The 57,671-nt window shown below is 37.3% G+C and carries 52 protein-coding genes (1 of these 52 cut by a window edge); 5 read left to right on the forward strand and 47 right to left on the reverse strand.

Annotated features, from left to right (window positions below; translation table 11 throughout):
- The 26 genes from AC4BC3_RS07565 to AC4BC3_RS07690 all read right to left on the reverse strand — a co-directional run.
- Nucleotides 1-1,534, reverse strand: partial view of a pyruvate carboxylase gene (locus tag AC4BC3_RS07565; RefSeq protein ID WP_206909289.1) — the 5' end (the start) only. Its footprint begins 1,895 nt before the window's first position; the window shows 1,534 of its 3,429 coding nt (coding positions 1-1,534); its start codon is at nucleotides 1,532-1,534; its stop codon lies off the left edge, out of view.
- Between the two features lie 21 nt (nucleotides 1,535-1,555).
- On the reverse strand, nucleotides 1,556-2,722 hold the full coding sequence (locus AC4BC3_RS07570) for an FtsW/RodA/SpoVE family cell cycle protein (protein ID WP_206909288.1): 1,167 nt from the start codon (nucleotides 2,720-2,722) through the stop codon (nucleotides 1,556-1,558).
- A 2-nt stretch (nucleotides 2,723-2,724) separates the two neighbouring features.
- Nucleotides 2,725-3,027 (reverse strand): Fpa/YlaN family protein, encoded by a 303-nt coding sequence (locus tag AC4BC3_RS07575; protein WP_206899276.1) that lies wholly within the window; start codon nucleotides 3,025-3,027, stop codon nucleotides 2,725-2,727.
- Between the two features lie 200 nt (nucleotides 3,028-3,227).
- Entirely contained in the window at nucleotides 3,228-4,976 is a 1,749-nt protein-coding gene (recQ, locus tag AC4BC3_RS07580) for a DNA helicase RecQ (RefSeq protein WP_490466187.1), read from the reverse strand.
- 242 nt (nucleotides 4,977-5,218) lie between these two features.
- On the reverse strand, nucleotides 5,219-7,048 hold the full coding sequence (gene typA, locus AC4BC3_RS07585; protein WP_206909286.1) for a translational GTPase TypA: 1,830 nt from the start codon (nucleotides 7,046-7,048) through the stop codon (nucleotides 5,219-5,221).
- 205 nt (nucleotides 7,049-7,253) lie between these two features.
- A complete protein-coding gene (locus tag AC4BC3_RS07590) occupies nucleotides 7,254-8,018 on the reverse strand; it encodes an inositol monophosphatase family protein (protein ID WP_206909284.1) in 765 nt (254 codons plus the stop codon).
- A 5-nt stretch (nucleotides 8,019-8,023) separates the two neighbouring features.
- Nucleotides 8,024-8,299, reverse strand: a complete 276-nt coding sequence (locus tag AC4BC3_RS07595; RefSeq protein WP_206909282.1) for a UPF0223 family protein — start codon at nucleotides 8,297-8,299, stop codon at nucleotides 8,024-8,026.
- 142 nt (nucleotides 8,300-8,441) lie between these two features.
- Complete coding sequence (locus AC4BC3_RS07600) at nucleotides 8,442-10,586, reverse strand: pectate lyase-like adhesive domain-containing protein (protein WP_490466188.1); 2,145 nt, start codon at nucleotides 10,584-10,586, stop codon at nucleotides 8,442-8,444.
- A gap of 320 nt (nucleotides 10,587-10,906) precedes the next feature.
- A complete protein-coding gene (locus AC4BC3_RS07605; protein WP_490466189.1) occupies nucleotides 10,907-11,227 on the reverse strand; it encodes a hypothetical protein in 321 nt (106 codons plus the stop codon).
- A 9-nt stretch (nucleotides 11,228-11,236) separates the two neighbouring features.
- On the reverse strand, nucleotides 11,237-12,004 hold the full coding sequence (locus AC4BC3_RS07610) for a class A sortase (protein WP_490466190.1): 768 nt from the start codon (nucleotides 12,002-12,004) through the stop codon (nucleotides 11,237-11,239).
- Nucleotides 11,991-12,320: a hypothetical protein gene (locus tag AC4BC3_RS07615; protein WP_206909275.1), complete on the reverse strand. Its 330-nt coding sequence runs from the start codon at nucleotides 12,318-12,320 to the stop codon at nucleotides 11,991-11,993. The genes AC4BC3_RS07610 and AC4BC3_RS07615 overlap by 14 nt, the downstream gene beginning before the upstream one ends.
- Nucleotides 12,317-13,738, reverse strand: coding sequence for a hypothetical protein (locus AC4BC3_RS07620; RefSeq protein WP_490466191.1), 1,422 nt, complete (start codon nucleotides 13,736-13,738; stop codon nucleotides 12,317-12,319). Before AC4BC3_RS07620 ends, AC4BC3_RS07615 begins: the two co-directional genes overlap by 4 nt.
- A gap of 27 nt (nucleotides 13,739-13,765) precedes the next feature.
- On the reverse strand, nucleotides 13,766-14,833 hold the full coding sequence (locus AC4BC3_RS07625; protein WP_490466192.1) for a WxLIP family cell surface protein: 1,068 nt from the start codon (nucleotides 14,831-14,833) through the stop codon (nucleotides 13,766-13,768).
- A gap of 69 nt (nucleotides 14,834-14,902) precedes the next feature.
- Entirely contained in the window at nucleotides 14,903-15,487 is a 585-nt protein-coding gene (locus AC4BC3_RS07630; protein ID WP_490466193.1) for a WxL domain-containing protein, read from the reverse strand.
- 1 nt (nucleotide 15,488) lies between these two features.
- Nucleotides 15,489-15,869, reverse strand: coding sequence for an LPXTG cell wall anchor domain-containing protein (locus AC4BC3_RS07635; protein WP_490466194.1), 381 nt, complete (start codon nucleotides 15,867-15,869; stop codon nucleotides 15,489-15,491).
- Nucleotides 15,870-15,883: 14 nt separating this feature from the next.
- Nucleotides 15,884-18,052 (reverse strand): MucBP domain-containing protein, encoded by a 2,169-nt coding sequence (locus AC4BC3_RS07640; protein ID WP_490466195.1) that lies wholly within the window; start codon nucleotides 18,050-18,052, stop codon nucleotides 15,884-15,886.
- A 183-nt stretch (nucleotides 18,053-18,235) separates the two neighbouring features.
- A complete protein-coding gene (locus AC4BC3_RS07645) occupies nucleotides 18,236-18,382 on the reverse strand; it encodes a hypothetical protein (RefSeq protein WP_206909266.1) in 147 nt (48 codons plus the stop codon).
- Entirely contained in the window at nucleotides 18,366-19,694 is a 1,329-nt protein-coding gene (locus tag AC4BC3_RS07650; RefSeq protein ID WP_206909265.1) for a glycosyltransferase family 2 protein, read from the reverse strand. The genes AC4BC3_RS07645 and AC4BC3_RS07650 overlap by 17 nt, the downstream gene beginning before the upstream one ends.
- A 234-nt stretch (nucleotides 19,695-19,928) precedes the next feature.
- Complete coding sequence (locus tag AC4BC3_RS07655; protein ID WP_490466196.1) at nucleotides 19,929-21,395, reverse strand: hypothetical protein; 1,467 nt, start codon at nucleotides 21,393-21,395, stop codon at nucleotides 19,929-19,931.
- A 416-nt stretch (nucleotides 21,396-21,811) separates the two neighbouring features.
- Nucleotides 21,812-23,734, reverse strand: coding sequence for a BglG family transcription antiterminator (locus AC4BC3_RS07660; protein WP_490466197.1), 1,923 nt, complete (start codon nucleotides 23,732-23,734; stop codon nucleotides 21,812-21,814).
- Between the two features lie 86 nt (nucleotides 23,735-23,820).
- Nucleotides 23,821-25,764, reverse strand: coding sequence for a PTS fructose transporter subunit IIABC (locus AC4BC3_RS07665; protein WP_206909262.1), 1,944 nt, complete (start codon nucleotides 25,762-25,764; stop codon nucleotides 23,821-23,823).
- A gap of 201 nt (nucleotides 25,765-25,965) precedes the next feature.
- Complete coding sequence (gene lacD, locus AC4BC3_RS07670) at nucleotides 25,966-26,940, reverse strand: tagatose-bisphosphate aldolase (RefSeq protein WP_490467304.1); 975 nt, start codon at nucleotides 26,938-26,940, stop codon at nucleotides 25,966-25,968.
- 74 nt (nucleotides 26,941-27,014) lie between these two features.
- Nucleotides 27,015-27,947, reverse strand: coding sequence for a tagatose-6-phosphate kinase (gene lacC, locus AC4BC3_RS07675; protein ID WP_490466198.1), 933 nt, complete (start codon nucleotides 27,945-27,947; stop codon nucleotides 27,015-27,017).
- Nucleotides 27,948-27,962: 15 nt separating this feature from the next.
- Nucleotides 27,963-28,478, reverse strand: a complete 516-nt coding sequence (lacB, locus tag AC4BC3_RS07680; RefSeq protein WP_206909260.1) for a galactose-6-phosphate isomerase subunit LacB — start codon at nucleotides 28,476-28,478, stop codon at nucleotides 27,963-27,965.
- Nucleotides 28,479-28,501: 23 nt separating this feature from the next.
- Nucleotides 28,502-28,930, reverse strand: a complete 429-nt coding sequence (gene lacA, locus AC4BC3_RS07685; protein ID WP_206909258.1) for a galactose-6-phosphate isomerase subunit LacA — start codon at nucleotides 28,928-28,930, stop codon at nucleotides 28,502-28,504.
- 17 nt (nucleotides 28,931-28,947) lie between these two features.
- Entirely contained in the window at nucleotides 28,948-29,733 is a 786-nt protein-coding gene (locus tag AC4BC3_RS07690) for a DeoR/GlpR family DNA-binding transcription regulator (protein WP_490466199.1), read from the reverse strand.
- Nucleotides 29,734-29,903: 170 nt separating this feature from the next.
- Between AC4BC3_RS07690 and AC4BC3_RS07695 the strand changes: the two genes are divergently transcribed.
- Genes AC4BC3_RS07695 through AC4BC3_RS07710 form a run of 4 tightly spaced genes read left to right on the forward strand, consistent with a single transcriptional unit; the run spans nucleotide 29,904 to nucleotide 32,479 of the window.
- A complete protein-coding gene (locus AC4BC3_RS07695) occupies nucleotides 29,904-30,389 on the forward strand; it encodes a PTS sugar transporter subunit IIA (protein ID WP_206909254.1) in 486 nt (161 codons plus the stop codon).
- Between the two features lie 14 nt (nucleotides 30,390-30,403).
- Nucleotides 30,404-30,706 (forward strand): PTS sugar transporter subunit IIB, encoded by a 303-nt coding sequence (locus AC4BC3_RS07700; protein WP_206909252.1) that lies wholly within the window; start codon nucleotides 30,404-30,406, stop codon nucleotides 30,704-30,706.
- A 17-nt stretch (nucleotides 30,707-30,723) separates the two neighbouring features.
- The gene (locus AC4BC3_RS07705) at nucleotides 30,724-31,026 is read left to right on the forward strand and encodes a PTS sugar transporter subunit IIB (protein ID WP_490466200.1); all 303 of its coding nucleotides are present in this window, start codon (nucleotides 30,724-30,726) and stop codon (nucleotides 31,024-31,026) included.
- 43 nt (nucleotides 31,027-31,069) lie between these two features.
- Nucleotides 31,070-32,479 carry a PTS galactitol transporter subunit IIC gene (locus AC4BC3_RS07710; protein ID WP_206909247.1) on the forward strand — a complete coding sequence of 470 codons (1,410 nt, stop codon included), beginning with the start codon at nucleotides 31,070-31,072 and terminating at the stop codon, nucleotides 32,477-32,479.
- 121 nt (nucleotides 32,480-32,600) lie between these two features.
- Here AC4BC3_RS07710 and AC4BC3_RS07715 read toward each other — a convergent pair whose 3' ends face one another.
- The 18 genes from AC4BC3_RS07715 to purC form a co-directional block, all read right to left on the reverse strand.
- A complete protein-coding gene (locus AC4BC3_RS07715; protein ID WP_206909245.1) occupies nucleotides 32,601-33,353 on the reverse strand; it encodes a DeoR/GlpR family DNA-binding transcription regulator in 753 nt (250 codons plus the stop codon).
- Nucleotides 33,354-33,498: 145 nt separating this feature from the next.
- A complete protein-coding gene (lpdA, locus tag AC4BC3_RS07720) occupies nucleotides 33,499-34,905 on the reverse strand; it encodes a dihydrolipoyl dehydrogenase (RefSeq protein WP_490466201.1) in 1,407 nt (468 codons plus the stop codon).
- 7 nt (nucleotides 34,906-34,912) lie between these two features.
- Nucleotides 34,913-36,538, reverse strand: a complete 1,626-nt coding sequence (locus AC4BC3_RS07725) for a dihydrolipoyllysine-residue acetyltransferase (RefSeq protein WP_490466202.1) — start codon at nucleotides 36,536-36,538, stop codon at nucleotides 34,913-34,915.
- Between the two features lie 19 nt (nucleotides 36,539-36,557).
- A complete protein-coding gene (locus AC4BC3_RS07730) occupies nucleotides 36,558-37,535 on the reverse strand; it encodes an alpha-ketoacid dehydrogenase subunit beta (protein WP_206909239.1) in 978 nt (325 codons plus the stop codon).
- Between the two features lie 2 nt (nucleotides 37,536-37,537).
- Nucleotides 37,538-38,647 (reverse strand): pyruvate dehydrogenase (acetyl-transferring) E1 component subunit alpha, encoded by a 1,110-nt coding sequence (gene pdhA, locus AC4BC3_RS07735; protein ID WP_206899257.1) that lies wholly within the window; start codon nucleotides 38,645-38,647, stop codon nucleotides 37,538-37,540.
- 443 nt (nucleotides 38,648-39,090) lie between these two features.
- On the reverse strand, nucleotides 39,091-40,515 hold the full coding sequence (locus AC4BC3_RS07740; protein ID WP_206909237.1) for an aminotransferase-like domain-containing protein: 1,425 nt from the start codon (nucleotides 40,513-40,515) through the stop codon (nucleotides 39,091-39,093).
- A gap of 61 nt (nucleotides 40,516-40,576) precedes the next feature.
- Nucleotides 40,577-41,713, reverse strand: coding sequence for a non-hydrolyzing UDP-N-acetylglucosamine 2-epimerase (gene wecB, locus AC4BC3_RS07745; protein WP_490466203.1), 1,137 nt, complete (start codon nucleotides 41,711-41,713; stop codon nucleotides 40,577-40,579).
- Between the two features lie 176 nt (nucleotides 41,714-41,889).
- Complete coding sequence (gene guaC, locus AC4BC3_RS07750; protein WP_067481199.1) at nucleotides 41,890-42,867, reverse strand: GMP reductase; 978 nt, start codon at nucleotides 42,865-42,867, stop codon at nucleotides 41,890-41,892.
- A 276-nt stretch (nucleotides 42,868-43,143) separates the two neighbouring features.
- Nucleotides 43,144-44,058 carry an aldo/keto reductase gene (locus AC4BC3_RS07755; protein WP_490466204.1) on the reverse strand — a complete coding sequence of 305 codons (915 nt, stop codon included), beginning with the start codon at nucleotides 44,056-44,058 and terminating at the stop codon, nucleotides 43,144-43,146.
- Nucleotides 44,059-44,136: 78 nt separating this feature from the next.
- Nucleotides 44,137-45,426: a phosphoribosylamine--glycine ligase gene (gene purD / locus AC4BC3_RS07760; RefSeq protein WP_490466205.1), complete on the reverse strand. Its 1,290-nt coding sequence runs from the start codon at nucleotides 45,424-45,426 to the stop codon at nucleotides 44,137-44,139.
- A gap of 24 nt (nucleotides 45,427-45,450) precedes the next feature.
- Entirely contained in the window at nucleotides 45,451-46,986 is a 1,536-nt protein-coding gene (gene purH, locus AC4BC3_RS07765) for a bifunctional phosphoribosylaminoimidazolecarboxamide formyltransferase/IMP cyclohydrolase (protein ID WP_490466206.1), read from the reverse strand.
- Nucleotides 46,983-47,561 carry a phosphoribosylglycinamide formyltransferase gene (purN, locus tag AC4BC3_RS07770; protein ID WP_206909227.1) on the reverse strand — a complete coding sequence of 193 codons (579 nt, stop codon included), beginning with the start codon at nucleotides 47,559-47,561 and terminating at the stop codon, nucleotides 46,983-46,985. The genes purH and purN overlap by 4 nt, the downstream gene beginning before the upstream one ends.
- Nucleotides 47,558-48,601, reverse strand: a complete 1,044-nt coding sequence (gene purM, locus AC4BC3_RS07775) for a phosphoribosylformylglycinamidine cyclo-ligase (RefSeq protein WP_490466207.1) — start codon at nucleotides 48,599-48,601, stop codon at nucleotides 47,558-47,560. Before purM ends, purN begins: the two co-directional genes overlap by 4 nt.
- A 22-nt stretch (nucleotides 48,602-48,623) precedes the next feature.
- Nucleotides 48,624-50,063, reverse strand: coding sequence for an amidophosphoribosyltransferase (gene purF / locus AC4BC3_RS07780; RefSeq protein WP_490466208.1), 1,440 nt, complete (start codon nucleotides 50,061-50,063; stop codon nucleotides 48,624-48,626).
- Nucleotides 50,048-52,270: a phosphoribosylformylglycinamidine synthase subunit PurL gene (gene purL / locus AC4BC3_RS07785; protein ID WP_206909224.1), complete on the reverse strand. Its 2,223-nt coding sequence runs from the start codon at nucleotides 52,268-52,270 to the stop codon at nucleotides 50,048-50,050. Before purL ends, purF begins: the two co-directional genes overlap by 16 nt.
- Nucleotides 52,271-52,948: a phosphoribosylformylglycinamidine synthase subunit PurQ gene (gene purQ / locus AC4BC3_RS07790; protein ID WP_206909223.1), complete on the reverse strand. Its 678-nt coding sequence runs from the start codon at nucleotides 52,946-52,948 to the stop codon at nucleotides 52,271-52,273.
- A gap of 1 nt (nucleotide 52,949) precedes the next feature.
- Nucleotides 52,950-53,204: a phosphoribosylformylglycinamidine synthase subunit PurS gene (gene purS / locus AC4BC3_RS07795; protein ID WP_490466209.1), complete on the reverse strand. Its 255-nt coding sequence runs from the start codon at nucleotides 53,202-53,204 to the stop codon at nucleotides 52,950-52,952.
- Nucleotides 53,205-53,249: 45 nt separating this feature from the next.
- Nucleotides 53,250-53,966 (reverse strand): phosphoribosylaminoimidazolesuccinocarboxamide synthase, encoded by a 717-nt coding sequence (gene purC / locus AC4BC3_RS07800; protein ID WP_206909221.1) that lies wholly within the window; start codon nucleotides 53,964-53,966, stop codon nucleotides 53,250-53,252.
- Between the two features lie 257 nt (nucleotides 53,967-54,223).
- Here purC and AC4BC3_RS07805 point away from each other — a divergent pair, with 257 nt between their 5' ends.
- On the forward strand, nucleotides 54,224-54,595 hold the full coding sequence (locus AC4BC3_RS07805; RefSeq protein WP_206909220.1) for a hypothetical protein: 372 nt from the start codon (nucleotides 54,224-54,226) through the stop codon (nucleotides 54,593-54,595).
- Nucleotides 54,596-54,716: 121 nt separating this feature from the next.
- Here AC4BC3_RS07805 and purB read toward each other — a convergent pair whose 3' ends face one another.
- From purB to purE, 3 genes are read right to left on the reverse strand one after another with little or no spacing between them, the layout of a single operon-like run.
- A complete protein-coding gene (purB, locus tag AC4BC3_RS07810) occupies nucleotides 54,717-56,012 on the reverse strand; it encodes an adenylosuccinate lyase (RefSeq protein WP_490466210.1) in 1,296 nt (431 codons plus the stop codon).
- 13 nt (nucleotides 56,013-56,025) lie between these two features.
- Nucleotides 56,026-57,147, reverse strand: coding sequence for a 5-(carboxyamino)imidazole ribonucleotide synthase (gene purK / locus AC4BC3_RS07815; protein ID WP_206909216.1), 1,122 nt, complete (start codon nucleotides 57,145-57,147; stop codon nucleotides 56,026-56,028).
- Nucleotides 57,140-57,604, reverse strand: a complete 465-nt coding sequence (gene purE, locus AC4BC3_RS07820) for a 5-(carboxyamino)imidazole ribonucleotide mutase (RefSeq protein WP_490467305.1) — start codon at nucleotides 57,602-57,604, stop codon at nucleotides 57,140-57,142. The genes purK and purE overlap by 8 nt, the downstream gene beginning before the upstream one ends.
- Nucleotides 57,605-57,671: the final 67 nt, after the last annotated feature.

Below are 57,671 nucleotides of genomic sequence, written 5' to 3' on the forward strand. Positions count from 1 at the left end.
CATCTAAAACATTTTTGGCTGTCACATAGTCTTCACGTAGGTCCAATGACGTTGGTATTCTTGGCTCATCATAAAATGGTTTTTCCAGTTTTTCGATTCCAGGGAATCCATTAACGGTGATTTCACCAATATATTTCATGGTTTTATTTCCTCTGTCACGCAAACGTGGAAATTCAAATAACTGAGGCGTATTATCAATGAACGTCGTTTTGGCATGCCCTGATTGAAATTCAGGATGAGTAATCACATTAAGCATAAATGGAATATTCGTTTTAACCCCGCGAATTCTAAATTCTTTCAAACAACGTTCCATTTTTTGGATTGCTGTATCAAAATCTGCCGCGTGGGTACACACTTTTACTAGCAATGAATCGAAGTAAGGTGTCACCACATAACCAGCATAAGCATTGCCGACATCTAAACGAACACCAAACCCACCCGGTGAGCGATAAGTATCGATTTTTCCTGTATCTGGTAAAAAGTGGTTTAACGGATCTTCTGTTGTGATTCGGCATTGGATAGCTGAGCCATTCAATTGAAGATCATTTTGTTGTGGCAGTCCAATTTCTTTATGGAGGTCTTTTCCTTGTGCAATCAACAACTGGGTGGTCACAATATCTACGTCAGTAATCATTTCGGTAATCGTGTGTTCAACTTGGACACGTGGGTTGACTTCAATAAAGTAGAAGTTATCTCCCTCTACTAAAAATTCAACAGTTCCTGCATTCACATACCCAACATGTTTCATTAACTGAACGGCTGCTTCACAAATTTTTTGGCGCTGTTCTTCACTTAAAGATACACATGGAGCAACTTCGACGACTTTTTGATGGCGGCGTTGCACAGAGCAATCACGTTCAAAAAGATGAATCACATTTCCGTGAGTATCCCCTAAAATTTGGACTTCAATATGTTTGGGATTACCAATATATTTTTCTGCGTAGACCTCATCACTACCAAAAGCAGCTTTTGCTTCACTTTTAGCACGCTCATAACCTTCACGAGCACTTTTTTCATCATAAGCCACACGCATTCCACGTCCGCCACCGCCAAGAGCAGCTTTGATCATGATTGGATAACCATAAGTGTCTGCAAATTGTAACGCCTCTTCAACCGTTGCGACTGGTCCATCAGTACCAGGGATTGAAGCAATTCCTGCTTCGATTGCGGCCGTCTTTGCTTTGATCTTGTCACCAAAAATATCTAAATGATGAAGCTTAGGACCCACAAAAGTAATGCCCTCTTCTTCACAGCGACGAGCAAAACTCAAATTTTCTGATAACAACCCATACCCAGGATGAATGGCATCCGCACCACATTCTTTTGCAATTTCAATGATTCCTTCAATATCAAGATACGCATCAATTGGTTTTTTTCCTTTACCAACTAAATAAGCTTCATCTGCTTTAAAGCGATGGACAGAATATTCATCTTCTTGTGCGTAAATCCCAACAGTTTTAATTCCTAATTCTGTACAAGCACGAAATACTCGCACAGCAATCTCTCCACGGTTAGCAACTAAAACCTTTTTCATCGAACCACTCCTACATCTTTTTTAGTATAATCCTAGATTTTTCCGTTTTTCATCTGCACTAATATTAAGTACAAATCCGACACACACCGAGAGCATCAGCAAACTTGATCCTCCCTGACTTAAAAATGGGAAAGTAATCCCAGTTAAAGGAATAACACCAGTAATCCCACCCAAATTGATGAACACTTGGATTAAGAACATTCCGCCAACCCCTATACATAACAACGAATTAAATGGATCACTTGAGCGAATCCCAACTAGAATAATGCGAGCAATCATGAAAAAGAGCAAAGCTAAAATCAAGACTGCCATAATCAAGCCAAGTTCTTCTACAACGATAGCGAAAATAAAGTCTGTTTGTGCTTCTTGTAAGAAGCCTTTTTTCTGAATACTGTTTCCTAAACCGCGACCAAATAAACCACCGTTGAAAATCGCATAGTAACCATTGACCATCTGATGCCCTTTATCAAGTTCATCAGCAAATGGATTTTGAAAAATCGAGAATCGACTATAAATATATTGCAAACGTGCCGGCAAAATTTTCCCATGGGTGACATTCATCAACCAAATAACGAAAATACTTAAACCGACTCCACCGATTCCCACAATCCAAGTATAATAATAGTTTACACCACTTGCTAAAAGCATTACTAAAACAATCAAGAAGATAACTGTTGCATTCCCAAAATCAGGTAAGATTGCGACAATCACTGTCAGACCAAGAACCAACGCTAAAGGTCGTTTGATTGAGCCAACAAAATCTTTTTGCACACCATTTTGACGATTTGCCAACGTCAATGACAAATACCAGATAGCAATGATTTTTAAATACTCAGCCGGCTGAATGGAAAAACCTGCAATGGTTAGCCAACCTTTGGCTCCATTTACTTCTTTCCCAAAAAATAGCACGATGATCAACAAGAGACCTAAAACAACAAAAGCAATCATGATCAGACGCTGATTTTTCAAAACATCGGTCTTCATCTTATATAAAAGTGCAATTGCCACTAAACTCAATACCCAAAAGACGCTCTGGTTAATCACTGACGACATGGGGTTTTGACCATTTTCTAATAATAAATACGAAGTAGAGCTATACACCATAATCAAGCCTAGTGCGCATAAAATCAAATAGGGAATTAAAATCGTATAGTCCATTAAATGCCGTTTTTTTACTTTTTTAGGCAAGTTTATTCCTCCCTGCCACTTTCATTTTTTTCATAGTTTTCCTGATAAACATCATTATATAATTGATTCAGTTCACGTTCTAGTTCACTCAAAATTAGCTGTCCTTCGTCTTTTTCAATGATTCCCACACGAATAGCAAAGCTAACTTGTTGAGAAAAACCATACATCTGCGTATCCACCACTTCTTCAAATGCTTTGCATTGTGAAATACACAGACTGTTTTTTTGATTACGAATCAAACGTTTGATCCGATTTGCATCTTCTTTTAACACGTGAACAGCGAATTCTTTGGTTAGAGAATCCATCTATGTCTACCCCCTATTCTAATTTACTCATTATAACATACTTGATTTTTTAACGAACAGTAAAATCAAGGGATTCCTCCCTTTTTTATCTATTTTTTTCTTAAAGTAGATACAGATTTTTTTCAGCTTACAAACTTTTTCAAAAATTTTTTTCAAAAATAAAAATCAGTTTTATCAAACAAACTTTCCTGTGTTTTTTTTTACGTTGTTTCATTCAAAACTTTTAAAAATGCTTCACCATATTTATCTAATTTACTTTGCCCAACACCTTTGATTTGTAACATTTCTAGTCGATTTGTTGGACGTACTTGACTTAATTCTTTCAATGTCGAATCAGAGAAAACCACATAAGGAGGCACTCCAGCATCAGCGGCCAAGTCTGTTCGCAACTCACGAAGCTGTTCAAACAAGGTGTCATTTTCTGCTAATTGTCGAACTTTTTTCGCCTCTTTTCGATAAACTTTCTGTTCATTTTTCAACACTTGGATTCCTTTATCAGTTACTTTAAGCACTGGAAACTCACCTGTCACAGATAACAGGTAACCACTTGAAATCAAATATTCAATGAGTTGTAAAATATCTTTTTGAGATTGCTTCTTCAATAGTCCATAGGTCGACAATTGTTGAAATCCTAACGTTTTTACTTTCTGTTCTTTAGAACCCGCCAATACCTTCATCAAAAGCTGTTTTCCGTAAGCTTCGCCCATTCTTTTAAGACAAGATAGCACCATTTGTGCTTCAGTTGTTACTTCAATTAGCTCACGATCATCTAGGCAGTTTCCACATCGATTACAAGGCGTACTTTTTTCGCCAAAATAAGTTAAGATATATTGTTGCAAACAAGACTCAATATACGCATATTCAGTCATTGCTTTTAATTTCTCGTATTCTTTTTGTTTTTGGTTTTCGTCACGTTGTGATTGTTGGATAAAAAATTTTTGAACTTGAATATCTTGAGCAGCAAACAACAAAATGGCCTCACTTGGCAATCCATCTCGTCCTGCTCGTCCTGCTTCTTGATAGTAGGCTTCTAAAGATCCAGGAATTTGATAATGGATCACAAAGCGAACGTTACTTTTATTGATTCCCATACCAAAAGCATTAGTTGCTACAATCAACTGAATACGGTCAAATAAAAACGCTTCTTGCATTTCAGTTCGCTCCCGTTCATTTAATCCACCATGATAGCGTCCAACTGAAAAACCAAACTTTTGTAACAAATAATACACACGATCCACTTCTTTTCGTGTTGCCGCATAAATAATTCCAGATTGATTTTTATTTATTTTTAAATATTCAAGCAAATATTGTTCCTTTTTTTGATCTTTGATTACTTGAAAAGTTAAATTTTCTCGAGCAAAACCAGTTTGAATATGATTGTTGTCAGGGATTTTTAAAAGTCTTTTGATATCTGTAGCCACTTGAGTAGTTGCTGTAGCTGTTAAGGCTACGATTGCTGGACGACTCGGTAACTGGGCCAAAACCTCAGCCATTTGCAAATAGCTTGGACGAAAATCGTGTCCCCATTGTGAAATACAATGGGCTTCATCGATTGCAATCAGTTCAACTTTCCAATTGCTCATTGCCTGCTGAAAATCAGGCATAATGAAACGTTCCGGCGCAACATAGAGTAATTTACACTGATTGCGATTCAATAAATAAAATCTTTCAGCTGTCTCTTTTCCTGTTAAAGAACTGTTGATAAATGTCGCAGGAATCCCTAGCTGGTTCGCTGCATCGACCTGATCTTTCATCAAAGAAATCAAGGGCGACACAACGATTGTTAGTCCATCCATCATAATTGCTGGTAGCTGATAACAAATTGATTTCCCACTACCAGTTGGCATAATGCCTAAGACGTCTTGTTGGTCAAAAATTTTTTGAATGATTTCTTGCTGACCAGGACGAAATTGTTCATAACCAAAATATTTTTTTAATATTTCATACATATTGTGACTCCTTTCTTTTTTAGTTTACTTCGAGATACAACACAGTACAAGCACCCCCTTGTGGAACAAAGAGAAAATATGAAACATTTACGGAGAGATTTCAAGGTTTTTAAAAAACTTTTAAAAGTTTTTATCTGTTTTGACGAGACTTTTCTTCTTTTTCTTTTTCACTTCTCCACAGATGAAAAAAGACCAGCTCATTTTGAACGAGCTGGCCTTAAGATTATTCATTCATCAATGAATTATTTTTTCTTTTTAGATGCTTTTTCACGAGCATTTTTGTTTAAGATATGTTTTCTCAAACGAATTGATTCTGGCGTTACTTCGCAGTACTCATCATCATTCAAGAATTCAAGTGATTCTTCAAGTGTTAATTGCTTAGGCTTTTTGATGACAGAAGTTTGATCCTTATTAGCAGAACGAACATTAGTCATTTGCTTTGCTTTAGTAATGTTGACTGTTAAGTCATTATCACGACTGTTTTCGCCAATAATCATACCTTCATATACATCTGTACCTGGTTCTACAAAGACTGTTCCGCGTTCTTCAATACTCATGATTGAGTAAGTAGTTGCTTTACCAGTATCAATAGAAACTAATGCACCTTGGTGACGTCCACCAATTTGACCAGCTAACATTGGTAAATATTGATCGAATGTGTGGTTCATGATACCATATCCACGAGTCATTGAAAGGAACTCGGTTGAATAACCAATCAAGCCACGAGCTGGTGTTAAGAAAGTCAAACGAATTTGACCATTTCCAGTATGAACCATGTCTTGCATTTCACCTTTACGCAAGCTTAATGATTCAATCACGCTACCCATGTATTCTTCTGGTGTGTCGATTTGTACACGTTCAAAAGGTTCACATTTCACACCATCAATTTCTTTTTCGATAACTTCTGGACGTGATACTTGTAATTCATAGCCTTCACGACGCATTGTTTCAATCAAGATTGACAAATGTAATTCCCCACGTCCTGAAACAGTCCAAGCGTCAGGTGAATTTGTTGGTTCAACACGTAGAGACACGTCTGTTTGCAATTCAGCCATTAGGCGTTCTTCGATTTTTCTAGCTGTTACATATTTACCTTCGCGACCTGCGAATGGTGAATTATTAACTAAGAATGTCATTTGTAAAGTTGGTTCATCAATGTGTAAAATTGGTAAAGCATCTTGATGGTCAACTGGTGTAACAGTTTCTCCAACGAAGATATCTTCCATACCAGATACAGCAATCAAATCTCCAGCTTTTGCTTCTTCGATTTCTAGACGTTTTAGTCCAAAGAAACCAAATAATTTTGTTACGCGGAATTTTTTAACTGTTCCATCAAGTTTCATCAAAGCTACTTGGTCACCAACCTTGATTGTTCCACGGAATACACGACCAATACCGATACGTCCAACATAATCATTGTAATCAAGCAATGAGACTTGGAATTGTAAAGGTTCGTCGCTATTATCAACTGGTGCAGGAATTTTTTCAATAATTGTATCAAAAATTGGCGCCATTGTTTCTTCTTGATCTGCAGGATCATCAGACAAGCTTGAAGTTCCGTTTAATGCAGAGGCATAAATAACTGGGAAATCTAATTGATCGTCATCCGCACCTAATTCGATGAAAAGTTCAAGTACTTCATCAACAACGTGTTCAGGGCGAGCAGATGGTTTGTCAATTTTGTTCACAACAACGATTGGTGTAATGTGTTGTTCTAAAGCTTTTTTCAAAACAAAACGTGTTTGAGGCATTGTCCCTTCGTAAGCATCAACAACTAAAACTACACCATCAACCATTTTCATGATACGTTCAACTTCACCACCGAAGTCCGCGTGTCCAGGTGTATCCATGATGTTTACGCGAATACCTTTATAATCAACAGCTGTATTTTTAGCTAAGATTGTAATCCCACGTTCTTTTTCTAAAGCATTTGAATCCATCGCACGTTCTTGTAATTGTGTATGTGCGTCTAATGTATCTGATTGTTTCAATAACTCATCAACTAATGTTGTTTTTCCGTGATCGACGTGGGCAATAATTGCTACGTTACGGATATCGTTTCTATAATTCAATGTAACTAACTCCTTCTTTTATCAGTTTATTTCTGACAGGGCAATTTACTCGACTGCTTATTATAGCAAACTTTTTTCATGAAATATAGTGAAATGTTTTCATTTTTTCGCGAAACTTAATAAACTGTCAACTTTTTTTCATTTTCATCACGAAAAATCCCACTTTCCAGTTTTTTAAGCTTCATTTGCCTCCGATCACATCTCTTCACATCTCTAATAATGAATGGATTTGCTTGAACGCTTTTGATGTTGCAGCGACAAACAATTCGCGTCCATGAAAAGCTAACTGATCTCCGTTCATATTACTATAGAAGAAATCGAATTCCTTTAGCAAAACACAGCCAGCTGCATAATCCCACGGACTCAAGTTTGACAAATAACCAATATGATTTCCTTTGAGCATCGCAATCATTTCCAGCCCCGCACACCCAGTGATTCTGACACCCATACTTTCTTCGCCAATCGTTCGAATATTAAATTTATTATGGGCAAATAAATAGCCATTCATTCCTAGTAATCCAGCCTCTAACGCCTTATCTTCAGGCTTTGGAAGTTGCAAATCATTTTGATAGATGCCTATCCCTTGTCCGCCCCAGTACAATTCATCTTTCATCACGTCATAAATAAAGCCTAATTGCCCTACACCATTTTCATACATAGCCAGCATGATACAAAAATTTTCGCCTTCCATCACAAAATTAAGTGTTCCGTCAATGGGGTCAATAATAAATACCCGTCCAGTTAAATCGGTTAGTTCATTGTAGCCATCTTCTTCAGCCAGTATTTTTGCTTCTGGATCAAATGCCATGATCTTTTGAACTAGAAATTGTTGAACTTTTCGATCCATATTCGTGACTAAGTCTTTTCGATTTGTTTTTTCAAAGACTGTTAGTTGTTGCCGTTCACTCGCTTTGACTTTTTCGCCTGCTTCAAGCAACCAACTTTTGATTTCGTGAATTATTGGTTCCATTTAGTTCACCCATTCATCTTCAGAGTTTTTTTCTGATTTTTTTTCGCCATTTGGACCGTTCGATAAAGCGAATAACCCGACACTTTTTCAAACTCTCGACCTAATCGTTTTTCTTCCCCAATGGATTTCACTACTGTTTTAAACTGCTGATAAGCAGCTAAAAAATTTTCATTATTAATCCCAACTTCATTCGCTTTTTCTAAGGCTTCCCACATATTCATCACGGTCACCATTTCATCCGTTGTCCAATCTAAATCAATTGGATATTGGTAATCTTGCATGTACTCATTCCTCCATTTTCTACTCCACCTTAGTTTATCACAGCTCATGTATTTTCAACAGAATCCCGCCAATCAAAAAAAGAAAACCACACATCTCTTTTAACAAAAGAGTGTGTGGTTTTCTAAATACATATTCAACTAATTACTTCACCACTAAATAACCAATACCCTCTTTTTCTAATGGTGCAATCGTATGGCTACCAACGGTTGTTTCTGGAATTTCAGTAAAAATATGGGCATAATTATCACGGACAGCACTTCCGACATTTAAGTCTTGTGTTTCGTTAAAGTCGCCTACTTCAAGTGTGACACTTAATTTATATTCTCCTGGTTCTAACCCAGCTAGCACAGTATCTTCAACAATTGCCTGGTACCCATTAAAGACGCCGTTATTGTACCAATCATGGTTTGCACAGGCAAATGTTCCTACCTCTGTCCCATCGGCCGCTGTTAGATGAAGTGTCTTCTTCACAGCATCTTTATTCGTCAAGTCCAAACTACCATTATCGATTGATCCTTCTAAAACCAATCCATAATTTTGCCAATAGCCTAGTTTGAAGAAGTTGATCGTTTGATCTAAATGACTAACGATTTGCGAAACATACTCACTTTCCTTGCCATTAATTACTTGGTTCACGTCGATCTTAGTACCTTCTGCTTGTGGTTCAATCGTGATTGTCCAACGACCGTCATCTCCAACAGTGCCTGTTCCAAGTAACACGCCATCTACATAGGCATTAATTGTTGCTCCTGGTGTCCCAATTCCGGTTAACTGTTTATCCTTGTCATTCACAACATTGAAAACAGGTGCGTCGATTTTTTCTTCATGCGTAACTACTTGTGAGACTTTGTCACTTTCTTTCCCATCGATTACTTGGTTCACATCAATTTTTGTACCTTCATTTTGTGGTTCCACTGTGATTGTCCAGTTTCCTGTTGAATCTACTGTCCCCGTACCAATCAGCGTACCGTCTACATAGGCATTCACTGTTGCTCCTGGTGTCCCTGTTCCAGATAATGTTTTATCTTGATCGGTAACTGGATTAAAGACTGGTGCATCAACAACAATCCCATCATCTACAAATGAACCACCTTGAATTTTCCCATAATTTGTAAATGGTGATGATTCAAAATGTGGATCAGTTGATGAATAGTTCGTTGTGTGTATTCCTGCGTGAGTATAGCCTAAAATATTGAAAGAAGATTTTACGGGACCCGCAATAACTTCTTGAGGATCAGCTTCCTCTACGCGATCTACCCACCACAAATTATAGCCGGTTGGCGAGTCTAAGGTAACATGTGCAGTAGTTGCATATCCTCCCAAAACTGGACCTTCAGCGTGATGATTCGTAATTGAATAATTTGAACCATTTTCAAACATAATTTCTTTTCCAGCAATAATCGTACTTTGATTCCCATTTGATTCTGCTTCAATCGTTGCTCCGCTTCGAACAAAGAAGTTACCTGAAGTAACAAGGATACTTTCATAAACAGTATCCTCTGTATGAATTTTCAAGTGACTACCATCTTTCAATTCTAGCGTACTTCCGGAAGCTAAATTGATTCCTCGTTGATCAGCAGAATTGATTTCCATTGTACCTTCATTGACCATAGCAAATTTTGATCCGCCTAAAATCGAAGTTTTTTCCGCTTTGATCGTCACGCTCGCATCTTTTCCAACTGTTAGTGTACCTTCAGCATAGCCCATGCTCAAAGCAGATAATCCTGATGTATCTTCTAAGTTAACAGTCGCTCCTGGTAATACTTCCAACTCTTTTCCTTGGAAAACTTCCTCTGTCGTAGAAACACTCGATACTTTACCCTCTAAAGTCAGTTTTCCTTCTGGTAAATAAATCATTTGTCTTCCTGAATGGTCGACATTTTTATATGTAATATTTGCTGTATATGCGCTCCAAAGTAACCCGTATATGTCCGTATTGATAATTTTTACATCTTCCATTAAGCCAACTGTATCTGCTTTTGTAAAATAAAGTTGGTGTAAATCAGCATCAATTGTATGCCCATTCCCGTGAATATTTTTTGTCAAATTGGTAATTGATTCAGTTGCTTCTAATGTGATATCAGCTGTTAAATTAATATCTGTTACATTTACATCTTTAATCGCTGTTTTGAATTCTTCCCATGTTCCAACGTCTACACTGCTTTTTACTTGTTTGACTTCGATAGCTGGCTGGCTTGTCTCAGCTTTGACCGAATCCGCATGACCTAATAACGCTACTGAAAATAAAACACCTGATAAAGATAAAATAATCGACGACTTTTTCATAACAAAACCCCTATACATTTATTTTTTAAAAAACGGTTATAACAATAATACTTTTAAAAAAACAAAATAATTATTACCGCTTACAAAAACTAGTATAACACCCTTAAATTACAACGTCAACATTAAAAGATAACAAAATTTTAAAATATATAAGTTATTTTATATGAAATTTAAAATAAAAAAATAAATATAACGTCCATTAAAATAACCTAAAAATCAAATAGTTGCTGTTTTATTTATCAAATTGATCCATTTAGCAATAAAAAAAATACCTGATACACAATTTATATCGGGCATTTTATCTCAAGAATAGTAGTGATTTACAAGTGTAGAATAATCGCTTTTGCATCATTTAAAACCTTGTTTTTAGCATTTGTCCATTGGCCATCAATCCCAATAACGAAATCATCATTTGTCTTACTAATGATATTAGCATCATCTTGAACGCTAATTCGCCAAGTTTTGACCAATTTTTTTGCTTCATATAGTGAAATGGAAGTCACTGGACAACGATTTTCTAAAAAAACTGTTTCTATCTGGTAATTGTATGCACCCATACGTGGCAATTTTTTATTCAAACTAGAGATTCTTTCTAAATAATATCTTTGTTTATAGCTTGATACCTTTCCATAATAGTTCATAATAACACCTCAAATCTTATTACTAAATAAAATGACACTCGTACCCACGATTGCGATCAAACCAAAGAAAAACAATTGTAAATAGACTTTTCGGATTATTTTTTTACTTACTTGCTGGATTTTTTCAATCGAGTTCTTTGATGAAAATTGTTTGTTAGCTGTTGATTTTTGAGACATTTCTACTATTTTTGCTTTGACTAAAATCCGTTTCGTTGTCTCTGATGCTTTGTCGCATGTCAGCAATGTCAAAGTTTTTGCTGGATTTTCTTCGATATAGTTCACTTCTTGTTCATCAATTATTTTTTTCTCAGTAATCACATAATGATAGCTCTTCCCTAAGTAATCCAAATCAATTTTCTGACCCTTTTTTGCATTTGCTAATTTGCCAAACAACAATCCTTTTTCACTTAAATGATGTCCCAAAAAAATCATATTGTCTTTCAACGGGTCTCGCCTAGTATACATTGTTGCCGCACCAATTAGCATAGCATTTTGACTAATTCCAGGAAAAACCGGAACAGCTAGTGCCAACTGAGGAATTGATAATACACCAATCGCCTCTAGTTCTTCACTTTTTGCTGTAAATACATCACTAACCGTTGCTGACTTTACTTCTTCAAATGGAATCGTCTTGCCATTTTCAAGATTATCGACCATCTGATACTTAGCCGTTACGATGTGTTGGGTAAAAATCGAATTTTCAACGTACTGATAGCTAATTAACGCTAATCCCACATAAAAAAAAAGCAAAAAATAACTCTTTTTATTCCCTCTCATCTGATTTACCTCCAAAAATGAGCGTACCTGATAAGCTTTCAAAAAGATTTCCTAGCTTAGTTGACGATAATGCGCCGCTTCCAAAATTAGCAATTTTCTTTTTACTGATCCCATTCGTTGGTGCAAAACTAGTCACCGGTTGCGTGGCTTTCTTCTTTTTGATATTTTTTTCATAAAAACCAATACTCGTTTCTTTCGCATGGTCTTCCTCACGTATAATTTCTTTTTCTGCATGATACAATTTTGGAACACTGGGCTTTTCTCCATTCATCAGCATAACCGAGCTAAACAAAAAAACGATTAAATATTTTTTCATAGGCTATTTCTCATTCCATAAATTTTTGATACCAAATTCCCGAAGACTTTCCAATCTTTTGAACTTGGTGGGCTGTTCCAAATCAAGTAGTCACTTTCGACTATTTCAGGCAATACATCAGATAAATAAATATCTGTTTGAGGTGAGTACTGATTGTCAACTTTGAGGGTAACGAACGGTAAATGAACAATGTTATTGGCAATATAGTTGTTGTATTGTTCTCCTAAAGTAAAATCAATCGTGATCGTGATTGCTTTTTTTTGATTTTGATAGGCTTGACTATTGACAAGAATCAAAAGTATTTCTAATAATACTTGCTGATTTTCAGTTTGATCACCAATTAGCGAGATTGTTTCTTTCTTACCCAAAAAGTGTAAAATTTGTCCCATTTCTTGAGTAAAACTATCAAAGAAGAAATCTAAAATAACATAAAAATGCCCATCTAGTAGACTATCTTTGTAATAAAAAAACTTGAACAATAATTCAGATAACTGATGATTCAAACATTCATCTGAGGACTTGATCCCCACTGTGCTCAATAATTCTTGCGTCAAATCTGCCAATTTATTTTCTTTCCCTACGTTACGTTCTTTTTCTTGGCAAAGATACTGATTGATTCGGAGATAATTGATCAAGGTAACCACATCGGTTGTTTGGGTCTTGTCCTTTTTTTCAGTAAAGTGGTGATAGCTCTTAGTGATTGGCTCCACGTAACATTCATCTGTTGAAACAAGCAACCTGTCAGTTACACTGTTTTGTCCGTTCTCCACTCGAAAAAAAGAAACCAAACAATAATACAAAAGTTTCGTTTTTTTTAATCTTCCCAATGGTTCGATGATTCTTAATTTTTGTAATTCATCAATAAAAGCTGTTGCCTTTTCCCACTCCTGCGCGGAAAAAGGGTTCTCGTAATTTTTAAAAATATAAAAGTAAATCTGTGCTAAAAAAATGCGCAACTTACTTTCATTGACCTGTCCAACCAAAAAATTCATTTGATGCATATCTAAAAAAGATTCCAGTTTATTTTTGATGACATAAGAATAAGAAACACTAACATAATGATAGTAACTGTAGTTTTCCATAATTTCTTTGGTGTTCATACCATTTTTTAAGAAGTAATCTAAAAGGCTAAATAAATAAGATTCTCTACCATATTTCCAAATCAAACGATTGATTGAATCTAAACAGTTTTTCTTATAAATATATTTACTTTTATTTTTGGAGATAAAGAAGTAGTCATCTAACTCCATTGTTTTAAAGTCTTCGATCAATAAGCCTAAAAGTTTATTTGCCCGAAAATAAGTTAAGTCAAATTGTTTTTCAATATCTTTGACTGCAAAAGCGTCCGTATCTAAATTATCAATATAAGAGAATAACATCAGCTTGGCCAACGTCTCTTTTTCAAATAGTTCCTTCATATGATTCCTCATTAAAATAGCTACTACTTAGCTGGCGCTATCTTCTTTCTGTAGTTCATTCATTAATTTTTTGATTTTCTGATTTTTCTTGTGAATGTAAATAAAGATAATAATAAAAAGAAGCAATAAAATGCCACAAATCAAAAGAATCAGATAAAGCGTCGTATGATCCTTTTTCTCAGCAACTGCTGTTCGATTCAAATCAGTGGCAGTTTTTTCCGAAATAGTAAAATTTTGTGTGAATTTCCATTTGTTGCCCTTTGATTCTGCAGTCAAAGTTGCTGTATATTTCCCAGGACTTAAATTTTTCCCGTCCGTGCGAATATCGAAATTATAAACGGAGTTAGGTGCTTGCTGTCCATTTTCAATTTTAGTGGTGTACAATACTTCTTTCTCATTCATTTTGCGAATGCTACCATTGACGTTCAATTTATTGATAAACATCCCACTGGTATTTTTCAAAGGGAATTTGATACTGTTTCGTCCATTCACTTGTTCTACTTTGATTTTTCCGGGTTCAATAATAGGTTTCGTTACTTCTTTTTCACCGTGTAAAATCAATGCGATCGTATAACCATATTGATTTTGAACTGCCATACTGCTTTTATTCTTTCCACTGTCTTCATTTTCTTTTGCAAGTTCTTCGACAATGTTGATTCCACCCGCTACAACACCATCAAAATTTTTTTCTGGCGCAGTAATCGTATACGTTAATTCCTTGGTTTCTTTTGCTTTTAAAGCAAGTTTTTCTGTCTGGACTTTTACCAACTGTTTCATATCATTGGTTAAGTTAACTGATTCAAATTGCTGGCTATTTTTGTACTCTACAACGCCGTTACTATTTGTTGACGCATGATCAACGTTCGTATCGATCACAATTGGATGGTCGGCATTATTCGTAACTTGAACAACTAACTCGGTTGTTTCTTTTGGTTCCAGTTGTAAGTCGTAATAAGACAATGTTTGATTTACTTGTTTCTCTGAAGGTAATGGATTTACTTGGAAATCAACAGAGGCAGCTGATACAAATTGGAATGAGTAGAAAGAGCAGACTGAAATAGCAACGAATAAAAAAGCTTGGATTTTATTTTTCATTTTTTTCTCCTTTAAAAAAATAGGAATAGATAGCCTGATGACTGTCTATTCCTACATCTTTACGAATGACTAGTTGTTTGCAACGCCATCTGTTAATACCCAATTAAGTGTAGTTGTATATTGACCAGCCACTTTGACTGTTGCACCAGGAACGCTTAGAGACGCTGTTCCTTTAGCAAAATCTTCAATTGCTAAACCATTCCCTTCACCTGTTTGAGCATCCATGATAACTGCAGCTTCATTGGTTGTTTTCAAAGCAACACCTGTTTTTTCATGTGCAATTGCTGTTGAGTTTGCATCAATCGAAGGTGAAACTAATGTAATTTCTGCATTTGTTAATTCATGTGTACCATTTTTGAATTGACCATTTTCTGAAACTTGTAATGCCCAACCTGCTTCTGTCCCACGTATGTCTCGAACAGTGCTGACAGTATCTGTTTCAGAAGTGTAGACTTCATCAGCTGCTGAAATTGCATGCATACCGAAGTCAAGATCCGCAGCACTCACTAATGTCAACGCGCCACTATCAGGTGTTTTGAACCCAACTTCACCTGTTGTATTTTTTTGGTCGACTTCAGCAGCATAAACAGTTGCACCCGCTGTTGCTGATAATAACGTTGCTGATAATACTAATCCCATAATTACTTTTTTCATTTTAAAATTCCTCTTTTCGTTTTTTGAATAAATAAATGACCCCCACCATTAGCAGGAAATACCCGCTCATCGTGATAGGTGCTGAATCAACAGCTCCAGTTTTTGGAAGTACGCCTGATGTAACATGATATGAACCTGATTGTGTAGTATCAGGAACAAGTTGTCTTGTTTCATTATTAACTGTGTTATTTGTTGTTTGATCGTTATGATTATTTATTTGATTGCTTGAATCACTTGTATTACTATCCCCTGTTTCATAGAAACCAACGGCTGCTTTCGTTGTACTCGAATCAGCAACTTGTTCCGCCTCAATCCGAGTAGCAAAGCCAAAGAATAAGATGAAGGATAGTAACGCGGCGAAGCATTTGTTTCTTTTTTTCATAGCTTTCTATCCCCTTATTCATTTGGTACCACATCGTTTAAATCCCATTCGATGGTCGCATCATACGTATCGACAACAGCTTTTCCACCGGGAACAAATAATTGAAGAGTATCTGCTTTTGACTGCCAGTCTTGAGACACATTCTGTTCCTCATGGTCGCTTGTTGTTTGATTATGAATCACAACACTTTCATCTGTTGTGATCGCTTGTTTTCCTTGACTTGGATTCATGTAATAGAGTGTAGCACCAAGTTTTTTACTTGTTGTTGTGCCAATAAATGCTTGATTTAATTTTGCAGTTAAACTCCAAGTAGAACCATTTTTACGTAAATCTTTGATGAGTAAGTTCTTATCCAAAGATTTTAACGAATAAGTTTCGTCTTTTGCTGAAATAGTGTGCTCACCAAATTGCAGTTTTGTTGGCGCATCAACAAAGAGAAGTTTGCCTTGATAAATATATGTGACTGTTTGAGCTTTATCAGTAAATTTACCTTCTTTATTATCTGGTTCTTTGAGTAAAGTATAATTATCGATTGTTTTTGCTTGAGACGTATACGGATCATCAACCTTACCGTTCAAAACATCTTTTTCAGCGATGTCATTCCCATCTTCATCCACATATTCAACAGTGACAGGTGCACCATCTTTTCTTTCTAAGATTGTCACCGTTGCTGTCTTAGTTGAAATATGTCCAGTAGAATTCGTAACAGAGTATGTTACTTTGTATTTTCCGGGTGTATCCGCTTGGACTTGGCTATCATCGACCGTTACTTGGCTACTGATATCGCCGTCATTCGTATCTTTAGCAACAATATTTTTTAATAATTTTTCTTTGATATTCGCAGCTGTCAAGTCTCCAACATAAAATGTTTTGTCTTCAACACTCAAGTTAGCAAAAACAGTACTGTCGCCTGTTGTTAAGAACTGGTTATTCAAATCAAAATGTTTCCCACCAGCGATATTTCCTCCGTTGGCTGTAGCCATATAGATATAAGATTGGCTTGGGTACGTGATGCTATCATTATTGGCATGAGCACTGACACTAGCTTCGTAACTACCATCACGTTTGATGTAGCCTCCAGAAGTTTTTTCTGACTGTAAATCAATCCAAATTTCATTGTTGTCTGGTTTGGTAGCATCTCGATACACTTTATAATATTGCTTAGGAATCACCGCTTGTGTTATTGTATCTCGAACAACAATGTTTGCTATATCTTCATCTGTAATAGTAACTTTTCCGTTTCCTATTGGTTCGATGTACCAAGCAAAACGATAAAAACAATCAGCGGGTAAAATGTTTTCACCAGAATAGTTGACCTGAATAAAATTTTGAATCACATCTGACGTACGGGTAAAATTACCAGTTGGTAGTCCACCTACATTAGAACCATCTTTGCCAACAAAATTCCCAGGAGTTCCATCTGAAATTCCCCAGTAAGAGTTAACATAATCGTAAATTGGTGGTGTGTTCGTATCCACGGTTAACTTAGGTGTTCCAACAATTGTCGGAATATCTTGTCCGTTTGATGTCGTCGTTGCTGAGACATTATATGTTGTCCCAGTATTTCCAATTACTTTGGTATGGAAATCAGCTGAAATCGTCGTATCACCAACAATGTCATTTTTAACAACAAATGTGATCGTTCCAGCATTTTTGTCAATGGTTACATCAAAATAGCTTGAAATATTTTCATCTGTTAAGTCAATTGCGCTATAATCAATTGCTTCTGTCGGAATAGAAATAACTATTGTTGTACCTGCAGGAATCGAATCACCATCTTTGTTAGTCAAAGTAATCGTTCCAGTATAAGTTGTATTTAACGTATAAACACTAGAATTCGCTTTATAAGAAACAGAGCCTGTAGCAATTTTTGGAGTTATTCTGGGGAGAACATCTTTTTTGATTGCATCATCTGCTTTTGTTTCATTTTCCGTTGCACTCATCGCTGTTTCCGCTATAATAGAACTTGAAATATTTTTTTCTTTCGACTCTTTTACGGAAGTATTCGTCTGATCACTTGAATTTTCAGAGGTTTGAGTGGTCTTTGTTTTGGTTGCTTTCGATGAAAGAGTTGTTTGATCGGTTGTTTCTGCGTGAACAATTGTTACAAGATTATTTGCTACTGATAAAGTTAGAAACACGCTACTTAATAAAACAAACTTCTTATATGTTGAACTTTTCACTTTTCACACCTCCCTTCAATTGTATTGCACTTAAATAACATATGGTTGTTATTTACTTACAAACACATTGTACTAATCTTCAAAAAAATTTTCCTCTTTAATAGTTGAAAATTTTTTTTAATTTCAAAGAATAACTCAAACACCTAACATAATTATGGGCTTCCTACCAGTGAATCTCTTAACTTATGCACCCATAAAGAAGAATGCTAAAATACCAGCAATCACAACTAAATAAGTCAAATTTTTACCAAAGTAACTAATCCCTCGCTCTTTATTCGTCTGTTGACGACTTGTTTTTTTATTTAGGCTCAAATTATTTTGTACTTGCATATTGTTCACCTTCCAAATCTTTGTATTGTACAGAATGTACTGTTTTATTCCATTTATTTTGTGGCTTGAACCACGTGAAGAAACCTACGATTTGCGCAATCATATACGTTAATGAATTATAAATAAAGCAGTAAACCAAGCGAATAAAAAACAGAATTTTTTTCCACCAAGTATTTTTCAGTTGGAAATACTCCTTACCTTCTTCAATAAAGTAAACGGTTGGTATGATCAAAAAGTTGAAAGCTTCCATTGTTAACCAGAATGTGATAACAGAAAACAAATTAGGTAAATATTTCAACAAACGAATATCAATGATTCCTAACGCTAAAATAATTAAGTAAGCTACTGGGCGTACCATTGAATAAGAATAAAACAAGGTTTCAATCTTACTCATCAATTCATTGAAGTGCTTTGATTTAAATAAAGAAATGAATTGTTTAAATGTTGTTGAAAATGCTACATACCAGTGACCTTGTGCCCAACGTGTTCGTTGATGATGACTCGCCAAAAAACTATTTGGTTTTTCATCATGGACAACTGCAAATTGATTCCAACCACTTCTTAACCCATTCATTGACAACTCCACTTGCAATTCGAAATCTTCTGTATAACTTCTTGGATTCCATCCGCGTTCCAGCAAATAAGTTGTATCCAAAATAAATCCTGTTCCACCAATCGCTGCATTCCAACCCAAAACATAGTTTGCAAATTGAACAGCACGATTTGTAATAAAGTAAACAGCGGAATAACCAGAGGCAGTAATTGACGTGAAAACATTTTTCATACCCAAATAGCCTTGGATCACCACAAATTCTGGATGTGCTAGACTTTGTGAATTCATTTCCGTCAAATAATTTGGTTCTACGATGTTATCTGCATCGATAAACGCAATATAATCATATTCTTGCCAGCTTTCATTGTTGATAAAACTTGCAATCGCATGAGGTTTCCCTCTTGGCTCATCCGGTTTCGACGTATTTTCAAATACTTTTGCCTTGCCGATACTTCTAACGATTTCCGCTGTATTATCCGTACAATTATCAGCAATCACAACAATATCAAACAAGTTTGGATCATATTCTTGCCGAACCAACGCTTCGACGGTTTCCTTGATTACCGCTGCTTCATTATGTGCAGGAATCAAAAATAAAAACTTCTTTTGTGGATCAACTATTTCATAATCTCTTTTTGGCGTGACCAAGCCAAAAACAGATAATGCCGTAAAAAATAATAGATTTGCAAAAACGAGCACAATCAATGCTGTGCAAACCCAAGATAACGGTTCAAACAAATAATTTGGTAATGTAAACAACTAAAATTCCTCCTTGTCCTTCTATTAAATAGTAGCACCCTCTCGAAGAGACGACTTCTCATTATTTGAAAAATTTTTTCTATAATATTGAGATATCATTTCACGAAATTTAGTATAACAAGTGAGATTTTTCCTTTCCTCTTTAAAATTCAAAAAATAAACAGGGATTATTTCAGTTTTATGGAATAAGTTCTACAACCATTCCTAAAATCAAATAGAAGAACTACTGAAAACTCAATTATTTTCAGTAGTTCTTCTATTTTTTTCTTCAAAAATTTTTCTTTCCAGTAAGTTGTAGTTCTCCGGAAAATTGCTTTGATCCCAATAATAATATCGTTGTTCTTTTGGCATTTTTTGTTTCATAAGTGAATAGTTGATTAACAGTAAATCACATTCTGCAGTGGAAATTTCCTCAACGATCAAGACCGTGACAAAGCCAAAATTTCCCAAAAAAGATGTAAGATCTTTGATACACGTATTTCCTAACTCTTTTGATAAACCAACTGTAATAGCTGGTGCACGATACTTACGGTAATGAAGGGTCAATAACACACAGAGTAATAGTAATGATTTGTTTTCCTTGACAGTCTGAAGCTCGCCTTCATTAATCACCTTTTCTCTCAGCGTAAATAAGTATTTCTGGTAGCTCGCTGGCAATAATAATCGAATCAGCTGGACGAATTCTTTGGTGTTTTTCCCGACCAGCTTATTCGCAACTTCTGAAAAAAGCAACACATCATACACAAATTCACTCTTGCTAATGAGTTCAAATTGATTTTTTTCAAGTAAATGAAGATATGTTTTTATAAATAATGCTACTTTTTTATTCTCACTCACTCGTTGTTTGGCAAATTCTCTTTTCTGGTCCGATGTAATCTGTTCATTTAAAATAAATAAATTGAGAAACGTACTCAAAAATTTTTTTTCTGCACTTCTAACCTTCTTGGGTAAATGGTGCCACAATTCCGTATAGGGATGACTTTGCTCACGAAAAAGTGTTTGTACATCTTTACTCAATACAAAGTCTGTCAAATATTTCTTCGATACATAGCGACTTTCCAACACATTTAATAATAAAATCAGTTGCTGTTTTGTAATAAATGAGAGTTCTTGATTCACAATCGCTTGGTATCTCTTCTCATTGTCAAGATAGTTAAATAAGTTTTCTTGCCCCCGGTACCCCCACCACAATGAAAAATAGAGAAATGTCCGGTAAATGATTTCTTGACTGTCATTGGTTACTTTGAAAGTTAAGTTCATTTGATAAACAGCTAACAAACTTTTTAACAACTGAATTTTCCGATGAAAAGTTGAGATACTAATCAAATGTTTTTGTACATAGTTTAATTCATTTTTATTTGGGTGGCGCATTTTGTAGACTAAATAAGTGAATGTAACACTTTCTTTTTTTAACAAAAATAAACGATAGCTATCAATCGTGAACAAATGTCCTTCTTCTTTGCGAAACACTTTCCCTGTTTTTAAAATAAATTGAGAATCGCCGTATTCTTGCATTTCGTCTTGAATTATTTCTTTTGCTAGCGTTTGAATTCCTTGATAAGAAAGATTAAATTGTTTTGCTATATCTTTTAATGAAATTTTTTGTTCTTGCATGACCAAGTACTTAAATAAATGAAGTTTATTTCGACTATTTGATTCAAAAAACAAGGTCTCAAACATCCCGTCAACTAAATGGTTCATTCTGTTCACCCATATTCCTTAACTTTTCTAAACCTATTTCTTGTTTATGTATACAATAACATCCAGCTCTGTTTTGATTGCTTATCCTATTCCTTTTGTTGATTGCCACAACAAAGAAAAAACTCTTTACTAAAAAAACACAATATTATCATTATAATAACATTTTAACTAATTTTATTTCATAAATAAACAAAAAAAGTAACACTGCCTGAAACTTCACTAACGGGCAGTGTCACCTTAAGAAAATCTAATAATTCGAACTAATTTAATAATACCACACTTATTTTATAATACAAATATTTTGCTAATGAAGTAGCAAAATATTTCTTAAAGAAAGAGATGAAATGAATTCAATGATAAAAAAACATCTACTATCCCAAAAAATATATTCACTCATTCTTAACTTTACTTATCTTTTACTCGTAGCTAGACAGCAATGTTAAGATTTCTAACGGATGGTCCGTTTGCAGTAGTTGATTCATACGTTCAGGTTGTTTTTCCAAATAATGGATGACAGAGAACAACTTTTTGAATTCTGGATGTTTCAAATCATTTTTTTTGACTGCCAGCAACAGAACAACACAAATTTGTTCGCCATGCCAAGTAATTGGCTGCTTCATCGTCGCAATCGAAATCGTTGAATGCTTGACATAAAATGGATTGCCGTGAGGAAGTGTTACCAGCGAAGCAACCCGTGTGCTTGAATGACGATCTCGTTCTAGAACGGATTCAATGAATTCCGGGTATACATATTGATTTTCAACTAGAACATCACCCATAAAAGACAAGATTTCCGTTGGATCTGTCAAATCTAAATGTGAGAAAATCAAAAACGGATTCGTAAAACTTGCCAAATCAAATGTTTTTGTTCGTTTGTTTGGTACATGTTCTAACATGTATTTCGTTAACCTCGATAAATCTGTTTCTGTAATCATCGGTGAAATCTCAATTACAGGAATGCTTTCATGTTGAAAGGGTAATGTTGTCAAAATAAAATCAACCGGTGGAAATGCTTCGAGCTTCAGCTCAGGACTATATTCAATTAAATCCAGAATCGTCAATTCAGGAAGTTCACGATTCAGCCTTGCCTCAAGAAAAGTTGCCATTGCTTTTGAATATTCACTAACTAAAATCGTTTGATATCTCCGACTTTTTTGATGTTGGTGACGCTCAATTGCTGCTTGGAAATGGATCGTCAAATAAGCAATCTCATCTTGTGGCACATAAAAGGGTTCTTTATCAAAATAATCTTCCAAAATCAATTGAAGAACTAAGAATAATTGCGTATACGTGCTAAACACATTTTTCGTTAAAGGATTTGAGATTGTTAATCCATAATTCAAACGAAAATAAGTAGAAGATAAGTGAGAACTCAAATTTTGGACTAAAAGTTGATCTTCTTTCAATGAATAATCTAAAAATTGTTCAACTTGATCAATCAAGTGAATAGCTAGTTCATCTGCTTCACCTTGAAAACGCGCAGCAGACTGCGACTTAGAAAATAAGTTAGCAATTCTTAACGCTAAATAGTTGATTTCATCCGGTGAAAATTCAATGGGATACACGTTTGCTAACTTGGCTAAGACTTGGCTACTGATTTTTTGCGCTTGTGTATGATTGACTGCTTCATTTTCATCTTCACTTAATTTGACTTTTTGTAGTTGCTTCATGCGTTCCAACATAAAGTAAATATGGATCTCAACCGTAGATAAGCCTGCAGGTTCCTCTAACTGATTTTCATAAAAAACATCTCGCAAGGTGTGTTGGATTACTTTTAGCGTATCTTTCGCAAAAAATTCCTTCAAGGATGGACTTTGTGGATCTGTCTTTTGCATATTACGTAAGGTCTTCACCAATAATTGTCTTTTTTCTTGCTCATCACCCGTGATAAAGGTCCCCAGTTTAGTTTTTGACACTAACGCCAAATGATGTTGTTGAAAAAAACTTTGCAAATCTGTTAATTCTTTTCTAATTGTACGGCGACCAACGAATAATTTTTCCGCTAATTCTTCAAGACTTAGGCCATCTTTTGCAACTAACAAATGAAAAATCAATAATTGGCGTAGCTGACTTCTTTCCAACTCAGTTTCATCATTTTCGTTCAACAGACGTTTGACTTGATCTTTTTCATGGGGTAAGCCAACCAGTAGGATACCTGTTCCTTTTTTTCTTTCAATAATCAAAGGTAACTGATGCGCCTTCAACCAGTCTTCGATTTTATTTAAATCACTATGGATCGTGCGCTCAGAAACTTGAAAGCACGTTGCTAATTCTTTGGTTGTTAAATAACTATTACTTTTTATTAATTGGTAAATTAAAGATTGCTGGCGTTGATTCATTAAGAAAAGAAGCTCCTTCCTGAATAAAAAATCGACTATGATAACACATCTATTATGTCTCATCACAGTCGATTTTTCATCTTATGTTACATTTCGCTTAATAATTGATTAACAGCCGCTTTATTTGGTGCTTCCATCAACGCTTGACGAAAGTCGTCATCCATTAGTTTACGTGAAAGACGTTGGAGAATTTTTAAGTGCATATCTCCTTGGCTATTTTCCGGAACAGCGATCATGAAAATCAAATGTGCCGGTTCCCCATCAAGCGATTGCCAATCGATTCCTTGCTGACTTCTCGCAAAAGCAAGTGTTGGTTTTGTCACATAGGTTGATTTACCATGAGGGATTGCGATGCCCATTCCAATACCAGTTGTACTTTCATTTTCGCGAGTATAGATTGCTTGTTTAAACCCAGCTGCATCTGTAATGTGACCTGTTTTCCCTAAACGTTGGACTAGATCTTCAATAACGGTGTCTTTTGTCGTTTCAGTTGTGTCTAGAACAATCGTATCATCTGTCATGATTTCTGTAATTGAATCAAAGTTTGTTGAAGCAACTGGCGTTTTCATTTCTTCGCCTTCTACTTCGTCCAGACGCATTGCGCCATTTGATGTCGCAACAACTGGTGTTGCTTGTAAAGTTGGTTTCAAGATTCTTAACATTAAAACTGTTACTGCGATACCAGCAATCACTGCCACAAAGAACATTGCCACATGATCCACTGCACCCAACACAGCCACGATTGGTCCACCATGTGCAACATGGTCAGTTACACCTGAAAGCATTGCAATGACACTACCAGTCATTGCACCGATTACAATACTTGGAATAACACGTAGTGGATCAGTTGAAGCAAATGGAATCGCTCCTTCCGTGATACCAAATAACCCCATTGCTAGCGAAGCTTTTCCTGCTTCACGTTCAGTTTTTGTAAATTTCGTTTTCAAGATCAATGAAGCTAAACCTAACGCTAAAGGAGGAATACAAATCGCAACTGCAATTGGTCCCATGATGGAATAGTTTCCTTCAGCAATCAAGCCTGAGCCGAATAAGAACGCAACTTTGTTAAATGGTCCGCCCATGTCAAAGGCAATCATCGCACCAAGAATCATTGCTAAAACAACTTCACTGCCACCTTGCATACCTGCTAAGAATTGTGTCAATGAATTAAATAAAAGTGCAACTGGTTCACCAATAACATAGATGAAGACAAAGCCAACTGCCAACGAACCTAAAATAGGAATGACGATAATCGGCATAATAGATTGTAATGCTTTTGGTACAGGAATTTTTTTGATTCCTAAAGCAATAAATCCAGCTAAAAACCCTGTGATGATTCCGCCTAAGAAACCAGCGTTTGCATCACTTCCATATAGTGCACCATTAGCTGCCAACATTCCGCCAACAAACCCTGGAACTAAGCCCGGACGATCCGCGATACTTTGAGCAATAAACGCTGATAAAATGGGAACCATCAAGCCCATAGCGATACCGCCAATACTATTCATTGTCGCCCAGATCGTACCTTCTGGAATTTTGATTCCTTCTGGCGTTGCTGTTCCACCTAAAGTCAATGAAATTGCAATCAACAGCCCACCAGTCACAACGAACGGTACCATATAAGAAACACCATTCATCAAACTTTTATATACTTTTTTCCCTAATCCTTCTGTTTCGCCAGTGTTTTCAGCAGAAGCATCTGTCAGAGCGCTTTCAAAAACAGGCGCTTTTCCTGCTAAGATATCTTCAACCAATGTATTCGCATGATGGATACCATCTTGAACGCCGACATTGATTAGTGGTTTGCCTCCAAAACGTGATTTGTCCACTTTTGTATCTGCAGCAATAATGACGCCCGCTGCTTCTTTGATGTCACTTGCTGTAAGTTCATTCTCCACACCAATCGATCCGTGTGTTTCGACTTTTACTTCAACACCAAGTTCTTTCCCAGCTTTTTCTAAATTTTCAGCAGCCATATATGTATGGGCAATTCCAACTGGACAAGATGTGATTGCAACAATTTTTTTCATCTTTCTTCCACCTTTCTTTCTACTCACTTAGTATATAAAAACGGTTTCTTTTTATTAAGGACAAATTGATTCCGAAATAACGGAAATTTTTGTCATAAAGAAGTTACTTCAAAAAATAAAAAAACTGTAGCAGATCACTTAATCGTCATCCCTACAGTTTTTTGATAAAATTTTACAAATACTTTGATCGTCAAACGCTGCCTATAATGAAACTGGTGTAGCTGTTTCTTTTAAGACAGTATTCAATGCTTCGATATTTTCTCGACCTGTTTGTTTTAACCATTCACGTGCAGCCGCTTCCCCCTCAGTGATGAAAGGTTCCACACCATTTGCCCAAGTTGCTCGACCACATAGGACACCATTAAATGTTGATCCTGCCGTTTTGGCAAAGCGTAATGTTTCTTGGAACAACTCGGCAGAGACTCCTGCACTCAAAAAGATAAAAGGTAACGAAGTTGCTTCTGTCTGTTCTTTGAAATAAGTTGCTGCTTCTGTCTGTGTATAAACGACTTCCCCAGCTGCATATCCTTCCACGTAATTCATATTGACTGGAACTTCTACTTTCAAGACATCCACTTGATAACGTTCACGAGAAAATTCTTTCATCATCTCAATCACTTTATGTGGTTTGACCTTGGCATACTCCAAAGATGTACTATCTGCATTCTCGGCATCATAAGAAACTAATTCCAAGAAAAATGGTAGTTCTTCTGCTTCGCATTCTGATCCGATTCGTTCAATAAATGCTTGTTTTCGTTGATTGATCTCGGTAGCTTCATCCACGTCGTAATATAATAAAAATTTACATGCATCCGCACCTTGTTCTTTTAACCGTTTGACTGACCAATCTGCTAAGAGATCTGGTAATCGTCCTGGAGTCGAAGCATCATAGCCTGTTTTTTCATAAGCCAAGAGTAACCCAGCACTTTCTGCACGTGCTTGAGCCGCTGGCAAGCCATATTCAGGATCCAGCAAAATAGCAGAAGCATACGGAGTCAATTCTTCCGAAACGATTTTTTTAAAGTCTTCGATTTGCTCATCTGTTGCAGGTGTTTCTTGATATTTGGCAATCATTTTTTTCAACGCACCACGTTGGTCAATGGCTAATGCACTAATAATTTTATGTTCGTCCGTTAGTTGTGCGACATATGCTTGTTTTCCTTTAGTTTCGATCATTGATTTTGCACCATCCTTGTTAAGTTTCATCAGCATCCACTTTTACGACTACTGTGTTTTACCAAAATAAGTAATTAGACTTTCGAGACTTTGATTTGATTATATAAATGAGGAAAATTCACCAAGTTCACTTGACCAGTTACTGCTTCTTGGGCATTTAACATCCCTAAAACGTTAGCTATTTTTAATAATTCTTCTGCATTTTTCCCCTGTTGTAACGCATAAGTGATACCAGCAACGGTCGCATCTCCCGAACCAACTGGATTCACAACATCGATTTTGGGAATACTCACCTGATAAAAAGTATTTCCATGCTTGGCAAAAGCGCCTTGCGCGCCCAGTGAAACAATGATCCATTCGATTCCAGCAAAGCGTTCATTCCTCAATGCTTCTTTTAAAATCATTGGCTCATTGGTCACGTCCAACGCTAATAGTTCTGATAGCTCTTCCAGATTCGGTTTGATCACTGTTGGTTTTGACTCGCTTTCCAAAACAGCTTGCAAAGCTTGTCCTGAGCAATCTAATACGACTGGTTTCTTCTTTTGCTGACAAATCGACAACATTTCACGATAAAAATCAACAGGTAATCCTGCTGGTAAACTTCCGGAGAAACTCAGAATAGTCGCATCATCTACTAGCTGTTCAAAATGAACTAAAAAGTCTTCTGCTTCTGCAGCCGAGATGACCGGTCCTTGTTCTAAAATTTCTGTTTGTTTTCCTTCATGCAAAATGGCAATACAATTGCGCGTCTTTCCACTAATCGGTGAAAACGCGTGTTTGATTCCTGCGTCAGTCAACTCATGTTGGATGGCCTCGCCTAGTTCTCCACCCAATAAACCACTTGCTAAGACATCAGCGCCTAATTGTTCTAAAACTCGCGTGACATTCAATCCTTTTCCACCAGCTGTCTTCCGCACTTTCGAGACACGATTGACTGTATCTAATTGGAAGTGTTCCAATGGATAAGAGATATCAATCGAGGGATTCATCGTGATCGTGACAATCATTTTCTTACCTCCACATTAATCGTGATACTCACCACGATCCCATTTTTCTAAAAACTCATCAAAGAAATGTTCATCTGCTTGCTCTGGGTGATTTTTTTCAACATGATCGATTTTTGCAATTAAGCGTTTGTTCTCAGGTGTTTCTTGGTATTCTGCTTGAATAAAAGCTTCAATGATATCACAAATCAAAAATTCTCCGGTAATTTTCCCTCCAAAACCAATCACATTCGCATTCAATTCTTCCTTCGCATAAATCGCACTTGTCATATCACGAACTAAAGCGGAACGAACGCCCGGAACTTTATTGACAGCATTATTAATCCCTACACCCGTCCCACATATACATACGCCTAAATCTGCTTCATGACTGACAACTGCTTCACCAACTTTTTTGCCATAAATCGGGTAATGTGTCCGTGTGAAATCATAGGTGCCCATATCAATGACTTCGTGTCCTTTTCCTTTTAAAAAATCTGAAACGGCAATTTTTACATCCGTAACAATGTGGTCACAACCAATAGCTATTTTCATGAGTACTTACCATCCTTTTCTTTTTAAGCCATTTTATTTAACATGTCTACGCGGATTTGGTGGCGTCCACCATCATAATCAGCTGCTAAAAATTCTTTGACAATATTTTTGGCTAATCCTTCACCAACGATCTCAGAGCCAATCGTAATCATTCGCGCATTATTATGTTCGCGTGTCATGTAAGCTGAACGTTCATCGGATACTTCCGCTGCTACCATACCTTTGACTTTTGTCGCCGTCATAAAGCTCCCTGCGCCATAGCCATCAAACGCAATCCCAAGACTTCCTTCTTCAGCTAAAACCTCCATTGCTACAGCTAATGTTGATTCGATAAAATCACTCGAAGCGGTTTCACTTTTATCAACTACTTCAAAACCTTCTTTAAGCAAGTATTCTTTGATGGGTTCTTTCAATTTCATTCCTTGTTTATCTGATCCAATAATGATCTTCATTTTTACTCCTCCTCTAATCAATTAAAAATTTGAGTATACTGCTCATATTGCGTTTTTATTGTCTCTGAGATTGTGTGATCCGTAAAAAAACCATCGACTTCATTTAGTGAATAAAAATTATAAAAGTCGCTATGACCAAATTTATGTGCATCTCCTACTAAATATTTTTTGTGCGCTTTTTCCAAGACTAACTGCTGGAATTTTCCTTCCTCAATACTGAAAGTATAGACATGCTCGTTCAAAATCCCATTCACGCCGACAAATGCTTTTTCAATACTCAATTTTTGAATCGTCTCATTTGCCATGGAACCAACAAATGCACCTGTTTTCTTTCGAAAAGAACCACCTACTAAATACAACTCGAGGTCGTCTTTTTTCTCTAACAAATTAAAAACTGGCAAGCTGTTGGTAACGATTCGTAATGGTCCTTCTTGAATAAATCGGGTCATCAATTCGATTGTTGTTCCAGATCCTAAAAAAATCGTGTCCCCTGCCGAAATTTTTTTGGCAGCATTTTTAGCTATATACTTTTTTTCTTCTATACTGATTGCTTTTTTCTCAGTATGAGATAGCTCGACCCCTGTCAGTGGCTGTTCTTTTATCGTTATCGCAGATTCGGCATATCCCTTACTCTGTGCACCACCATGCACACGTTCGATTTTTCCTTGTTGGGCAAGCTCATCTAAATCACGACGAATTGTCATCTCTGATACTGGTAAATTTTTTTGGATCATTTTCACCGTAATGACACCAAACTGCTCACACAATTCTAAAATGGAACGTTGCCGTTCACTTTTCAACATAGGCACCACCTTTCCAACGACATAATAAAACATTTACAAACAAATATCAACACAAAAAAGCAAAAAATGTTTATTTTCTTTTAAAAATACGCTTGACTTTCTTATGTAAGCGGTTATACTTTAGGTGTAATTGAGTTATCCAAACATTTTTAAACAAAGGAGGAGGAAATATGTCAACAACCACTACATTCTTTTTCCCCGAAACAACTTATGTTTCAAATAAACAAACTCAAACAGAAGTGTTTGAGGAAGTTTATTTAGATTTAGTAGAAAAGGGATTAGTTACTGAAGACTTTTTCGATAATTTAGTAGAAAGAGAGGCCAATTATCCAACGGGATTAGACTTATCACTCATCGATTCATCTTTGCCGGATATCGCAATCCCCCATACCGAGAGTGAATTCGTCAAAACAACTCGAATCGTCCCAATTAAATTAACGCATCCAATTTTATTTCATCATATGATTCGTCCATCAGACACTTTGGATGCTTCCTTTTTATTTATGATCTTAAATGAAAATGGTGCTGAACAAGCAGGGATGTTAGCGGACATCATGGACTTCATCAACTCTGTTGACAAAAAAGAGTTGACGAAATTTTTCTCATGCGAGGAACCAAAAGAAATCTATACTTTTTTAGAAAAGAATTTTAATTAGAGGAGTGTTTTGAAATGGTAAAAATTTTAGCTGCTTGTGGTGCTGGGGTTAATTCAAGTCATCAAATCAAATCTGCTTTAGAAAATGAACTAAGTAAACGTGGGTATCAAGTTTCTTGTGACGCTGTCATGATCAAAGATATCAATCAAGAAATGTTGTCTCATTATGATATTTTTGCACAAATCGCAAATACCGATCTTGGCTTCCCAGTCAACATCCCCGTTGTCGATGCAGGCGCAATTTTATATCGCATCCCTGCAATGGCTGAACCTGTTTATTCACAAATGGAACAAGCAATCCAATCTATCCAAAAATAAGAAAAGAGGAATTTCAAATGATTAAGATTTTAGCTGCTTGTGGCGCTGGGGTTAACTCAAGTCATCAAATCAAATCTGCTTTAGAAAATGAACTAAGCAAACGCGGATATCAAGTTTCTTGTGACGCTGTCATGATCAAAGATATCAATCAAGAAATGTTGTCTCATTATGATATTTTTGCACAAATCGCAAATACCGATCTTGGCTTCCCAGTCAACATCCCCATTGTCGATGCAGGCGCAATTTTATATCGCATTCCTGCAATGGCTGAACCTGTTTATTCACAAATGGAACAAGCAATCCAATCTATCCAAAAATGATACCTAAAAAAGATTTTCAACTTGATATAAAGGAGAAAAGAGAATGAATGCAATTATTGATATCGCAAATACGATTTTCCAGCCTCTAATCAATTTAGGGGCTGCACCTTTGATGACCATTGTTTTGACACTGATTGCGCTATGCTTTAAAGTCAAGCCCACTCGCGCACTTGAAGGTGGGTTGAAATTAGGGATTGCCTTAACAGGGATCGGTGCAATTATTGGCATTTTGACCACCGCGTTTTCAGGTGCGATGGCTGACTTTGTTGAACGTACCGGCATTTCATTGAATATCACAGATGTAGGTTGGGCGCCTCTAGCAACTATTACTTGGGGTTCCCCTTACACTTTGTATTTCTTATTGATTATGGTTATTGTCAATGTCGTTATGTTATTTTTAAATAAAACAAATACGTTAGATGTTGATATTTTTGATATTTGGCACTTGTCAATTGTTGGTCTATTCGCCATTTTCTGTGGAGCAAATCTATTGATTGCTACATTATTAGTTATTTTTATTGGCGTCTTAAAAATCATCAATTCTGATTTGATGAAACCAACCTTCAATGATTTGTTGAATGCACCGGATACAAACCCAATGACAACTACACATATGAATTATATGATGAATCCAATCATCATGGTTTTCGATAAGATTTTTGATAAAGTCTTCCCATGGTTAGATAAATACGATTTTGACGCTGCTAAATTAAATAGTAAAATCGGTTTCTGGGGATCAAAATTCGCTATCGGGATTTACTTAGGTATCTTCGTTGGCTTACTAGCTGGGCAAACACCAACTGAAATCTTCTCACTAGCATTCACTGCTGCAGTCTGTTTAGAACTATTTTCATTGATTGGCGCATGGTTCATTGCTGCTGTTGAACCTTTATCACAAGGAATTACCGACTTTGCTTCTAACAAATTAAAAGGTCGCACCATCAATATTGGTTTAGATTGGCCCTTTATTGCTGGTCGCGCAGAAATTTGGGCAGCTGCAAATGTATTAGCACCAATCATGTTGCTTGAAGCAATTGTCTTACCAGGAAATAAATTATTACCTTTAGGTGGTATTATCGCTATGGGAGTTACCCCAGCCTTATTAGTTGTGACACGCGGGAAATTGATTCGTATGATCGTCATTGGTGCAATCGAATTACCTCTATTCCTATGGTCAGGTACGTTGATTGCTCCATTTGTTACCGAAACTGCCAAAAAGGTTGGCGCATTCCCCGCTGGCCTAAGCGCTGATTCATTGATTTCCCACACTACGATGGAAGGCCCTGTAGAAAAATTCTTAGGCTATCTAGTTGGTAATGCTTCTCAAGGTCAAATCGAATTTATTCTCTATGCGATTCTAGCACTTGTCGCTTATCTATTGATTTTTGTTTGGTATGCACGTCAAATGAAAAAGAGAAATGCTGTTTACGCTGCCGAAAAAGCTGCTATGTAAAAGACAGATACTATAAAAAAGGAGAAGAACTCAATGTTGAGTTCTTCTCCTTTTATGATGTTTAGCAACTTAACAACCGCCTTTTTATCTTTCATCTAGTAAAAAAGATTTGCAAAAAAAGTTAAATAATCACCTGAACTTCTTTTTCCAGTTTTTGATACGTATCATAATCATCCTTATTCATCACAACTGCTGTAATATCTTTTAATCGATAGTAAGAATAAAAATCTTGTTTGCCCACCTTGGATGAATCAATCAATAAGTAGCGCTCGATCGAATTATCTAGAGCGATGGCTTGGGTTTGTCCTTCTTCGATTGTCGCAGTCATCACTTCATCATCTTTCACTGCATTGCTACTAAAGAATGCCTTATGAAAATGCATATCTTGTAACGTTTTGTTGGAAATTTCGCCAAAAAATGATTTGGTCAACTCCCGCATTTCTCCACCAACTAAGTATACTTTTAAATTTCCTTCTTTTTTACTCAACGTATTGAATACCGGCAAACAATTCGTTACCACGCGTAAACGTTCAAATTCCATAATTTCTGCCAATAATTCAATAGTCGTCCCAGGTCCCAGAAAAATCGTTTCTTCTTCTTTAATTAGTTGTACAGCCTTTTGCGCGATTTCCTTTTTCTCTTCACTATTAATAATTTGTTTGTCACGATGTGAAAGCTCCGCATGCTGGTAAACATTTAGACTCCGCGCGCCACCATGAACACGTTTGAGACGTCCGGCTTCTTCCAATTCTGTTAAATCTCGGCGGACAGTCATGTCAGAAACCGAGAGACGTTCGACAATCTCACTCACTTTAATCGTGCCCTTTTGATCTACTAAAGCTACAATCGCATTCCAACGTTCTTCTTTCAACATTTCAATCGCTCCGTTTACTATAATCTTTCTTCATTCTACGATAAAAAAAGTGTTATGTATAACAAAACTCTCTAATTTCCTTCTGTAATAAAAAAAGATGTACGACAGTTGTTGTCGTACATCTTAAAAATCGTGAACCAATTTTTTAGATATGAATTGGTAACCCTAAAGCTAATTCCGCTGTATCCATTGTAATTTCACCAAGAGATGGATGTGGATGGATCGTTAAGGCAATATCTTCAGCATTCATGCCTGATTCAATTGCTAAAGCAAGTTCAGAAACCATGTCACTTGCTCCTACACCACCAATTTGTGCCCCAATAATCACGTGATCTTCGATTGTTGTTACCAATCGTAAGAATCCTTCTGTTTTGCCTAATGAAATAGCACGTCCATTACCTGCAAATGGGAATTTGAATGATTTAGCTTCAATACCAACCTCTTTCGCTTCTGCGATTGTCATTCCAACACTTGCAAGTTCAGGATCAGTAAATGCAACAGCAGGCATTGCTTTGTAATCAACAGCTACTTTTTTACCAGAAATAGCTTCCGCTGCAATTTTTGCTTCATAACTTGCTTTGTGAGCAAGTGCTGCACCAGGAACAATATCCCCAATTGCAAAAATATTTGCAACATTTGTTCGACCTTGTTTGTCAACTGGGATCAAGCCGCGTTCACCAATTTCAACACCAGCTTGTTCCAATCCAAGATCATCCGTATTTGGACGACGACCAACTGTAACCATAACAAAGTCCGCTTCAACTGATTGTTCTTTACCATCTACTTCATATTTCACTGTCACGCTATCACCGTTATCAATTGCTTCTTTCGCCATTGCTGAAGTGACTACTGTAACATTTTTCTTTTTGAAATCATCGGTAACTAATTTAACCATGTCTTTTTCATACGTTGGTAAAATTGAAGGTGATCCTTCCAAAATTGTGACTTCTGATCCGAGGTTTGCATACGCCCCACCTAGTTCAGCACCGATGACACCGCCACCGATAATCACAAATTTCTTAGGAACTTCTTTCAAGTTTAACCCACCTGTCGAATCTAACACACGCCCACCAAACTTAAATCCTGGAATTTCGATTGGACGAGAACCAGTTGCAACGATGGCATTGTTAAATGAGTATGTTTGTGCAGAATCGGGATGAATAACACGCAAGGTGTGGTCATCTACAAAGAAAGCTTCTCCTTCGATGATTTCTACTTTATGTTTTTTAAGCAACATACCTACACCACTTGTCAGACTTTTGACAACTTGATTGTCTTTCCAATCTTGTGTCTTTGTAAAGTCTAACTCCACATCTTTACTTGTCACACCAAATAAAGATGAATCTAAAGACTCTTGATAATGATGTCCGGCAGAAATCAAGGCTTTAGAAGGAATGCACCCTACATTCAAACACACTCCACCGATATACTCACGTTCAATAATGGCAACTTTTTGTCCCATTTCTGCGGCACGGATGGCAGCTACATAGCCGCCAGGTCCAGCACCGATTACAACTGTATCTAACTCAATGGCAAAATCTCCTACTACCATTTTCCACTCATCCTTCCATCAATAATAATTCTGGATCTGCTAATAAACGTTTGATGTTATTCATTGCTTTCTGTGCAGTTGCACCGTCAACGATTCGATGATCAAAGCTTAATGATAACTTCATCACGCGTCCAACAACGATTTCCCCTTCGCTATTCACAACTGGTTGTTGTGCAATTGTCCCAACACCTAAAATAGCTACTTCAGGATAATTGATAACTGGTGTGAACCAACCACCGCCAACAGAACCAATATTACTGATTGTAATGGAACCGTCACGCATATCTTGGGCAGAAAGTTTACCATCATGCGCTAATGCTGCTTTTTCATTGATTTCATCAGCAATTGCAAACATACTCTTCATGTTTGCATCTTTGATGTTTGGTACATACAATCCGTGATCCGTATCAGTTGCAATACCGATATTGTAGTAATGTTTGTACACGATTTCTTGTGTTTTGTCATCGATTGACGCATTCAATACTGGGAATTTCTTCGCAGTTGCTGTCAATGCTTTGACAACATATGGTAAGAAAGTTAATTTCGTGCCGTTTTCAGCAGCAACATCTTTAAATTTCTTACGATGATCCCAAAGTTTTGAAACCTCAACATCATCATGTAAAGTGACATGCGGTGCTGTATGTTTACTATTAACCATCGCTTTAGCAATTGCTTTACGTGTTGGTGTTAATGCTTCACGAGTTTCACGTTCTGTTTGACCAGACTTGAACGCAGTTGGTTCTGTTTTTGGTGCTGCAGCTGGTGCCTCTGGCGTTGCTTTTGCAGCTGTTGGTGCTGCTTCTGGTGCAGTTGCTTGAACAGACGCGCCACCTGAAGCAAATTGATCGATATCTTCTTTCGTGATACGGCCACCTTTGCCAGTAGCAGTTACTTGTGAGATATCTACATCTTTTTCGCGAGCATATTGACGAACAGAAGGCATTGCAAGAATGCGTTTTGATTCATCTGCTGTCGCAACAACCGTTGACGTAGCCGTTTTCGTTTCTTGAGGAGCTGCCGCAACTGGTGCTTGTGCACTTGGTGCTGAAGATTGACTTGTGTTATGCCCTGGTGCATCGATTTCTACCAATACATCACCAACATTTGCTACAGTACCTTCTGGAACTAATACGTTTTTGACTGTTCCAGTAACAGGTGACGGAATTTCTTCAACTGATTTGTCATTTTGAACTTCCAGTAATGTATCATCTTCGTTGATTGTATCGCCTGCTTTAACGAACCATTTTACGATTTCGCCTTCCGCGATCCCTTCACCGATATCTGGTAATTTAAATTCAAAAATACCTTCACCAGAACCTTCTGCTGTTGGAATTGCAGCAGGAGATTCAGGCGTTTGTTCTTTAGCTGGTGCAGCTGGTGCGTCATCTTCATAACCAGGTGCGTCGATTTCTACCAACACATCACCAACATTTGCTACAGTACCTTCTGGAACTAATACATTTTTAACCGTCCCCGTGATAGGAGATGGAATCTCTTCAACTGATTTGTCATTTTGAACTTCTAATAGTGTATCATCTTCATTGATCGTGTCGCCTGCTTTAACGAACCATTTTACGATTTCGCCTTCTGCAATTCCTTCACCGATATCCGGTAATTTAAATTGATAAGCCATGAATTTTCCCCTTCTTTTCTTAGAATTCTGCGATTTCTTTGACTTTTGCTTCAATGTCAGAAGCGTTTGGTAACCAAGCATTTTCTGCTTGACCAAATGGGAAGACAGTATCAGGTGCAGAAACACGTCCGATTGGTGCTTCTAAAGAAAGAATCGCGCGTTCTGAAATTTCAGAAATCACTTGTGCAGCAACGCCTGCTTGTCTTTGTGCTTCTTGAACAACAACTACACGACCTGTTTTTTCGACAGATTGAATAATTGTTTCAATGTCAAGAGGAGCAACTGTTCGTAAATCGATAATTTCAACCGAGATATTTTCTTGTGCTAATTTATCTGCAGCTTTGATTGCTTCACGAACCATTGCACCATAAGTAATGATTGAAATATCTGATCCTTCACGAGTTACTGCCGCTTTATCCAAAGGTACTTCATACGCTTCATCTGGCACTTCCTCACGGAAAGAACGATAAAGTTTCATATGTTCTAAGAAAACAACTGGATCGTTACTTCTGATGGAAGAAATCAATAAACCTTTTGCATCATAAGGATTTGATGGAATTACTACACGAATACCAGGTGATTGTGCAATCAATCCTTCCAAATTATCTGAGTGTAATTCTGGTGTATGCACACCGCCACCAAATGGTGAACGAATTGTGATTGGTAAGTTTCTTGTTCCACCCATACGGTAACGAGTACGTGCCATTTGTGCAACAACTTCGTCCATTGCTTCAAAAATGAAACCAAAAAATTGAATTTCAGGAACTGGACGGAAACCTTCTAAAGCTAAACCAAATCCAAGACCTGCAATCCCTGATTCTGCTAAAGGTGTATCGAACACACGATCTTCACCAAATTTTTCTTGCAATCCTTCTGTTGCACGGAAGACCCCTCCGTTTTTACCAACATCTTCACCAAAAATGACGACATTTTCATCATGTTCTAGTTCAAGTGCTAAAGCATCAGTGATTGCTTGAATCATTGTTTTTTGTGCCATGATTATTTCGACTCCTTCGCTTCATAGATTGCAATTTGTTCTTTGATTGTTTGTGGTGCTTCTTCAAACATATTCTTCAAGAAATCTGAAACTTTTTGTTTTGGTACTTTATCCGCTTCTGCAATCGCTGCTTTGATTTCTTCTTTTGTTTGTTCAATAACTTGTTCTTCTTTTTCTTCAGACCATAATCCTTTTTCAACTAGATAGTTGCGGAAACGAATCAACGGATCTTTCTTTTGCCACTCGCCATCCATCTCTTTTGAACGGTAACGTGTTGGATCATCTCCTGATAACGTATGTGGACCATAACGATACGTCAATGTTTCAATCAACACAGGACCTTTTCCGCTAATTGCCCAATCTCGAGCCATTTTTGAAACAGTGTAGACAGCTAATGGGTCCATTCCGTCAACTTGAATACCAGGAATTCCAGCCGCAACAGCTTTTTGTGCTAATGTTTTAGCAGCGGTTTGTTTTTCACGAGGTGTGGAAATTGCAAAACCGTTATTTTGAATATAGAAAACAGCATTTGCATGATAAGCACCTGCAAAGTTAATTGCTTCGTAGAAATCACCTTGTGAAGAACCGCCATCACCAGTGTAAGTGAAGACAACATTTTTCTTGTTACGTTTTTTCAAGCCTAGTGCTACACCAGCAGCTTGAACGTATTGTGCACCAATAATAATTTGTGGTGGTAGAGCTTTCAATTCTTCTGGATATAAATTACCAGCAACATGCCCACGAGACCATAAAAACGCTTGCGTTAATGGTAAGCCGTGTTGAACAAGTTGGGGAACATCACGATAACCAGGTAATAAAACATCTTCTTTATCAAAAGCAAATGCACTTGCAAGTTGGCTTGCTTCTTGCCCAGCTGTAGGCGCAAAGAATCCAAGACGTCCTTGACGGTTCAATGCTGTTGAACGTTGATCCAAGACACGTGACCAAACCATTTTTGTCATTAATTCAACTAATTCATCATCTGATAAATCAGGGATCAAATCTTCATTTACAACTTTTCCATCTTGATCAAGCGCTTGATAAACTGGAAAATCTGAATTGACTTCATCAAGTAAAGCCTGGAAGTCGATTGGTGCTTTTTTGTTTGCCATTTGTCACACATTCCTCTCTCGTCTATAAGAAATTCTCTTCTAGCTACGATTGAAACAGTAATATAATCTGTATCACTATTTAACCGGCTTCATACATAAATTATCATGTATCATGGAGAAACACAAGTTATAAGCCCATAAATTCACGATAATTTTTTGTAAAAATAATCCTTGCTACATCAACGATAGTGAATTGAATCACAAACAAGAAAGCGGTTTACATTTTACCTAAAAAAATCCTCCGTATTTTAATAGCAAAACATCGAGCTGTTTCTATTTATAAACCTTATTGTTACAACTTTTATATAAGTTTATTCTTGAAAATTTCTAGACTCGTGCATGATTTTACAAACAACTAATGAAGCTGTTATACCTTGCTTCTGTAAAAAATTTCATCAACAAAAAAACAGCATAGAAAAATTTCTATGCTGTTACAATTTTCTTTATTTTTTTAACATCTCCGCTGCTTGGTTCATCAATTCACTAAATTTGGGTAATTCTTCTTCGGATAACCGACTAAAATTCAAACGTAGCCCATTTACTTCTTCTCCAAATAGTTGTGCCGGAGCAATTCCCAATCCTCGCGCAATTAATTCATCTGCTATTTCCGTTGATAATTGCTTGCCTTCCCAAGTCAACCAAGCATAGTAGCCACCTCTGATTGGATGCAATTTAAAAAAAGATTGTTGCTTCGACCAATCAATTAATTGTCGACTTCGCTTAGCTAGCTGTTTTCGCACCAACGACATTTTTGAAAGAAACGCTTCATCAAACACACTTGTTGCGAACATTTGCGAAACAATACTTAACGAAAATTCCATCATTTCTTGAGCATTGGCCAATCGAGCTATTAATGTTTCTGGACCTAATACCCAACCGATTTTCGTCGTTCGACCTAAAACACGTGACAAGGAACCAATATATAAGACATTATCTGGATCAAGCAAGCGAAGCGGTTGGGTCTCATTCATCTCTGAAAAAGAAAAGTCCGTAAAAACATCATCTTCAATGATTGGTAATTGGTAGCGACGACACAATTGCACAAGCGCCTCACGTCTTTTTTGGCTCATGACTTTTCCTGTTGGATTCTGAAAATTAGGATTGACTAAGACGGCTTTCACCTGATTTTTTAAAATCGATGATTCTAGCTGTTTTAACTCAATCCCTTCCTCATCCATCGTCACTCCAAAAAGGCGAATTCCCGCTGCTTTAAACAAAGGAAGACGATAGAAAAAAGAAGGGGATTCAACCGCGATTGCATCTCCTGATGACAAAATGGTTTGCAAAATCAAAAAAATAGCTTGCTGACCACCACCAGTGACTAAAAGCTGGTCCGCAGAAAAGTTCAACTGAAGTTCTTCTTTTAAGTATCCCGTGATTTTTTCTTTCAAAGGCAAGTAGCCATAGCGATTCATCCTTTTTTCTTCCATTAAGATATCTTCTAATGAATAAGCAGGAAATTGAAAATCAGGTAATAGCTCATTCGGCATTTCACTCGAATATAAATCAAGAAATGTACTCGTTTGTCTCTTACCACGATTGATTTTTTCTTCATAATGATTGATTGATTGCTCATATCGATGAGCAATCAATTGACGCCAATCAATTCTTGGAATAGAAAACTTGCCCCATTCCATTTGATTGACATAGCGACCACTGCCTTGTTTGCTTGTTAGGATTCCAAGCGCGCGTAACTCTTCCAACGCGTGAACTACGGTGGAACGATTCACCCCAAAAGCCTCTGCTAACTTCCGTTCCGAGGCTAGTCGCTCCCCTGGATTTAATTCTCCTTGCTCGATTTTCTGCATGATTTGATCCATCATTTGTCGATATGCAGGTCCTTGTGCCTTATCAATTTTTTGCCACATGAGATTTCCTCACTTACTTTTTATCTTAAAAAAAATAGATAAATTTACGAAAAAATAAACTTTATTCAAAATCAGTTGGTCGGTTTTCTTCTGTATTAAAGTAATACGCCATTGCGTCTAAAATACGTTGGCTGGCTTGACCATCACCATACGGATTTGAAGCATGTGCCATTTCTTGATGGGCTTCTTTGTTTTCAAGTAAACGAGTTGTTTCTTCGTAAACAGTTGTTTCATCTGTTCCAACCATTTTCAAAGTCCCCGCCTTAACACCTTCTGGACGTTCTGTTGTATCACGCAAGACAAGTACCGGTACTCCAAGTGACGGCGCTTCTTCTTGGACACCACCAGAATCCGTCAAAATCAAATAACTTCGAGCTGCGAAATTATGAAAATCGACAACATCTAAAGGCTCAATCAATGATACATTACCCAAAGCCCCTAGAATATCCATTGCTTCTTCACGTACTTTCGGATTACGATGCATTGGAAAAATAAACTTCACTTCTGGATGTTCATTGGCAACGCGGGCAATCGCTTGGAACACTTGACGCATTGGTTGTCCAATATTTTCGCGGCGGTGCATCGTCACTAAGACTTGTTTGTCCTCTTTGGATACCGATAGATGTTCGTTCTGATACTCTTCATCAACCGTGTATTTCATTGCATCAATTGCAGTATTCCCAGTTACAAAAATAGCGTCTGTTGGATGATTTTCTTTTTCTAAGTTTTCTTTACTTTGACTTGTTGGTGCAAAATAAATATCACTTAAGACATCTGTCAATTGACGATTCATCTCTTCAGGAAATGGTGACCACTTATTCCAAGTTCGCAAACCTGCTTCCACGTGACCGACTTTGATTTGTTGATAGAAAGCTGCGGTTGCACTCGCATAAGTCGTTGTAGTATCTCCATGCACCAAAACAATGTCAGGTTGTTCTTCCAATAAAACAGGTGTTAAGTCATCAAGAATTCTCGAAGTAATCCCAGCTAATGTTTGTCCACCTTTCATCAAATTCAAATCATAATCAGGATCAATTTCAAATACTTCTAACACCTGATCAAGCATTTCACGATGTTGTGCCGTAACAGCAACTTTTCCTATAAAGCGTTCATCTTTTGCAAGAGCTTTAACTAAAGGTGCCATTTTAATTGCTTCTGGTCTAGTACCAAAAACAGATAATACTTTTATTTTTTTCATAATTTCAAGTCTCCTTTTCATTCCATCTTCTATTGTAGCTGAATTTTTGACAAAAAAGAAATAAAAATAACGAATTTTTTCGTAGCCTCTTTTCTAACCAATAAAAAAGAGCGCCAGACAAAGATTCATCTGACACTCTTCCTACTATTATTTGAGATTAAAAACACTTTGCTACTTTAAATTGTATCTCCATTAAAAATAGAATTCTTCACAATTACATAATCGACTTTACGAATCGCTTCTAAGTCACGACCGCCTGCATAAGAAATTGAAGATTGTAAATCCTGTTGCATTTCAACTAATGTATCTTTTAGTGAACCTTTATGTTGAATCCAGATTTTCTTTCCTTCAACATTTTTCTTTTCACCTTTTTGGAATTCCGAAGCGGAGCCAAAATATTCTTTATAAACAACTCCGTTTTCGACTTTCGTTTCGCCTGGTGATTCTTCATGTCCAGCAAATAATGAACCAATCATGACCATCGTTGCACCAAAACGAACTGATTTTGCCACATCGCCGTGTGTCCGAATCCCTCCATCTGCGATAATTGGTTTACGAGCAGCTTTTGCACACCATCTTAATGCGGCTAACTGCCAGCCACCTGTTCCGAAACCTGTTTTGATTTTCGTGATACAAACTTTTCCTGGTCCGATGCCAACTTTGGTTGCATCAGCCCCAGCATTTTCTAATTCACGAACAGCTTCAGGTGTTCCCACATTTCCTGCAATCACAAATGTTTCGGGAAGATGTTTTTTTATATGTTGAATCATGTTAATTACTGAATTGGAATGCCCGTGAGCAATATCAATTGTGATGTAATCTGGTACTAGATTTTTTTGTGCTAATTCTTCAACGAAAGCATATTCGTTTTCTTTTACGCCTACGCTGATTGATGAGATATATCCTTCTTGTTTCATCTTTTTAATAAACGGGATACGTGCTTCTTCATCGAAACGATGCATAATATAAAAATAACCATTTTTTGCTAAAAATTCTGCGATTGATTCATCGATAATTGTTTGCATGTTCGCAGGTACTACTGGCATTTTAAATGAGTGCTTACCTAAAGTCACTGTTGTGTCACACTCTGATCGGCTATTTACGATACATTTATTCGGAATTAGTTGGATATCTTCGTAGTCAAATACTTTCATCAAATTGTCCTCCTAATGTTCAGTTCAGTAAAACACGAACATTCTTCGTTTTATTCGGGCTTTTTTCAGCGCCCTATGTAATTTAACTCAACTAAATAAAAAAATCAAGCCAAAACCATGAACATTTTACGAATAATTCGTTTTTTTAGTCTTTTTTCAATAAACGAGTCCGTTAAAAAGAGCAATGTTCGGAAAAAAGCAAAAAAAGGGATTGCTACTTTTGTAGCAATCCCTTTTTTTGTTTCCTATCGAATAACTGATACCGTTCGCCAAATTCTATGGCAAAATATTTCCTGCAGCCATGTACAAATCGTACCAATCTTCTCTTGTCAACACAACATCAGAAGCTTTTGCAATTTCTTCAATACGGCTAACATTCATGGTACCAGCAATCACTTGCATATTTGCTGGATGACGTAAGATCCAGGCTGAAGCTAAACCAGTTGGCGTCGTGTTATATTTTTCAGCCATTTCGCTCAGTTTTTGATTTAATTCTGGGAATTTTTCATTGCCGATAAAGACACCTTCAAAGAATCCATATTGATAAGGAGACCATGCCTGAATTGTCATGTCATGCACTCGTGAATAATCTAGCACACTGCCATCATGATCGATACTTGCAGGGTCTGTCATGTTTACATGAATTCCTTGATCAACCATTTCTGAATGCTTTAAGCCAAACTGCAATTGGTTAGCCACTAAAGGTTGACGTACTGATTTTTTCAATAGTTCAATTTGCATCGGTTTTTGATTGCTTACACCAAAATAGCGGACTTTCCCAGCTTTTTCTAATTCGTCAAAAGCTGCAGCAACCTCGTCAGGTTCGACTAATGTATCTGGTCGATGTAGCAATAAAGCATCTACATAATCCATCTTTAAACGTTGCAAGCTGCCCTCAACAGATGCGATGATGTGTTCTTTTGAAAAATCAAACATCACTCCTGGAACGATTCCACATTTTGTTTGAATAAATAAATCTTCACGCTTTAAAGAGGTCTTTGCCAAAGCATCTGCAAAAATTGATTCGCACTCACCATTTCCATAGATATCTGCATGATCAAAGAAATTGATTCCATTGTCATAAGCAGTTTCGATTGCCTTAACTGGATCTTTCGCACTATTGATGCGCATACAGCCAAGAATGACTGCGGAAACTGCGTGATTTACTGTTCCAAATTGAACCTGTTTCATTAAAAAACTCCTCCTTCTTTACACAATAAAAGTGTAGCACAACTTTTATGAAAAGGCTTTATCAAATCAAAAATATTTTTATCTTTTAGTCAATGATTTTCCTTCGACTACTTCCAACGCCTTGTTTCCAATATCATGACGATAGAACGTTTCAGTCGTGTCTTTTCTTTCAAGAACTTCATAAATCATTTTTTGTGCTTGCTCTAACGTTTTCGCTTTGGCTTCAACTAAATAGATCCGTCCACCATTTCCAACTAAACATCCTTCTTTTTCTGCCACACCTGCATAATACACCTGAACATGTGATTCATCAGAAAAATCTGGCAAACTCATCTCTGTTTCATACATTGCTGGGTAACCTTCAGCAGCGACAACAACACCCACATGAAACTCATCTTGTGACCATTCTAATTCGATTGAGCGATTTTCTAGTAAATCATCTATCACTTGTGCAAAATCATTCACCAATCTTGGTAAAACAACTTGTGTTTCTGGGTCACCAAATCGAGCATTGAATTCAATCACTTTTGGGCCGTCAACAGTTGCAATCAACCCAGCATACAAGATCCCCGTGAAGGAACGGTCTTGTTCAACCATCCCTTGCGCCGCTGGTTTCAAAATCGTTTCAATAGCTTCATCAACCATCTTTTGTGAAATTTGTGGAACTGGTGAGTACGCACCCATTCCCCCGGTATTCGGTCCCTTATCCAAGTCGTATGCCCGTTTATGGTCTTGCGAAATTACCATGGGATAAACTTCTGTACCACGAACAAACGCTAAAAGCGAAAATTCTTCGCCAGCCAAAAACTCTTCAACTACAATTTGATTTCCACTTTCACCAAATCGATGACTCTTTAGCATATCTTTAGCAGCTTGTATTGCTTCTTCAATGGTCATTGCAACAACAACACCTTTACCAGCAGCTAACCCATCTGCTTTTACAACGATTGGTGCACCTTTTTCGTTGATATAAGCTATAGCCATTTCATAATCATTAAATGTTTGCGATTCAGCTGTCGGAATCTGACACTCTTTCATCAATTGTTTAGCAAAACTTTTGGATCCCTCAATCAACGCTGCGCGCTTTGTTGGTCCAAAAATTTTCAAATCTGCTGCTATAAAATCATCGACAATTCCATTTAACAAAGGAACTTCTGGTCCAACGAATGTCCAAGAAACACACTGCTCTTTTGCAAATGAGATGAGCGCATCATGATCTGTTTCTGCAATTGCGACTGGTTGAATATCATCTTTTTTCATTCCAGGGTTCCCCGGTGCGCAGTAAACTGTTTCAACTAACGGACTGTCCACCAGTTTTTTCCCAATTGCATGTTCACGACCGCCTGCACCAATAATCAAAATTTTCATGCGTTACTCCTTTTCCACTGAAGATTAATGTCTAAAATGACGTACATTCGTAAAGACCATCGCAATACCATGACGATTAGCCATATCAATGGAAGCTTGGTCTTTGATACTGCCACCCGGCTGAATGATTGCCTTGATTCCATGCGTAGCAGCGTATTCAACTGAATCATCCATTGGGAAAAACGCGTCACTTGCCAGTACTGCACCTTTTAATTTTTCGCCAGCTTGTTCAATCGCTATCTTGACGGATCCCACACGATTCATTTGCCCAGCCCCTACACCGACAGTTTGGTGTTCATTCGCAACAACAATAGCATTAGATTTAACATGCTTCACGGCTTTCCAAGCAAATGCTAACGCCGCTGTTTGTTCTGCAGTTGGTTGCTGTTCTGTTACTACAGTCCAGTCTTCTTCGTGTTCCATTGCAAGATCTTGACTTTGAACTAATAACCCACCTAAAACAGATACTGTTTCATCCGATATGCTAGCTGTTTTTTGTTCAAAACTGATCGTTAAAATACGCAGATTTTTCTTTTTCTTCAAAACTTCTAATGCAGCTTCAGTGAATCCTGGAGCAATAATGATTTCTAAAAATAGTTCATGCATTTTTTCAGCAGTAGCCACATCTACTTCACGATTCAAAACGATAATTCCACCAAAAATTGAAACTGGATCTGCTTCAAACGCATAATTCCAAGCTTCAAAAATCGTTGGTGCCGTTCCAATACCACATGGATTCATATGTTTCAACGCAACGACTGTTGGCTCCTCATACTCACGGGCAATTCTTAGCGCTGCATCTGCATCACGAATATTGTTGAATGAAAGTTCTTTTCCATGTAGTTGTTTTGCCGCAGCAATCGAATAGTCTGCCGGCAAAGCAGATTGATAAAAAGCTGCTTCCTGATGGCTATTTTCGCCGTAACGTAAATCTTGTTTTCGCTCATAAGTCAACGTTAATTTTTCTGGTTCTTTTTCGTCCGCCATCTCTGTCAAATATTGAGCAATTAACGCATCATAAGCAGCCGTATGACGAAAGACTTTTGCAGCTAGACGTTTCCGAGTTGCTAACTGTGTTTCTCCATGGGCTTCTAACTCTTGGAGAACGAATGAATAATCTGACGGATCAACGATCACTGTGACAAATTCATGATTTTTAGCACCACTTCGCAACATACTTGGACCACCAATATCAATATTTTCAATTGCCTCTTGCTCCGTTACTTCTGGTTTTAAAATGGTTTCCTTAAATGGATAAAGATTCACACAAACAAAATCGATTGGTAAAATCTCACCGCGTTTCATATCTTCCATATGTTCAACGACATTTCGACGCCCTAAAAGTCCTCCGTGAATCTTCGGATGCAAAGTTTTCACTCTGCCATCCATCATTTCTGGAAAGCCAGTGACCTCATCAATAGAAATCGTTTTAATACCTGATTGATCCAATGCTTTTTTTGTTCCACCTGTTGAAATAATTTCGATATTATTAGCAATCAAACCTTTAGCAAAGTCAACGATTCCTGTTTTGTCTGATACACTAATCAACGCTCTTGTCATTTTAAATAGCCTCCATTTTTGATCATTTCTTCGACGATTTCTGGATAAATTCGATGCTCAACTGCATGTATTTTTTGTTCAAGGATTTCCAATGTATCTGTTGGTTCAATCTCGACTTTTTCTTGACGAATGATTGGTCCTGTATCGACACCTGCATCAATCAAATGAACAGTCACACCTGTAGTTGCTACTCCTGCTTCATATGCATCACGAATTCCGTGCAATCCCGGAAAATCCGGCAATAACGATGGATGGATGTTCACTATTTTATTTTCAAATGCGGTGAGCAAAGTGGGTCCTACAATTCGCATGTAGCCTGCCAAAATAACCAAATCAATTTTCCGTTCATGCAACTGTCGGAGTATCTCCTGTTCGTACGCTACTTTATTTGCAAAATCTTTTGGTGAAAATTGGCTAGCAGGCACTTTCAACGTTTCTGCTCTTTGTAGCACGTATGCGTCTGGCTGGTCACAGAATAGCCAGTCAACTGTGACAGCTAGCTTTTTTTCTCTTAAATTCGTTACCAAAGCTTGGAAGTTACTTCCATTACCCGAAGCAAAAATGGCTAGTCTCATGCCATTTCTCCAGTAAAAATAATTTTCTGTGTGTCTTCTGCTACGATTTCACCGATTTGGTAAACGGCATCTCCTTGCTCTGCAAAATTAGCCGTGACTTCAGCTACTTGTTCTGGTGAAACAGCAACGACCATTCCAATACCCATATTAAAAATTTCATACATTTCTGCCAAAGAGAGCTTCCCATAGCTTTGTAGACAATCAAAAATTGGTAAAATCGGCCAGCTTCCTAATTGGATATTTGCACTGACCCCAGCTGGTAGCATACGAGGAATGTTCTCTACAAAACCACCACCGGTGATATGTGCACAGCCTTTCAATTGATTTTTTTTGATCAATGGTAAAAGACTTGCAACATAAATTCTCGTTGGAACTAATAGACTATCAGCTAATGTTTCATTTAATTCTGGCAAAATACTATCCGTTGTCAGTTGATGTTCTTCAAAGAAAATTTTTCTTACTAGTGAATACCCATTTGAATGAATCCCACTTGAAGGTAGTCCTAATAAAATATCACCTGGTTCAATCGACTCTCCAGTAATCAGTTGTGACTTTTCGGCAATTCCAACGGCAAATCCGGCTAAATCATAGTCCTCACCTTGATACATTCCTGGCATTTCAGCAGTTTCTCCACCAATTAGCGCCATATTTGCTTGAACGCACCCATTTGCTACGCCTGCAACTACTTGTTCCAATTTTTCCGGTTCGTTCTTTCCTGTAGCTAAGTAATCTAAGAAATAAAGAGGCTCTGCACCTTGGGCTAAAATATCGTTCACACACATTGCAACACAATCAATCCCAATCGTATCATGTTGATTTGCTTCAATTGCTACTGCTAATTTTGTCCCAACGCCATCCGTTCCCGAAACTAAAACAGGTTCTTTCACATCAAGCAAAGAAAGATCAAAACAACCACCAAAACCTCCTAGTGCACCCATTACACCAAGACGTTCCGTTTTATTTACATGTTTTTTGATTCGTTCAACAACTTCATAACCAGCTTCCACATCCACGCCAGCTTTTGCATATGCATTTTTCATGCGATGATTCACTCCTTTATTATTAGAAAAACGAAACTTTTTCTTTTAGAGATGCTTGGTATTTCTCCTCATAATCATATAAAGGAGTTGGATAGTCACCATTAAAATAAGCCATACATAGTCCTGAATAAGGCGCCTCTTCTTGTAATCCAATGGCAGTAATCAGACCTTCCTCACTAAGGAATTCTAAAGAGTCTGCCCCAATACATTGTCGAATTTCTTCGATACTATGATTAGCAGCAATCAGTTCTTTTCTCGTTTGAATATCAATTCCGTAAAAACAAGGATATTTTAGGGGTGGCGATGCAATCCGTACATGTACTTCTTTGGCACCAGCTTCTTTTAATAATCGGACGATTCGCCGACTTGTCGTACCTCGGACGATGGAGTCATCTACCATCACAATTTTTTTACCTTCCACTACTCCACGAACAGCTGATAATTTCATACGTACCCCTTGTTCACGTAACTCTGGTGTGGGTTGAATGAATGTTCGCGCAATATATTGATTCTTTACCAAACCAATTTCATAAGGAATCCCACTAGCTTCAGCATACCCACTAGCAGCTGACAAAGAAGAATTAGGAACTCCTACCACCATATCTGCTTCAATAGGCGCCTCTTTAGCTAAATTTTTCCCCATGTTTTTTCGAGCAGTATGGACATTGACCCCATTGATGTTCGAGTCTGGTCGTGCAAAGTAGATATACTCCATTGAGCAAATTGCTAGCTGTGTATCTTGTGTGTACGTTTCGATTTTCAACCCTTCATCGCTGATTATCACTACTTCTCCGGGGTGCACATCACGAATAAATTCTGCACCCACTACTTCTAAAGCACAGGTTTCAGAAGTAACAACATAAGCACCATTTTTCATCTGGCCAATCGCTAGCGGACGGAACCCGTTCGGATCAAGTGCCGCAATCATCGCGTCTTCTGTCATTAGTAAGTAAGCAAAGCCACCTTTTACTTTGTTCAAAGATGTTTTTAATTTTGCTAAAAATGTTTCCTCGTCGCTTCGGCGTATCAAATGCATTAAAATTTCTGTATCCGAATTTGAATGAAAAATTGCGCCATCTTGCTCTAATTCTCTTCGTAAAGAACGAGCATTGGTTAAATTACCATTGTGTGCTAAACCAACCGAAACATCATAAAATTTGAATAAGAACGGCTGAATATTATCGACACTTCCATTTCCTGCAGTCGCGTAACGCACATGACCAATTGCTGCATTTCCTGTTAATTGAGTCAATTTTCGTTGATCTTTGAATACTTCTGATAATAACCCAAGATCACGATGCCCGTTTAGTTTACCCTCGTCATTTGAAACAATCCCCGCGCCTTCTTGACCACGATGTTGCAGGCTATGCAAGCCAAAGTAAGTAACACTTGCTGCATCCTGATGCCCCCAGACACCAAAAATTCCACACTCTTCATTTAAACTTTTTACTTCATAAGACATGGAATAGCTTCCTCCCAGCTTGCTTTAGCCCTTTGAGTTGTTAGATTGATTTCGCCATCAACTGCTTGCATTCTCAACTGAGAATCAGCTGTTACTTCACCAAGATAATAGGCATGTTCTCCTACCAGTTGTTCAAAAGCCACCTGCTTTTCTGGGTTGATTGAGACCACAAATCGTGATTGTGTCTCCGAGAAAAGTTCTGCAACAGTTAACTCAGTCTGAATGTTGACACCTAACTCATTTGTAAAAGCAGCCTCTGCAATGGCAACCGCCAAGCCACCTTCAGAGCAATCATGAGAGCTTGCTACCAAACCTTGTCGAATAGCAGCTAGCATTAAGTCTTGATTTTTCTTTTCAACTGCCAAATCAAAATTAGTTAGCTGACCTTGAATTGTTCCTGTCAAAAGCTTTTGAAGCTCACTTCCATTAAAGTCATTGCCTGTTTGACCAATGACATATATCCGATCACCCGCTTGCTTAAATTCCTGTGTAGTAATTTGTTCATGGGATTCAATCAAACCTACCATACCAATCATCGGAGTTGGATAGATTGCCTTGCCATCTGTTTCATTGTAAAGTGACACATTTCCAGAAATCACTGGTGTTTCAAAGGTACGACAAGCTTCTGCTATTCCATCTGCTGAATGCCAAAGTTCCCAAAAAACTTCAGGTTTATCTGGAGAACCATAATTCAAGCAGTCGGTAATTGCTAAAGGTTTTCCACCGCTGGCAACAATATTTCGCGCTGCTTCAGCAACTGCAATCTGTCCACCGATTTCTGGATTTAAATAAAGGTATCTTGCATTACAATCAGTTGTCATTGCCAAAGATTTTTTCGTTCCGCGGATTCGTAAAACAGCTGCATCACTTCCTGGACGAACAACAGTATTTGTTTGAACTTGAGAGTCGTATGTTTCGTAAATGGATTTCTTTGAAGCAATCGTTGGTTGAGCTAGTAACGCTAAAAATGTTTCATTTGGTTCTCCAATAACAGGTAGATATGCGGGCATTTCTCGAAACTCTGCCATTCTCGCTGGTTCTTTTCTTGGCTTATCGTAAACTGGTGCATCTTCTGCCAAAGCATCAACCGGCAGGTTAGCCACTTCATTTCCATGATGATATAAACGATATTGGCCATCATCCGTTACCTTACCAATTGTTACAGCATCCAAATCATATTTTTTGAATAACGCTTTTACTTCTTCCTCTGCACCAGCTTTGACACAAATTAACATGCGTTCTTGAGATTCAGATAACATCATTTCATAAGGAGACATACCTGTTTCTCGTTGAGGCACATCATCTAGTGTTAAAATCAGACCTGATCCTGCTTTAGAAGCCATTTCTGAACTCGATGACACCAATCCCGCAGCCCCCATGTCTTGAATACCTACTAAAATTTCTGCATGATTCAAGATCAACTCAAGGCAGGCTTCTAACAACAATTTTTCCATGAAAGGATCGCCAACTTGAACAGCAGAACGTTGTTGTTCTTCTTCTTGACTAAATTCCTCCGAAGCAAACGTTGCACCATGTATACCGTCACGTCCCGTTTTAGCTCCAACATACATAATGGAATTACCGACACCCGATGCCTGACCCTTTTGAATATCTTTATGGTCGATCAATCCAACACACATCGCATTTACTAAAGGGTTTCCTTCATAACAAGCATCAAAAGCAATCTCGCCGCCAACTGTTGGGATACCAATACAATTACCATACCCCCCAATTCCAGCAACTACTTCATCAAGTAAATATTTTGTGCGAGAATTATTCAACTCACCAAAGCGTAAAGAATCCAGCAATGCAATTGGTCGTGCACCCATACTGAAAATATCACGAATAATCCCGCCAACTCCAGTCGCTGCGCCTTCATACGGTTCGACAGCAGAAGGATGATTATGACTTTCTGCTTTAAAGACAACTGCTTGCCCATCACCGATGTCCACAATCCCCGCTCCCTCACCAGGCCCCTGCAAAACTTTTGGACCAGTAATTGGGAATTTTCGTAGAACAGGTTTAGAATTCTTATAAGAACAATGTTCACTCCACATAACAGAAAACAGACCTGTTTCAGTATAATTAGGCATTCTACCCAAGATATCTTCTTCAATCATGCGGTATTCTTCATCAGATAAACCCCATTCACTGTAGATTTTCTGCTCTTTGATTTCTTGTGCTGTTGGCTCCATCATTGTTTTCATCTAAACAGTCACCTTCCCGAAATTTTTGATCATTGATTGAAAGAAACGTTTTCCGTCTTCTGAACCTAACAACTGTTCCATCGCACGTTCAGGATGGGGCATCATTCCCAGAACATTTCCAGCTTGATTCGTAATTCCTGCGATACGTTCCACACTGCCATTGATATTTTCTTCTTCATACGTAAAAACAATTTGATGATTTTCCTTTAGCTCACGCAATGTTTCTTCATCACAAAAATAATTTCCTTCACCATGAGCGACTGGCAACTGAATCACTTCATCCTCATGATATTCTGAGGTAAACGCAGTTTGATTATTCACAACTCTTAACGGAACTGTCTTACAAATAAATTGTAAAGATTCATTTCTACGTAAAACACCAGGGAGTAACCCAGCTTCAGTTAAAATTTGAAACCCATTACATGTTCCAAATACTGGTTTGCCCTCTTCAGCAAAGCGAATCACTTCCTTCATAATCGTCGAGAAGCGAGCAATTGCGCCACAACGAAGATAATCACCGTAAGAAAAACCACCAGGGAGTAGCACGCCATCAAATCCTGAAAGGGAGTCTTCGTCGTAACGAACATACGCTGCTTCCACACCTATAATTTCTTGCACAGCCCACAGCATATCTGCATCACAGTTTGATCCGGGAAAAACAATCACTGCAAACTTCATGCTAAACTTCCTCCATTTCCTCAATTTCGTAACGATATGTTTCCATATTGACATTTGCTAATAATTTGTCACAAATTTGTTCAATCGTGTCTTCAACAGGTGTCTGCGATGGTGCAACTTGAATTTCAAAGTATTTCCCTATACGAATTTCTTCGATTTCTTCATAGGCCATACGATGCACTGCATGTTTTACAGCTTCTCCTTGTGGATCTAATACAGAATCTTTATACGTCACATAAACTTTTACAAAATACATTTGATTTTCTCCTTTAAAAGTAAGTTTTTTTACGAGTAATAGTTACTAGAATGAATAATTGTTCAAACGACTTAACACTTCTTGATAAACTGGAACCAGATTGCCAATTTTTCGACGATACACATCTTTATCCATGTGTTCACGAGATTCGGTATCCCATAAACGACAAGTATCAGGAGAAATCTCATCAGCAAGTAAGATTTGTCCATCTGCTAACCGACCAAACTCAAGTTTAAAATCAATCAATTGCAAGTGAATTCCTGTAAATAATTCCTGTAAAGCATCGTTGACTTGTAATGCCATTGATTTGATCTCTTGAATTTCAGCTGGTGTTGCAAGCTGTAGGAAGGCAATATGCGCTTCATTGATAAACGGATCATCTAACGAATCATCTTTGTAATAAAATTCAATGATTGGTTCAGGTAAGATAGTTCCTTCTGGTACCGCTAATCGTTTAGAAAAGCTTCCTGCTGCAAAATTTCTAACAACCACTTCCAAAGGAATCACTTCAACTTTTTTTACTAATTGTTCGGTTTTTGACAAAATATCAATAAAATGATTGTCAATCCCTTTTCTTGTTAAGTATTGGAAAATTCGACTAGTGATCTGATTATTTAATTCGCCTTTTCCTTGAATTTTGTCTTTCATAATCCCATTCAATGCTGTTGCTTGGTCAAGATATTCGACCCAAATCACTTGTTCATCTGTTGTTGCAAACATTTTTTTAGCTTTTCCTTCATATAGCAATCCCGCTTTTTTCACAAGTCTCTCTCCTCATAGCCTTACATTTAATTAACAAACAGTCATTTTTGTTCGTTTTTTCACTTTTGATTTTAACAACACTTTTTATGTAAATCAACAAAATACTGTACATTAAAAGCATTAGAATCATCTAATGTTCGTTTTTTTGGTGGATACTAGATGAAATCATTGTTAATCGAAACGTTTACATCAAAAAAACTTAATGGTATAGTAAATGTGTAATTATCACGCATGTTTATTCAAGGAGGCACTAGCATATGGAAGATTCAACTTATACTGCACAACAATTCCTAACTGAACTAACACCAGAAGAACGTGCTCGCTTATATAATGATTTATTAGGTATCAAAGACGTTTATCTGTGTAATAAAGATACAAGCTTTTATACTTTCCGAAAAATTCGCCGTGCAACAAAACGTCACGCTGAATGTCGTAAAAAAACTGCACACTATCAAACGAATTCCAATCATGAATTGTTAATTAATCAAATACATGAACAAAAAGTTTTCAAAAATCAATATCGTATCCAAGTTGTTTTCAATACACAGGAATACAATTATGATTTCATTGATTATTTACTCAACCTGCTTCACTCACTTCACTTTACAAATACGCAGGCACTTGCGTAAGTGATCTTCATATATTCTACTAACAAAAAAACAAAAGAGGCTTGCCCAACTAGTGGCAAACCTCTTTTTTTATTGCACAAAAAAAACGCTGCAGCATTTTTTGCTACAGCATTTCATCATCTTACGCTAAACCAACACGTTCAAAAATCGTGTCGACATTTTTTAAATGGTAGTGATAGTCAAACGCATCATCAATGTCTTCCGCTGATAAAACAGAAGTGATTTTCGCATCATTTTCCAGTAAAGGACGAAATGCTCTTTGTTCATCCCATGCTTGCGCAGTTTTTGGTTGAACTAGATCGTACGCTTCTTCGCGAGTCATTCCTTTATCAATTAATTTCAACAATACTCGTTGACTATAAATCAGACCAAATGTAGCATCCATATTACGTTTCATATTTTCTGGGAAGACCGTCAGATTCTTCACGATGTTTCCAAAACGATTCAACATGTAATCTAAAAGAATCGTTGTATCAGGTAAAATGATTCGTTCAGCAGATGAATGAGAAATATCTCTTTCATGCCATAAAGAAACATTTTCGTACGCAGTAACCATATGACCACGAATCACTCTCGCCAAACCAGACATATTTTCTGACCCAATTGGATTGCGTTTGTGTGGCATGGCAGAAGATCCCTTTTGCCCTTTAGCAAAAAATTCTTCCACTTCACGCGTTTCTGATTTTTGTAACCCGCGAATTTCTGTTGCAAAACGTTCAATACTTGTCGCAATCAATGCCATTGTTGCAAAGTATTCAGCGTGTAAATCGCGTGGTAAAACTTGCGTTGAGATTTCTTGTGGGCGAATGCCTAAGTTCTCACAAACATACTCTTCAATAAATGGTGGGATGTTCGCAAACGTTCCTACTGCACCAGAGATTTTACCAGCTTCTACACCTTTAGCTGCATGTTCAAATCGTTCAATATTCCGTTTCATTTCAGAATACCAAGTAGCTAGTTTTAAGCCAAATGTTGTTGGTTCAGCGTGAACACCATGTGTTCGGCCCATCATAACGGTATATTTATGTTCTTTTGCTTTTTCACCAATAATCGCTGTAAAATGTTTCAAGTCTTCTCGTAAAATATCATTTGCCTGTTTGATTAAATAACCATAAGCAGTGTCGACAACATCTGTACTTGTTAATCCATAATGTACCCATTTACGTTCTTCACCAAGTGTTTCAGATACTGCTCGTGTGAAAGCTACAACATCATGACGTGTTGATTTTTCAATCTCTAAAATTCGATTGATATCAAATGAAGCATGTTCCCGAATTTTTTTCACATCTTCTTTAGGAATATCCCCAAGTTCAGCCCAAGCTTCATCTGCTAGAATCTCAACCTCCAACCAAGCTTGATATTTATTTGTTTCTGTCCAGATATTTCCCATCTCAGGTCGTGTATAACGTTCTAACATTTAACTTTCTCCTTTAGTCCCAAATGTTGGTTTGATAGATTTCTTCTAGCGTTTCATGCGTATCTTCAGTCAAAATGGTGATATGCCCCATTTTCCGTCCTTTTTGCGCTTGACTTTTTCCATAAAAATGAAATTGCCAATCTGGTTTTTTCTCAATCAAACGATAACTTTCTAACAACTGTTCGCCCAACACATTGACCATAACGGCGTCGCTTAGTAATCGAATCTTACTTAATGGCCAACCACAAATACCACGAATGTGTGCATCAAATTGACTCATTGAACAAGCTTCAATTGAATAGTGTCCGGAATTATGTGGTCTTGGCGCTAGCTCATTGACATATAAACCACCAGTCTTAGTCAAAAACATTTCAACACCTAAAACACCTGATAAGTTCACTGCTTCTGCAACTACCTTTGCGATTCGCTCAGCTTCCTCAACTACTTCATCAGGTACACGAGCTGGTGCAATTGTTTCATGCAAGATATTATTTCGGTGAACATTTTCCACCACAGGGAATGTTGTATACTCTCCTTGACCATTACCAGCCACCATGACAGAAATTTCTTTTTCAAATGGAATCCATGCTTCTAATACACACGTTCCTTTACGTAATAGGTCCATTGCAGGTGCTAAGTCAGCACGACTATACAATACACATTGACCTTTTCCATCATACCCACCGCGCGTTGTTTTTAAGACACAAGGATAACCAATTCCATCAATTGCATCTTGGATATCCGTTGGGCTCACAATTGTTGCATAAGGTGCAATCACAATATTATTTGTTTCTAAAAATGATTTTTCTAATAGTCGGTCTTGAGTAATTGCCAACAAGTCCGTGCCTTGAGGAATAAATGATTTTGGTAAAATAGCATTAAGTGCTTCCACACTTACATTCTCGAATTCATAGGTAATGACATCTGTTCGTCTAGCAAGTTCTTCTAATGCAAAAGTATCATCATAGGAACTTTCAATATGCCAATCAGCCACTTGAGCTGCTGGGCAACCACTCACAGGATCTAATACGCCTACTTTAAAGCCCATTTCTTTTGCACTAATTGTCATCATTCGACCTAATTGACCGCCACCGACAATCCCAATTGTTGATCCAGGCAGTAATGGTTTAACCAAGTTGATCACTACTTTCTATAACAGTTTCAGCCATCATTGAACGTTTTTCAGCCAATTTAGCTTCCAATTCTAAATCATACATTGAAAGCATCTGTATCGCAAGTAGTCCAGCGTTAATTGCACCAGCTTTTCCAATTGCCGTTGTTGCTACTGGTATACCACCTGGCATTTGGACAATAGATAATAATGAATCTAAACCATTTAATGTTCGTGATTGAACAGGAACACCAATCACAGGTAACGTTGTCTGCGCAGCAACCATTCCGGGTAGATGAGCTGCACCACCTGCACCTGCAATAATCACTTTGATTCCTCTTCCTCTTGCTTCTTTCGCAAATTGAAACATTAAATCTGGCGTACGGTGGGCTGATACAACTTTTTTCTCATATGAAATACCAAATTCATCTAACATATCACAAGCAAATTTCATTGTTTCCCAATCTGAAATACTTCCCATAATGACTGACACTTCCACGATCTTTTTCCCCTCTCTGCTACAATACATTCATATTTTAACAAGTGAC

It is taken from the genome of Enterococcus sp. AAFC-DPL-6103, assembly GCF_058216595.1.

Bases quoted from the DNA above. Each gene is read 5' to 3' on its own strand.
- AC4BC3_RS07575 (WP_206899276.1), bottom strand. From the start codon at position 3,027: ATGGATTCTCTAACCAAAGAATTCGCTGTTCACGTGTTAAAAGAAGAT.
- recQ (WP_490466187.1), bottom strand. From the start codon at position 4,976: ATGTATGAAATATTAAAAAAATATTTTGGTTATGAACAATTTCGTCCT.
- AC4BC3_RS07590 (WP_206909284.1), bottom strand. From the start codon at position 8,018: ATGGAACCAATAATTCACGAAATCAAAAGTTGGTTGCTTGAAGCAGGC.
- AC4BC3_RS07595 (WP_206909282.1), bottom strand. From the start codon at position 8,299: ATGCAAGATTACCAATATCCAATTGATTTAGATTGGACAACGGATGAA.
- AC4BC3_RS07600 (WP_490466188.1), bottom strand. From the start codon at position 10,586: ATGAAAAAGTCGTCGATTATTTTATCTTTATCAGGTGTTTTATTTTCA.
- AC4BC3_RS07605 (WP_490466189.1), bottom strand. From the start codon at position 11,227: ATGAACTATTATGGAAAGGTATCAAGCTATAAACAAAGATATTATTTA.
- AC4BC3_RS07610 (WP_490466190.1), bottom strand. From the start codon at position 12,004: ATGAGAGGGAATAAAAAGAGTTATTTTTTGCTTTTTTTTTATGTGGGA.
- AC4BC3_RS07615 (WP_206909275.1), bottom strand. From the start codon at position 12,320: ATGAAAAAATATTTAATCGTTTTTTTGTTTAGCTCGGTTATGCTGATG.
- AC4BC3_RS07620 (WP_490466191.1), bottom strand. From the start codon at position 13,738: ATGAAGGAACTATTTGAAAAAGAGACGTTGGCCAAGCTGATGTTATTC.
- AC4BC3_RS07625 (WP_490466192.1), bottom strand. From the start codon at position 14,833: ATGAAAAATAAAATCCAAGCTTTTTTATTCGTTGCTATTTCAGTCTGC.
- AC4BC3_RS07630 (WP_490466193.1), bottom strand. From the start codon at position 15,487: ATGAAAAAAGTAATTATGGGATTAGTATTATCAGCAACGTTATTATCA.
- AC4BC3_RS07635 (WP_490466194.1), bottom strand. From the start codon at position 15,869: ATGAAAAAAAGAAACAAATGCTTCGCCGCGTTACTATCCTTCATCTTA.
- AC4BC3_RS07645 (WP_206909266.1), bottom strand. From the start codon at position 18,382: ATGCAAGTACAAAATAATTTGAGCCTAAATAAAAAAACAAGTCGTCAA.
- AC4BC3_RS07655 (WP_490466196.1), bottom strand. From the start codon at position 21,395: ATGAACCATTTAGTTGACGGGATGTTTGAGACCTTGTTTTTTGAATCA.
- AC4BC3_RS07660 (WP_490466197.1), bottom strand. From the start codon at position 23,734: ATGAATCAACGCCAGCAATCTTTAATTTACCAATTAATAAAAAGTAAT.
- AC4BC3_RS07665 (WP_206909262.1), bottom strand. From the start codon at position 25,764: ATGAAAAAAATTGTTGCAATCACATCTTGTCCAGTTGGAATTGCCCAT.
- lacD (WP_490467304.1), bottom strand. From the start codon at position 26,940: ATGATCGAAACTAAAGGAAAACAAGCATATGTCGCACAACTAACGGAC.
- lacC (WP_490466198.1), bottom strand. From the start codon at position 27,947: ATGATTGTCACGATCACGATGAATCCCTCGATTGATATCTCTTATCCA.
- lacB (WP_206909260.1), bottom strand. From the start codon at position 28,478: ATGAAAATAGCTATTGGTTGTGACCACATTGTTACGGATGTAAAAATT.
- lacA (WP_206909258.1), bottom strand. From the start codon at position 28,930: ATGAAGATCATTATTGGATCAGATAAACAAGGAATGAAATTGAAAGAA.
- AC4BC3_RS07690 (WP_490466199.1), bottom strand. From the start codon at position 29,733: ATGTTGAAAAGTGAACGGCAACGTTCCATTTTAGAATTGTGTGAGCAG.
- AC4BC3_RS07695 (WP_206909254.1), top strand. From the start codon at position 29,904: ATGTCAACAACCACTACATTCTTTTTCCCCGAAACAACTTATGTTTCA.
- AC4BC3_RS07700 (WP_206909252.1), top strand. From the start codon at position 30,404: ATGGTAAAAATTTTAGCTGCTTGTGGTGCTGGGGTTAATTCAAGTCAT.
- AC4BC3_RS07705 (WP_490466200.1), top strand. From the start codon at position 30,724: ATGATTAAGATTTTAGCTGCTTGTGGCGCTGGGGTTAACTCAAGTCAT.
- AC4BC3_RS07710 (WP_206909247.1), top strand. From the start codon at position 31,070: ATGAATGCAATTATTGATATCGCAAATACGATTTTCCAGCCTCTAATC.
- AC4BC3_RS07715 (WP_206909245.1), bottom strand. From the start codon at position 33,353: ATGTTGAAAGAAGAACGTTGGAATGCGATTGTAGCTTTAGTAGATCAA.
- lpdA (WP_490466201.1), bottom strand. From the start codon at position 34,905: ATGGTAGTAGGAGATTTTGCCATTGAGTTAGATACAGTTGTAATCGGT.
- AC4BC3_RS07725 (WP_490466202.1), bottom strand. From the start codon at position 36,538: ATGGCTTATCAATTTAAATTACCGGATATCGGTGAAGGAATTGCAGAA.
- AC4BC3_RS07730 (WP_206909239.1), bottom strand. From the start codon at position 37,535: ATGGCACAAAAAACAATGATTCAAGCAATCACTGATGCTTTAGCACTT.
- pdhA (WP_206899257.1), bottom strand. From the start codon at position 38,647: ATGGCAAACAAAAAAGCACCAATCGACTTCCAGGCTTTACTTGATGAA.
- AC4BC3_RS07740 (WP_206909237.1), bottom strand. From the start codon at position 40,515: ATGTGGCAAAAAATTGATAAGGCACAAGGACCTGCATATCGACAAATG.
- wecB (WP_490466203.1), bottom strand. From the start codon at position 41,713: ATGAAAAAAATAAAAGTATTATCTGTTTTTGGTACTAGACCAGAAGCA.
- guaC (WP_067481199.1), bottom strand. From the start codon at position 42,867: ATGAAAGTATTTGACTACGAAGATATCCAACTAATTCCGAATAAATGT.
- AC4BC3_RS07755 (WP_490466204.1), bottom strand. From the start codon at position 44,058: ATGAAACAGGTTCAATTTGGAACAGTAAATCACGCAGTTTCCGCAGTC.
- purD (WP_490466205.1), bottom strand. From the start codon at position 45,426: ATGAAAATTTTGATTATTGGTGCAGGCGGTCGTGAACATGCAATTGGG.
- purH (WP_490466206.1), bottom strand. From the start codon at position 46,986: ATGACAAGAGCGTTGATTAGTGTATCAGACAAAACAGGAATCGTTGAC.
- purN (WP_206909227.1), bottom strand. From the start codon at position 47,561: ATGAGACTAGCCATTTTTGCTTCGGGTAATGGAAGTAACTTCCAAGCT.
- purM (WP_490466207.1), bottom strand. From the start codon at position 48,601: ATGAAAAATGCATATGCAAAAGCTGGCGTGGATGTGGAAGCTGGTTAT.
- purF (WP_490466208.1), bottom strand. From the start codon at position 50,063: ATGTCTTATGAAGTAAAAAGTTTAAATGAAGAGTGTGGAATTTTTGGT.
- purL (WP_206909224.1), bottom strand. From the start codon at position 52,270: ATGAAAACAATGATGGAGCCAACAGCACAAGAAATCAAAGAGCAGAAA.
- purQ (WP_206909223.1), bottom strand. From the start codon at position 52,948: ATGAAGTTTGCAGTGATTGTTTTTCCCGGATCAAACTGTGATGCAGAT.
- purS (WP_490466209.1), bottom strand. From the start codon at position 53,204: ATGTATTTTGTAAAAGTTTATGTGACGTATAAAGATTCTGTATTAGAT.
- AC4BC3_RS07805 (WP_206909220.1), top strand. From the start codon at position 54,224: ATGGAAGATTCAACTTATACTGCACAACAATTCCTAACTGAACTAACA.
- purB (WP_490466210.1), bottom strand. From the start codon at position 56,012: ATGTTAGAACGTTATACACGACCTGAGATGGGAAATATCTGGACAGAA.
- purE (WP_490467305.1), bottom strand. From the start codon at position 57,604: ATGGGAAGTATTTCAGATTGGGAAACAATGAAATTTGCTTGTGATATG.